This window comes from Terriglobales bacterium (genome assembly GCA_035487355.1).
Classification (GTDB): domain Bacteria; phylum Acidobacteriota; class Terriglobia; order Terriglobales; family Acidobacteriaceae; genus QIAW01.
In genome coordinates, this window is record DATHMF010000026.1 from 1 (window position 1) to 57,671 (window position 57,671).

Consider the following 57,671-nt stretch of genomic DNA (forward strand, 5'->3'; position numbering starts at 1 on the left):
GTTATCCCCCACTCGAAGGTAGGTTAGTCACGTGTTACTCACCCGGTCGCCACTTTACTCATGGATTGCTCCACTTTCTCGTTCGACTTGCATGTGTTAGGCACGCCGCCAGCGTTGATTCTGAGCCAGGATCAAACTCTCGTGTTTGAAACCTGATGCCTCCCCGACGGGTGGTCAGGGAAGACGAACCTACCAGACAATACGGAGCTTGCGCCCCGCGGAATTCCGGCAGGTTTTCATACATTGTGAGATCACTCGGACTTAAACCCGAGCGTTTCATCTCACGACTGGCACGTTCAACCTGTTGTCAAAGACCAAATTGCGTTCCGCCTGAGCGGTGCACTTTTAGTCGATTTTCCAAGCCTCTAGATGAAGCCTGTGTCCTCGAAACTTGCTGTCTCTTTTCAGCCACATCGGCGTCAAGAGACGAACCCTTCAAACATACCGCGAGCTGCTGATATATGTCAATCGCGCTCTAAGCGAATATGCTTGCATCCGTGCAAATTGCACGGAAATAAACTTTGTAAAGACCTTAATTTGAGGTCCTGCGAGATGGAAGTCTCGGCTGGAGACTTGCTTTACGCTTAACCCTTCAGAGAACCCTGGCTTCCCTTGGAAGCCGTCTCTGAATTCACGCTCCGGAAGTCCGGCACCAGCCGGCAGAGCGATTTCTGGTGGCTATTACATCAGATGATCGGGGAACCGTTGCAGATTCAAAACTTTGCTGATCAACCCGACTGCTCTTTCCTGCCACTTCCTAATGCCGAGTTCATTTATACCAAGTAAAAAACAATTACGCAAGCCCCTGGAACACTTTTTGTAAAAATATTTGCCTGCACCGCCAAAGTTGCACCTGGACTGACAACATTTGAGCCGCTACTGCACCTTGCCTCCCGGTTTAGCTTCCAGCCGAGCCCGCACGTTCTGATAAAACGCCAGCAGATTATCGGCGGCGCCGTTGGTCAGGCGCTTGTGGATTTTCATGGCAGGGAAAACTTTGGCCCCGTTCACATTCAAGGTCACAATCAGGAAGTCCCCCGTAGGATATTTCTCAATCGTCCACTCGCCCCCGAAGCGGCGGCGGACTACTTCGCCCAGGTATCCGCCCCAGATGCGCGACATTTCATCCACCTGTTGATTGGGGAGGGGCTCGGATGGTTGTGAAGTATTAGCGGCAGGTCCGTTCTGCAGCTCATCGAGCAACTGCTCCAGAAGGCGCTCCACCTGCTCCAGGCTCTGTTCGCTGTAATCGAGTTCGACGCGAAACTCGCGCGCCATGCGGACTGCATCTTCCGCATAGGACTGCATCATCGCGCCGATATCCTGCGTCTGCTCCTGCTCCATGGTCACATTGTAGCAGCGCGTGTTCCTACTCTTCTTCTTCCACCTCTTCACCGCGCGCAGCCTTGGCGGCGATGACAATCTTTTCCTGGATCATTGCAGGCACCACGTCGTAGTGTTTCATCTCCATGACAAACGATCCTCGGCCCTGGGTCATTGAGGTCAGGTCGGCGCCATAGGTCAGCATCTCGGCCATGGGGACTTCGGCCTTCACAATCGTATTGCCGCCTTTGTTGTCCATGCCCTGAATGCGGCCGCGGCGGGAGTTGAGGTCTCCCATGATGCTGCCGGCGAATTCATCGGGGATGGTGATCTCCACCTGCATGATCGGCTCCAGCAGTGTGGGCTTGGCCTGCTCCATGGCCTTCTTGAAGGCAATGCGGCCGGCCATCTTGAAGCTCAATTCGTTTGAATCTACGTCGTGGTAAGAACCGTCGTAGAGGATGACCCTGAAATCCACCACCGGAAATCCCGCCAGGTAGCCGCGCTGCGCCGCTTCCACAATTCCCTTCTCCACCGCGGGGATATAGTTCTTGGGAATGGCGCCGCCGAAAATATCGTTGACGAACTCGAAGTTGCTGCCACGGGGCAGCGGCTCCATCTTGATTTTGCAATCGCCGTACTGGCCGTGGCCGCCGGTTTGTTTCTTGTGGCGTCCCTGCACGTCGGCCTTGCCCCGGATAGTTTCCCGATATGGGACCTTCGGTGCTTTGAGCACTACCTCGGTGTGATAACGCTTCTTGAGTCTTGAAACCACAATCTCAATGTGCTGCTGGCCCGTGCCAGCGATCAGGAACTCTTTGGTCTGCGCATCACGATAGAAGCGCAGCATGAGATCTTCTTCAATCAATTTATGAATGCCGTTGGAAAGCTTGTCCTCATCCGCCCTCGTTTTGGGTTCGATGGCGAAGGTAATCGCCGGCTCCGGCAGAGCGATGCTGGGATAGTGAATCGGGCTGGTCTTCTCTCCTAAGGTATCGCCGGTGAGAGTTTCCTTCAGTTTGGCGACAGCGCCAATGTCTCCGGCATGAAGCTCAGTCACTGCAACCTGCGTTTTACCCTGCATGATGGAAAGGTGCGAGAGCTTTTCCGGAGTATTGCGGGTGTAGTTCTGCACGGTAGCGTCATTTTTGACCACACCCGAAAAGACCTTGAAATAAGTAATCCTCCCGGCAAAGGGATCGTTTGCCGTCTTGAAAACAAAAAGCGAGCAAGGCTCGGTATCCACCGCATGCCGCACTGCGGGATTTCCGTTGTTCGTCGTGGGCGCCGATTTTACCTCGCGGTGTTCGGCGGCAGTGGGAGCATACACGGCAAGAAAATCAAGCAGGCGGTCGGTGCCAATGTTTCCGAGTCCGGAGGCGAACAGCAGCGGAAAGAGACGGTCATCGCGGCAGGCCTCGTGAATGGCTGCAATCAGATGGTCTTCGGCGATCGTGCCTTTCTCGAAAAATTCTTCCATCAGCTCATCTTTGCCCTCGGCCACAATCTCTACGAGTGCCTCGTGGGCGGCTTTGGCGGCCTCAGCCATATCGGCTGGAACAGGAATTTCTTTTCCCTTGCCGCTTCCGCCCATCTCGTAGCTGTAGGCTTTCATGGTGACCAGGTCAACCACTCCGCTCAGGTTCTTCTCGCTCCCGATGGGAAGCTGAACCGGGACCACTTGCCGTCCAAAGGCTTTTTGTAAACTTTGGATGGCAGAGTCTTTGTCCGCGCGCTCGCGGTCCATGCGCGTGGCCACCAGGATGCGTGGCACGTCCATCTCCTGGGCGAAACTCCATACCCGTTCGGTCACGATGCCAACCGGCGATGCGCCATCCACCACCACCAGCGCCGCCTCGGTGGGCACCATGGCTGCGCGCGCCTCGTGCACAAACAGGTTGAAGCCGGGCGTATCCAGGAAATTAATTTTGGTCTGGCCCCACTCGGCGTAGGCCACGCCGGTGGAAAGGGTCATGGCGCGGGCGACCTCTTCTTCGTCGTGGTCCGTGGTGGTGTCTCCCTGGTCCACGCGGCCCAACTTGGGTGTGGCCCCGGCGGTATAAAGCATGGCTGAGACTAAGGAAGTCTTGCCAGCATGAGCGTGGCCGATAACTGCAATGTTGCGGATGTTTGCCCCTTCGTAGATCTTCACGTGAACAGCTCCTTAAAGACCTTAGATGTCCAACCCTGACGTTGGATAGTAAGCCAAAACCCTGCACAAATTTAGGGCAACGAATGCTAACACAGCGGAAATCAGGGCTCAACAGGCAGGGCGTAGGCCCCCAGCGAATAAAAGTCATTTTCTTGTCAAAAACTTGCAGCACCGGGGCAAAACCACTTTGTTCTTATGTACAATGACTGGATTCGCCTATGCGTCGCGTACTAGGCATCTTCGTTGCGTTGCTGCTGTGCGTGGGTCTGCTCACGCCCATAGCCAGCGCATTGCTCATTACGGCGCCGCCTGCATGCTGCATGCAGAATAAGGCGGCTGGTGACGGTGGAATGGCTCATTGCTCACGCCACCAGAGTGCGCCTTCGTCTTCGGGATCTAATTTTCTGGCGCAAACTTCTTGCCACGGATGTTGCTCGTGTCTTGGGCCCACCGTTGCCACTCATAGCAAGGCCCGTCCCAATAACTCGGTTGTGGCGCCCGTGCCTGCCGAGTCGCATCCTTTGCTGCGCGAGTTTTATCGTGCAGAAGATTCCAGCAGCAAATTCCACCAGAACGCCGGTCGCGCCCCGCCTCTCCTCTGAATTGTTGTTGTAGAGCATTCCCAATTTAAATTCATGAGGAGGAGTTATGGCAGGAAGGCGTATTGTCCTTTCTTGGCTTTTGGTTTTCGGAGTTCTTGCTTTTAGCGCATCGGCTCACGCCACTATTTTCGGAGATGTGCGCGGAATCGTGCACGATCCCCAGCATCGCCCTATTAAGGCTGCGACTGTAACCATCAAGGCAGCTTCTACCGACTGGCAGCAAACGCTCCAGACCGATAATGAAGGTTCATTTCTTTTTCAGGCGGTCCCGCTCGGCGAATACACAATTAAAGTTACCGGCGCGGGCTTTGCTCCGCAGGAGCAGCGCGCAATTGTGAATTCGGGCACGATGACCGACCTTCACTTTCAACTCAGTGTGGCCTCCACCAGTGAAACGGTGGAAGTCACTGATATAGCGGGCGTGGTGAATCCGCAATCTTCCAGCAGTGAAACGCTTATCAGCCGCAACGAGATCGCAAATAATCCCGGTGCAGACCGCACCAACAGCCTGCAGATGATCACCAATTTTGTTCCTGGCGCTTATATGGTGCATGATCTGCTTCACATCCGCGGCGGACACCAGGTGAGCTGGCTGATTGACGGCGTGCCTGTTCCCAACACGAATATCGCGAGCAATGTCGGTCCGCAATTCGACCCCAAAGACATTGATACGCTCGAAGTCGGACGCGGCGGCTACTCCGCCGAATCGGGCGACCGCACCTATGGCATCTTTAACGTGGTCCCGCGTTCCGGATTTGAGCGCAACAATGCCGGCGAGTTGCTCTTGAATTACGGCAGCTTTAACTCGACCAACGATCAGATCAGCTTCGGCAGCCACACCCAGCGCTTTGCTTACTACGCGAGCTTGAACGGAACCCGCTCCGAACTGGGACTCGATACCCCCATCGCCCACGTCATCCACGACAAAGAGGCTGGCGGAGGCGGCTTTCTTTCTCTCATCTTTAATCCTGTTCCCTCTGACCAGTTGCGGCTGGTCATCTCGGGACGCGCTGACCACTACCAGATTCCCAACGACTTCGACATGGAAAACACACTGGGCATCCGCGACGTGCAAAACGAGCACGATGCCTTCGGGAGCGCCTCCTGGCTGCACACTTTCCCCAACGGCATTCTGCTTACTTTCTCGCCCTTCTTCCACGCCAACCGCGCGGCTTACACCGGCGGAGTAAACGATCAACCCGTGACTCCCAATCAAAGCACTAAGTCGATTTACGCCGGTGGCCAGGTGACCGTTGAAGTCGTGAGGGGCAACAACAACTTGCGCGCCGGATTTGTCGGCTTTGCACAGCGCGACAAAGAGTTTTTTGGCGTTGTAGCCAATGATGGCAGCGGCACTTTTCTGAGTGAACTCGCCCAACCTATCGCTGATACCGAGGCCGCGTTTGTGGAAGATCAATGGAAGGCGACCTCGTGGCTGACGCTGAATGGCGGCGTCCGCCTGTCACGTTTTTCCGGCGGAGTGAGTGAACACTCCACCGACCCGCGCATTGGAGCCGCCATCCAGGTTCCACGCATCCATTGGGTGCTGCACGGTTTCTACGGACGCTATTACCAGGCCCCTCCGCTGAATACCTTTTCGGGAACGCAATTGTGCCCAGTAAACTTGCCTATAAACTTTCAATGCCTTTCGCTGTTGGACCTTGCTAACAACATCGGGTTCGGATTTCTGCCTCTGCGTGGCGAACGGGACGAACAATATGAGGCCGGACTGAGTATTCCGGTGCAAAGATGGGCGCTCGACTTTACCGCCTTCCGCACCCACGCCAAAAACTTCCTGGACCATGACGTGATTGGCAACTCCGGCATCTTTTTCCCGCTTACGCTCGACCGGGCACGTATTCGAGGCTGGGAGAGCACAGTGCGCTCGCCCCGCTTGTTTGAACGTGCGCAGTTGCACCTGGCCTATTCCCATCAATTTGCCGAGGGGAAGGGCGCGAGAACCGGCGGTCTCACCGATTTCTCGCCTCCCCAGGACCTGTTCTTTCTGGATCACGACCAGCGTGACACCCTGAGCGTTGGATACGACGTTAGATTGCCCTGGCGCAGCTTTTCTTCAGGTAATTTCAATTACGGCAAGGGATTCCTGAATGGAATCGGCCCCAGGCATCTCCACCCGCATGCCACCTTTGACTTTGCTGCAGGCAAATCATTCGGCGAAAGTTGGACGGCGCAGTTCAGCGCGCTTAACGTCAGCAACAATCGTTACCTGCTGGATACCAGCAACACCTTTGGCGGAACGCACTTCTACGAACCGCGCCAGTACTCAGTTGAATTGCGTTACAGGTTTCACTATTGATGGCGACCCGCCGACGCCCCGTGCTTGTTTTTGAAGTAAAGAGTTCTGCACTTGATGGAATGCGACGTTTTTTGTCCATAACGATGATGGTGGCAATCGCTTTGTCAGTGATTGCGCCTATAGCTGCCGATTCTCTCACCACCCAGACACCGGCGTGCTGTCGTGCAAATGGCAAGCACCATTGCGGGGCCATGCACGCCATGATAATGCCAGTGCCGGAATCGGACGCATCTGTTCCCGCAGTCGGCAGTGCTCCTGAGAAGTGTCCCATGCGGTCCTTTGCTAAGGCGCACACTGGGTTTTTCGCGTTTCTGAGTGCACCGCGAACGTCTTTTCTCGTCAGTACACAACAGTTTGTTTGCAAAAACTATCTTGTCTTCGTCACTTTCGGTTTTTCATCCCATACAGATCGCGGCCCTCCAACCGCCTAGCCTACATCACCGGAATGCGCAAAGGTCCGATGTTGATCGGGCCGTATTGCGACTTTTTACTACGCGGGCATCTCCTGCCCAAAACCAAGCGTAGCTGGTCCCATGCATGGTGGTCCGCAGGGCACCTCCATTCGTCCGCCAGTTAACGCCCTGTCGGGATGGGCGACAGGGTTTCACTTGAGGAAAAAATTGGAATGAAACTTGCGCGAAAAAATCTTAAGGCGCCGGGAAAAGGTAAAAACTGAGCGCCTTTCGACTTAAGAGCAAAGCCGAATAAACGAAGCAAAGCCCGCCACGATTGGCGGGCTTTGCTTCCCTACACAGATGCTGCTCTTCCCAGGCTTGGCAACTTTCTCCAGGAGAGCAGCCCGAAACTAACACTGCTGAATTCCTCAGCTAATACTGCGCTGCTACTCCTATATTGTACTTCGAGTTCCCAACAACGGAATCATATTTTATGTGAAAATGTTTTAATGAGTCTCATTATGGGAATTTGTAGGCTTTGCGACCACAATGGAACTGACGAGAGCGTGCACTTAAATTTCGCAAGAGTTCCTACTTGGGGGTAATTACGATCTAAGGTCCGCAAGCGCAGGAGATTGCACATGCGGCTGTCGCCGCTGAATCTACGTTCACAAAAACTTTTTGAATGTAAAAAGATCTTCAGGAACCTGAAGACACGCGTCTTTACTTCTTTGCTAGGGTAAAGTTCGCAATACCTCAAAACAGTCATCGTGGGGAGGCTGCTCGCCAAGCTCATAGACTTTCGCGAAGGCAATTTTGCCCTGCTTATCTACGATGACCACGGCCCGTTCACTGATGCCGGGCAGGGGAGGCCCTTCGCGGAAAACGCCGTAGGCTTTGGCCACGCCTCCATGCGGATAGAAGTCGCTCACCAGGGGATAACGCAAGATCCCGATGGATTTTTCCTGCCAGGCGATGTGGCTGAAAATGGAATCAATGCTAATGCCCACGACCTGGGCATCGAAACCGGCGAACTTATCGAGATCGTCGTTGAGCGCCGGCATCTGGGTGGTTCAAGTCGGACTCCAATCCAGCGCATAGAAGGCCAGCACGAGGTTTTTCTTGCCGCGATAGCCGCTCAATTTGAAGGGATGGCGCTCGCTTCCCGTCACTGCCGCTAGCTCGAAATCGGGGGCAACATCTCCAACCTGTAAGGGCAAAGGATTCTCCAGAAAAATTCTGATGATGAGGCGAACCAAAGATTATATATGCTCGCGCCGAACTTGCGGAAATTCTGAAGACAGACTTTGTAATCAAAATGTAATTCCCTGCTTCTGACGACGCGGAACAGGGTGAGCCAAGTGCGAGCGCCGAGTCAGCGCGAACAGTTGGCGAGGGAGCAGTAGCCTGGTTTTGGCTGCGGAGCCCTTAGAATAAAGCCCATTTTGTAATTAAAATGTAATTTATTCCATATCCGGATCAAACCACCTCCATGCTTCCTACTCTTCATCTTGGCGATTTTGAACTTACCGTTCTCTCCGATGGCACTTACTATCTTGATGGCGGGACCATCTTCGGGATCATTCCCAAGCCGCTATGGGAAAAGAAGATGCCTGCCGACGAGCGCAATCGCGTTTCCATAGGGTTGAACTCTCTCCTGATTCGGACAGGCAAACAGAACATCCTGGTGGAAACCGGCATCGGCAATAAGCTGGGAGAGAAACAGTTACGCATTTATCACTCCCAAGCCAAACTGCTGGAAAGCCTGCAGGCAGCCGGCATTCAACCCGCGCAGATTGATATCGTCATCAACTCGCACCTGCACTTCGACCATTGCGGCTGGAACACTGTAATCGAGGGTGGAGTCGTTGTCCCAACCTTTCCTAACGCACGCTACTACGCCCCAGAAGGCGAATTGCAGGTCGCGCACCAGCAGCGCGAGCGCGATCGGGTGAGCTATCTCAGCGATAACTATGACCCTCTCATTCGCAGCGGCCAGATGCAACTGTTGCAAAAAGACGGTGAAATCGTGCCTGGGATTTCAGTCTGCAACTATCCCGGCCATACCCGCGCCATGATGGCAGTCTTGATTGAGAGCCGCGGCCAGAAAGCTTGTTATGTCTCTGACCTTATTCCCACGACAGCGCATCTCGATCTGGTCTGGGGCATGGCCTACGATCTCTTCCCACTGGAGACCATTGAGAACAAGAGGCGCTACTACAAACAAGCCATTCCCGAAAAATGGCTGACGATCTTTACGCATGACCCGAAGATTCCGTGGGGATATTTGCACTTGAATGAGCAGCAAAAGATCGCCGTTACAGTTGCCAGTAGCTAGTATCGGCTCTTGCGCGAAGACAAGAATCTTACACCTTCCTTCGTGTCCTTTGTGGTTAAGCTTTTGCAGTTGCTTCTAGCAACTGGCTACTGCCAAAGAACTGCTCCACGCTCTCCAAAATCTCGCTCCCCCGCTTGGCCCCATGCACGGCTTTGCGCAGAGTGCTGCCACCCGGAATGCCATGGGTAAACCATGAAGCGAACTGTTTCATCTTTCCTTCCGCCCCGGGGACATCTTCTTCCAGCAGCATACGGAAATAAGTATGGATCATGGCATAGCGGTCGGCATTGGTAGGCTCGTCGTAGCGGCCGCTCTGCTTGTACTGCTCAATCTGGCGGAAGATCCATGGATTCGACGGCGCCATGCGTCCAATCATGACCGCGTCGCATCGTGTCTGCGCCATCATGGCAGCGGCGTCTTGCGGTGAGCGGATATCACCATTTCCTATAACAGGAATCTTGACTGCGTCTTTGATGGCGGCAATCCACTCCCAGCGCGCATTGCCGCTGTATCCCTGCTCGCGCGTGCGGGCGTGCAGGGCGACGGCTTGCAGGCCGCAATTTTCCGCAAGCTTGGCCAGCTCCACGCAGACCAGTTGTTTTTCGTCCCAGCCGGCCCGGAACTTTACCGTAAACGGAATCTTGACCGCGGCCCGCACCTTTTCAAAGATCACGCGGATATGCGGCAGATCGCGCAGCAGCCCCGAGCCGCCGTTGCATTTAACCACGCGCTTGGCGGGACAACCCAGGTTCAAATCCACCAGGTCGAAGCCCAGCTCTTCCACAATTTTGGCGGCGCCGGCCAGCACCTCGGCATCACTGCCGAACAGTTGCGCCGAGATAGGATGTTCGTCATCGTAAAAGTGCAGATAGCGCTTGCGCTTGGATTCGCGGCAGCGGAACAAGCCATCAGCCGAGGTGAACTCGGTCATGATGAGCCCGCATCCACCGAGGTTTTTGATGAAGCGGCGGAAGACAGTGTCCGTCACCCCGGCCATAGGGGCCAGGATGGTGGCGGGCGAAATCCTGACATCGCCGATCAAGACAGAATCCGGCATGCGCACCTGCTCTGGCGCTTCTTCGCGCGGCCCTGCCGGAATGTCCCAGTACTTCCTCACAGATGCTATTTTACCTTTGCGCTTGCTATAGTTTTACAAGAAAGGTGTTTTTGAATAGTAAAGGCGGTCATGCAAGCAGAGGCAACAAACCAGCCGAACTTCACTCCATATAAAAATGAAGCTGTCAATCATATCTATAACTTGTTGTTCTGTGATAACCCCGAAGCGTTTTCAGCAACGTTGTTAGCTGAGAACGCGAACGATACAGAACTTCGTGCAATCGCGGAAGACGAATCTCAAGAAAGCCGTCTCCGCATGCGCGCGTACAACCGGCTTCGGGAAAAGAAAGAACTCGTTCCTGCCAAAAAACTGCTCGGCGTAATTATCGAGGTCGGTCTCGAAAACGGTCTTGATGTGTTGGCTGCGTTTCCGGACGGACGCGCTCGCTATATCAACTATTCGGAAAAGATGTCTATCTTTGAAGCATCTCCCCCTGAGGTACAAACCAAGATACGTAAACTGCTTGACGCATCCCAGCCGGTGGTGGAGAGAATTGGCCCCTGGGAGAAAGCGCGGCTCGCTCCTCCGCCCATGGGTACAATCCGAATGACTTTTCTTGTTTCGGATGGATTTTACTTCGGGCAAGGGCCACTTAACGTGATGCAACGCGACGCTATGGCAGGCCCGGTCATTACTGCCGGTGTCGAACTTCTTCAAGCCGTAGCGAATGCAACACGTGGGACGCCGAGTAAATAGTTCGACTGAAAAAAAGGTTTGGCTCAGTCGTGCCGAAAAGCCCCTGCGTTTTGATTTAATTCTTCTTATAGACATCTGAAGGGGGAACAATCCCGAAGGGGTGACGTGTTATAGCCCAGCGCTTCCAGCGCTGGGTATCGTAGAAAAACGGTCTTAGTCCCGCAAGGGACGACGCCATACCTTCGAGCTATTACACACATTCGAAAGCCTGTGATCACATTTATAATTAGATTCAACATTCTAAACACGATTTAGACTTATCCGGCTCCCCATGCTCAAAGTTCCAGAAGATATCTTTCAGCAAATCCGCCGCCACGGCGAAGAAACTTATCCCAATGAATGCTGCGGCGTGCTCCTGGGCCAGGTGGATTTGGACCAGAACGCCCGCAGCGTCAGCCTCGCCATCCGTTGCGGCAACACCCGGACCGATTCTGCCCATAACCGCTACCATATTGATCCTAAAGAGCTGATTGCCGCGCAAAAGACCGCGCGCCAGCGTGGAGAAGATATTGTGGGCTTCTATCACTCGCATCCCGATCATCCCGCGCAATGGTCGCCAACCGACTTTGCCGAAGCCCACTGGATCGGCTGCTCCTACGTGATCACCGCGGTCGCCAGGGGCAAGGCGGAAATTACCAATTCTTTTCTGCTCGACGGCAGTACCGAAGAAGATAAAAAGTTTGTGGATGAGAAGGTTGAGGTTCTATAGTCGAACTAGGGCGAAGGCTGCCAAAGCAAGCTTCTCTGCCTCATTAATCTGGGTGGCTGGATTCCAAATTCGCCACGCTGCCCTCTCCGTCTTCGTGCTATGCTCCCCTGATTAAACCCTGAACGAAATGGCCGCACCCATTTATCAACCTTCGGAGTTGGCTGGCATCTAAGCTTCTGAACCAAACTGGAGTATCTGGATTTATGCTGGCTGGGAATTCTTGTATCCGGCCGGTTGCAGGAAGCGTTGCGGGCCCCTCAGAGAAACGTCCAACGAAAGGGATACAGCGATGAACGCGCGAGTTCGTGCAGTCCTGTTTGCGGTAATTGTGCTCACGGTTGCGGTTGACCCGCTCAGTGCGCAGAAGAAGAGTGTTTCTGCCGGGAAGAAAAGCGCCTCTTCCGCCCTTCAATCCTCTCCTGTTCTTCAGGCCATGAAGGATGAGTTGACGCATTCGCTCGATGCGTTGAAGGGACAATCCACGCCGCCCTACTTTCTTAGTTATGAAATCGGCGAGAGCAATAACATCAGCATAGTTGGGTCATTCGGCACAATTACCCGCAGCAACGAAAGCCGGCGCCGCCTCATGAATATTGATCTGCGCGTCGGCGATTTCAAGGTGGATAACACCCGCGCCCTTCGCGGCAGTGGCCAGTCCTTCGATTTCGCTGACCGCTTCAGTTTTATCGAGATTCCCATCGAAGATGATCCGGCCGCGATCCGGACCACGCTCTGGTACCACACCGACCAGAAGTACAAGCGCGCGGTGGAGCAGCTTACCAAAGTAAAGACCAACATGCAGGTCCAGGTCGAGCAGGAGGATAAGTCCGCCGACTTCTCCCAGGAACCGCCGGAAACCTATACGGAAAAACTCCAGGCCCTTGCGCTTGATCGCCACACCTGGGAGGAAAAAATCCGCAAATACACCGCCCCCTTTGCCCGCTATGGCGACATTTACGAGGCCAATGCCGTCTTGAGCGCCAGCGCGGAGACCCGCTGGTTCGTCAGCAATGAGGGCTCCCAAATTCAGACCTCGCAAACCTACTACCGGCTTTTCATCTCCGCCTTTACCAAGGCCGATGACGGTATGGAGCTTCCGCGCTACGAATCCTTCTTTGCGTTTACTCCCGAAGGCCTGCCCGACGATGCCGCCATCCTGAAGGCGGTGGACAAAATGATCCAGGACCTTCGTGCCTTGCGCACTGCACCCGTGGTCGAGCCTTACACCGGTCCGGCGATTCTCTCCGGGCGGGCAAGCGGCGTTTTCTTCCACGAGGTCTTCGGACATCGCATTGAGGGCCACCGCCAAAAGCGAGTGGAAGAAGGACAGACCTTCAAGAAAATGGTGAATGATAAAGTCCTGCCAGATTCGTTTTCAGTGGTTTTCGATCCCACTCTATACCGGCTGGGAAATCAGGACCTGGTCGGCGCTTATCGTTATGACGATGAAGGCGTAAAGGCTCGTCGCCTCTCCGTGGTGGAGAATGGCGTCTTCAAGAACTTTCTGATGTCGCGCACCCCCATCGATGGCTTTCCCGGCTCCAACGGCCACGGCCGTAACCAGGCGGGCTTTGCCCCGGTAGCGCGCCAGTCGAACCTGATTGTTCAGGCGTCGTCGCCGGTCACGCGGGCCGAGTTGAAAAAGATGCTTTTGGAGCAGATCCAGAAGGAGAACAAGCCCTTCGGACTATTGTTCGATGACATCCAGGGCGGCTTCACCATTACCACCCGCACCATCCCCAACGCTTTTAACGTGCTGCCCGTCATGGTGTATCGCATCTACCCGGACGGAAAAGAAGAATTAGTGCGGGGTGTAGACCTCATTGGCACCCCGCTCACCACCTTCAGCAAGATCCTGGCCGCGGATGACCAGGTCGGAGTGTTCAATGGCGTCTGCGGGGCCGAATCCGGATGGGTTCCCGTGTCGGCAGTCTCCCCCGGCATTCTGCTATCGCAGATCGAAGTGCAGAAGAAATCTATGTCGCAGGAGCGGCCGCCGCTGCTGCCGGCGCCATTCGCCGTGGAAAAATAAATGTTAGCGTGGCCAGGAATCTGGCCTTTTACTGAGTATTGATATCGTCACTGGGAGCCACCATGAAAACCACCCTCGTCTGCTGTTTATCGTTGTGCCTCCTGCTTGCCGCTCTGCCCGCTGGCGCGCAGGATGACGTAGTCACCAACGCCATGCGCGATGAGCTCGATCGCTCCATGAAAACGCTCCAGCTTGAAAAACTGGAAAAGCCGTACTTCATCGCCTACCGCACCCAGGAGTACACCAGCACCGGGGCCGCTGCCAGCCTGGGCAGCCTGCTTTACAGCAATACTTCACGCAGCCGTTTCCTGGCGGTTGAAATGCGCGTGGGAGACTATGCGCTCGACAACACAAATTTCGTCTCTACTCCCGGCCCCTTTGGCGGATCTCGCATGTCGCCGCTTCCGTTGGAGGACAACTACAAAGAGCTTCGCCGCCAAATCTGGCTGGCCACCGACGCAGCCTACAAACGCGCTCTCGAAGACCTCTCCCGCAAGCGCGCTGCCTTGCAGAACCGGACGCGCACCGAAGAGATCCCGGACTTCACCAAAGCACAGCCGGTAACCCTGCGCGACGAGTCGCCGCCGGCGCAGGTCGAACCCGCTGCAGTGGAAAAAATGGTGCGCGAGCTTTCGGCGCTCTTTCGGCAGATGCCGCAGGTCTACAGCTCGACCGTGAGCCTCAGTGTAAGCAACGTTGTGACCCGGCAGATTGACAGCGAGGGCACATCGTTCGTGCGCGCGACGCCCGAGGTCGCATTCCGGGCGGTTGCCACCACCCAGGCGCCGGATGGGATGCCGCTCGAGGATTTTGTCACCGCCTACGGCCGCTCCATCAGCGATCTGCCCAGCCAGGAGGAGTTGGCAAAGCGGATCCGCGAACTGGGGACCCATCTCGCCCAGCTTCGTTCCGCCCCTCTGCCCGATCGTTACATCGGCCCTGTGCTCTTTGAAGGCCAGGCTGCGGCAGAGCTTTTCGGCCGCGTCTTTGCGCCCAACCTGCTCGCCAGGCGGCGGCCCATTGGTGACAATGCTCGGTTTGAATCCATGGCGGAAAACCCGTTTCTTGATAAGTTGGGTGCTCGCGTGCTTCCCGACACATTCGATGTTGTGGATGCCCCCACGCGCGACACCTACGAGGATGCTCGTCTTTATGGCAGCTACCGCATCGACGATGACGGCGTTGCTGCCCGTGACATCACGCTCGTGCAAAAAGGGATCCTGAAAACGTTGCTTTCAACCCGGGTTCCCGTTCGCGGTGTCCTGGAAAGCAACGGCCACCGCCGCGGCTCGGGACCTGCGCTCAGCAATCTCATTGTGACCACCGGCAAAGGGTTGGGTGACGACGAACTCCGGGCAGAGCTGATGCGCCTGGTGAAGCAGCGTGGCCTCGATTACGGGGTCGTCGTGCGCCGCCTGACGTACTCGCCTCGATCGGCAGCGCAGCTTCCGCTGGCTGCAATGGCTTTCTCTGGCGCAGGTGGTGGCGAGAGCGTCATTCTTGTATTTAAGGTTTTTCCCGATGGGCATGAAGAGCTGGTTCGCAACGTCGAATTCAGCGGCATTACCAATACCGACTTCAAAGATATCGCGGCAGCTTCGAAAACCGCCTCCATCTATACCGCCTCGTCGGGTGGCGAAGTCGTCTCCTTTCGGGTGCCCTCGTTGTTGTTCGACGACGTCACCATCAAGAAGCCTTCGGGCGAAATTCCCAAGCCGCCTGTAGCCGGCTCTCCCTTGGCCGATTCCACAGACGCTAAGAACGGCGGCGGTCACTCACAGCACTAGCCACCGTTCCAACAGTTGTCGTAATCTTCCGAACTCCCTGCCCGGCGCCGCTTGAGTTCGCGGCTGTCCTGTTGTAATTCTTTGTATCCAAGGACTTGCTGGAGGCATCCTTGTTATTATTGAAGCGCGATCATGAAGATTCATATTCCTACCCCACTCCGGCAATATGCCGGCAAGAACTCGACGGTTGACGTTAAGGGCGGCACCGTCGCCGAAGCCTTGGCCAATCTCACAACACAATATGGCGACCTGCGCCGCCATCTTTACACCGATGACGGCAAATTGCGCGCCTTCGTCAATGTGTACGTAAATGACGAGGATATTCGCTATTTGCAGAAAGAGAACACTCCTACCAAGGAAGGCGACTCGATTTCCATCGTCCCCTCCATCGCCGGAGGCTTCTAAAAAATTGATACAGCCTTCGTGGCTGTGCAGGCTGGAACATTTATGGCAACCATCGTAGAAAAACCCGTCGTCGCAAATGCGACCCCCACATTGAATAAAGACGAGATCCTGCGCTACTCGCGGCATCTCATCATGCCCGAGGTCGGCATGGAAGGTCAGCTCAAGCTCAAAGCGGCTAAGGTGCTTTGCATCGGCGCCGGCGGCCTGGGCTCGCCGCTGATCCTGTACCTTGCGGCAGCCGGCGTGGGCACGCTGGGCATCGTGGATTTCGACGTCGTGGATTTCACCAACTTGCAGCGCCAGATTATCCACTCCACGGCAGATGTCGGACGCAAGAAGCTCGACTCCGCCGAGCAGACCATCAACGAAATCAACCCGTTTGTGGAAGTCAAAAAGTTCGAGACGCTGCTCAACAGCGAAAACGCCCTGCAGCTCTTTCGCGATTTCGACGTGATCGTCGATGGCACCGACAACTTCCCCACCCGCTACCTGGTCAACGACGCTTGCGTGCTCAGCGGCAAGCCCAACGTTTACGGATCAATCTTCCGCTTCGAAGGCCAGGCCAGCGTCTTCGCTACCAAAGAAGGTCCGTGCTATCGCTGCCTGTATCCCGAGCCGCCACCGCCGGGGCTGGTACCCTCCTGCGCCGAAGGTGGAGTCCTGGGAATCTTGCCCGGCTTAGTCGGCGTGATTCAGGCTACAGAAGTCGTCAAACTGATTCTGGGCTCGGGTGACTCGCTGATTGGACGCCTCTTGCTCGTAGACGCCCTGGGCATGAAGTTCCGCGAGCTTAAGCTGCGCAAAAATCCCGAGTGCCCGGTGTGCGGCACGCATCCCACGGTGACCAAGCTGATAGACTACCAGCAGTTTTGCGGCATACGCGGCGAGGAGCAAAAGGTGACGACCGAAGCCATTCCCCAAATCCAGCCGGAGGAGCTCAAGCGCCGGCTCGACGCGGGCGAAGACATTTTCATTCTCGACGTGCGTGAACCCCACGAATATCAAATCTGCAACCTGGGCGGATATCTGATTCCCATCAATGATCTGCCCAAGCGGGTCAACGAACTCGATTCCAGCCGCCAGATCGTGGCCCACTGCAAGATGGGTGGCCGCAGCGCTAAAGCGGTTGAGTTCCTCAAGCAAGCAGGATTCAAGAACGTGCTGAATCTGGCGGGCGGCATCAACGCGTGGTCCGATAAGGTGGATCCCAAAGTACCCAAGTACTGAGAGCTGAATTCCGGTTGGCTTTTGCCTTCCTTCGTGCCCTTTGTGTGCACCCTTCGTGTCCTTTGTGGTTAAGGCTTTTTCTGCGCGGTGCCAGGATGGTCCCATTGTGGTATCAAAAGCTTAATTTCTGGGCAAGCGTGGATTATCATCGCTTCTGAAAGTGTATCCAGCATCTAGAATGCGGGGGTATTCCCTCTACGGGTCTTTGAAAATTCGCAAAAGCAGTCTTCGGCACGAGAAATGCCCCCGCGGCTGATGCATATCTAGTAAACACCGCTGACCTGTAGCAAGTACCCACGGCGGCAGGCGACTTTCCCCAGTAAATACGCAGCGATCATGGCTGTTCCAACCGGTTCCAGATACTTGCAGCAAGTGGGGTGGGGGTAACGCCTTTTGGGAGGGAGCTGAAGATAACCAAAGAGTAATCAGTGGGAACTCCTGATACTTATCCAGTGTCTAACGTCTTAGTTGCTGACTGACATGCAGATGCCTCGACTTGCGCTCCGCTATATCCTGCCGCCGTTACAGCTATTGATTTTTCTGGCAGTGGCAATACCGGAGCATCGGGAGAGCGTAGCGAAGAATCCGAAGTCAGATTTCGAGTCCTTCGGATGCATCAAGCTTGACAGACATACCCATAGCCCGCCGGTATACGACCCCTTCGCCTATGAATGCTGGGGCGGCAATCCAGAACGCGTGGAAACTCTGAACTTACCCGTTACCATGCTCGCGATTTTCCTTATGCAGCACTCCGCTGGTTTGGGAGTAAGTCAGGTCAGGCTTTTCTACACAACTATGGTGATTGGCATTCCGTTGTTCTGGTATGGAGTCGGTTTTTTGATTGACCGCCGGCGTAACCGTGCTGCAGCGAAAAAGCCCTCGTGAGGAAACGTTATTGGGCGGCGGCCCGGTGTCCCACTCCATCTGGCCTGGAATCGCGTGCGAAATTTATGAAATCCATCACATGGCGCTCATAGTCCGCACGTGCGTCGCTGATGGCGCTGCCGTGCCCCGCTCCGGGAACTTCCCACAAGATCACATTTGGATTCAGTTCATGAATCATGCGCGAATGCCGAATGGGAATATTGTCATCCTCCAGGCCGGCAATCAGAAGCACCGGCACTGAACTGTTGCGTAGCGCTGCTACGGGAGAGGCTTCTTCCAGATTGACTTTGTATTTCGACCGCGCATAGATCATTCCAAACTCAATGATGGGCCGCCCTACGGTCATGCCGAACCAAGGGCCCAGATGGAAAGGCTGGCCAATGCGGTCATAGCCGATCTCGCGGAAGCTGGCGTAAGGCGCCTCAGCAATCACGCCGCAAAAGCGCGGCTCACGCGCGGCCGCCTGCAATATGATTGCCGCTCCCATGGAAACGCCGGAGCCGAAAACACAGCCTCCCGCCGGTAGCTTATTCTTCAGCCAACTTACCCAGCGATGCACGTCGTCAGCTTCGAGTATTCCGAAAGTTGCCAGCTCGCCGCCGCTGGCGCCGTGGGCCCGCGAGTCCGGCATCAGAACGTTATAGCCGTGGCGCAGGAATAATTCTGCCTGGCCCGACATTCCTCTGCGCGTATCCCCCAGCCCGTGCAGAACAATCACAGCGTTCCGGGTAGCACCGGAGTGCATGAAATACCAGGCGCGCAGTGTGACTCCGTCCTGGGCTTCAACCGAGACCTCTTGCGGCTCTCGGCCTGCCTTTTGATCTGATGACGCTTGCATCAGCCACGCTGGCGGAGCCAGAGCCATCGCACCCGGGTGCGGCTGGCGCAGGGTCATATCTACCAGAAACTTGGCGGCATAGGCGCAGAACGCCAGATAAAGCCCCAGGAATAGTGAAAGCCACAACAGGCGTCTTTTGGAAAAAATTGGCCGGCGCATAAAGTTAATCCTTCATACGTAACTGGAGCCCGGAAAGTTCGGCGATTCACGCCACAGGAATGACGGGCGTGATTGAATGCGCAGCAAAGAAAGCTCTTACCCTCTCCGTAAATTCCTGCGGATGCGTACGAAAAACCAGCGTGTGTTCCACCCCGGGAACAATCCACAATTCAGTCCTGGGGTTCGCTTGATGCAGTATCTGCGAATGCCGCAGCCGGAGATGAGTATCAGAGGCGCCATGAATGAGCATGATGGGAGTGGTAACCCCGGTGATTGCATTCCGAGGGCTCGCGCTCTGCAAGTCGAGCCGGTGCACAATGCGTCCTTCAAGAAAAGCACCTTCGATGGCAGGTCGCAGCAATGTTTTCCCTAACCACGGACCAGCAGAAAATTGTTCGCTCACGCGGTCATACGCGGCCTCGCGGAAATCAGCAAACGAAGACTCCGCCACCACCGCGCAAAAGCGGTGCTCCACCTGCAAAGATTGCAGCAGGATCGCCGCCCCCATGGATTCTCCCAGGGCAAAAACGCACGTTGGATTTTTATTGGCTATGAGCCAATCAACCCACGCATGGACGTCGCCCGATTCGCGCAAACCATAGGTTGTTAGGCCGCTGCTGGCCCCGTTGCCGCGCGAGTCCGGCATAAGCACCGAATACCCGCTCTGCAGAAATATACCCATGTAGGGTTCTATACCGGCGCGGCTGTCGCCCAAACCGTGCAGCAGGAGCACAGCGCGTCCATTGGAAGCCGCGGGTTGAACATACCACGCTTCCAGATGAGTTCCGTCCTGGGACTGGATGGAAACATTTTGTAGCTGGCCTCCGCTGGTCTGTGCACTCTGCTCGGCAAGTTTTGTAAGTCTGGCGAGACGTTGTCCGCGGTGAATTCGTACCGGATGCAATGAGATTTCAGCCAGTGCAATTGTGCCTAACAGGTAGAGCAACACTGAAAACGCACCCACGCGAAATATACATTTTTTAATGGACATTTTTAGTGACAGTAGTTTGACATGTTTTCGGGCTCGGGGAAAATCAATTCATGAAATGGAGTTCCGCTGTTTCGATGACCGCAACTTGCGGAAGAAAGACTACTTCCGCGCCGCCACCACGCGGGGAATTCCCTGCAGGTCGTTGATGGTACGAACCTCGCGCCAAGTTTTCAATAAAGCGCGGACGGGCTCCTCGATAGAAAACCCAATTTCCATGACCAGCCAACCACCGTCGCGCAGGCATTCATATGCTTGCGGAAGCAATCTCTGATAAATCTCCATGCCAGTGGGGCCGCCAAAAACCGCGACTTTGGGTTCGAACTCGCGCACCTCGCGCTGGGTTTTTTCGGGTTCGGCTTCGCTCACATAGGGCGGATTGGAAACTATAAAATCTAATTGCTGCGCTTGAAAGCCCGAGAGCAAGTCCGCCTGATGAAAGCGGATTCGCTCTGCAAAACCCAACCGGGCGGCGTTAGCGCGAGCTACTTCCAGGGCCTCGGCAGAAATATCGGCGGCTTCGATCTGTGCCAGCACGAGTTCGCTGGCCAACGCAATGGCAATGCATCCCGAACCGGTACCCACGTCAATAATTTTTAAATCTTGTTGTCCAGCCGCCAGCTCCAAAACGGTCTCGATGATGTGCTCGGTCTCCGGGCGCGGGATGAGCACTGCCGGCGACACCAGCAGATCGAGCCCCCAGAACTCCTGGTGCCCGGTGATGTACTGTGCAGGCTTGCCTGTGGATCGCTCAGAAATGTAACCCGTAAAGCGGTTGTGCTCATCGGCAGTCAGCTCGCGCTCAGGATGCGCGTACAGATAAGCGCGGTCACAGCTTAGTGTGAACATCATCAGAGTTTCTGAATTCAAGCGCGGCGATCCCACGCTGTTAGCGGTGAGATGTTCGATGGCGGCAGCTAGAGCGGCTTTCAATTGCATGGAGAGCGTGGAGGATTACGAAAATCTAAGATCAATGACCCGATGACTCAATGGCGCAATGACTCAATTCGTCAATCTGCTGCGCTGGCGCCGTTCTCATCACCCTTGAGTTTTTCTGTCTGGTAATGCGTGGTCAGCGCATCAATAAAGGGTTGCAGCTTGCCATCCATCACGTCGGTCAACTGGTGCATGGTCATGCCGATGCGGTGGTCGGTCACGCGGTTCTGCGGAAAGTTGTAGGTACGGATCTTTTCGCTGCGATCGCCGCTGCCCACCATCGCCCGGCGCTCCTTGGCCAGGGCGGCCTGCTGCTTTTCCTGCTCCATCTCATAGAGACGCGCGCGCAACACACGCATGCCCTTTTCGCGGTTCTTGATCTGCGATTTCTCATCCTGGCAGCTAACGACGGTGTTAGTGGGCAGGTGGGTGATACGTACGGCAGAGTACGTTGTGTTGACTGACTGTCCGCCCGGCCCTGAAGAGCAGAAGGTATCAATGCGCAGGTCTTTGGCTTCAATCTTGATGTCAACCTCTTCAGCTTCGGGGAGCACCGCTACCGTAATTGCCGAAGTATGCACCCGCCCCTGTTGCTCCGTCTGCGGGACGCGCTGCACGCGGTGCACGCCGCTCTCATATTTCAACTGCGAGTAGACTCGCTGGCCCTCGATGAGAGCAATCACTTCTTTCAGCCCGCCGACGCCCGACTCGGAGGTGGAAAGCACCTCCACCTTCCAGCGCTTGCCCTCGGCAAAGCGCGTGTACATGCGGAAGACCTCGGCGGCGAACAATGTGGCCTCGTCTCCGCCGGTTCCAGCGCGAATTTCCAGCACGATGTTTTTTTCGTCGTTGGGATCTTTGGGAAGCAGCAGGAACTTCAGCTCTTCTTCCACGCGGACCATGCGCTGCTCCAGGTTGGTCAGCTCCTCCTGCGCGTAGGCGCGCATTTCCTGGTCTTCTTCACCGGCGACTAAAGCCTTGCTCTCGTCAATGCCACGCTTCAGGTCTTTAAACTCGCGGAACTTTTCCACCACGGGCACAAGTTCGCTGTGCGCCTTGGCAGTCTTCTGGTATTTCGCCGAGTCATTGATGATTTCCGGCGAGGCCAGCGCCTGCGTGAGTTCGTCGTAGCGGGCTTCGAGTTGTTCTAAACGCTCAAACATAAAAAACAGTACTCAGTTGTCAGCACTCAGTACTCAGTTGCAAGATCCCAGACTTCATTCTTAGCTTCCAGTGCCAAGAAACTCCCCGGCACGCGGAGTCGAAATCTTTCGACACCCGCGAACTCAGATTACGACTGCTAGGCTATGATTAATTCCCCGCCGCGTGTTTTTTCCAGTTCCATGGCTTCATTCAAGGCGCGGATGGCGCATTCGACCTGGGCATCGGCGGGCGGTTGCGTGGTGATGCGTTGCAGCCACATTCCCGGCCGGGTCAAAAGCAAGAAGAGGGCGGAGCCCACGCCGCGTGAAGCACCAGCAGCAGCGCGCCGCTGAAGTTGCCCGGCAAAGCGGATCATCTCGTACGACACCGCCGCAATCACCGGCAGCAGGGCGATGCGAATTCCAAATCGCGCCCAGAATGTAGTTACCGGGATCAGGGTATAGACCACAATCGAGATCAGCATCACCGTCATCAGGAAGCTGGTGCCGCAGCGCGGATGATAGGTGGAATATTGCTGCACGTTTTCCGCGGTCAGGTCCTTGTGGTCTTCGAAGGCAAATACCGTCTTGTGCTCGGAGCCGTGATATTCGAAGACGCGGTGAATATCTTTAAAGCGCGAAATTCCCCAGATAAAAAGCAGGAAGAGCGCGATGCGAATGGCGCCGTCTACTACGTTGAAGGCGATCTGGCCGGAAAATACGGCAAAGTGCCGTTTGAGTTCGGTGGCCGCCAGCAGGGGAATAAATTTATACATGAAGATAAAAAACGCTACCGAAAAGAGCACGTTCACGGCTGCCACCCAGCCACTGATTTCGATTTTCTGTTCCTTGTCTTTATCTTTGCTCTCTCCGGCTATTCCTTCGAGGGCCACATTGGCAGAAAATTTCAAGGCACGGAAGCCCAGACTCATGGCCTGCCCCAGTGTGGCAATTCCGCGGACCAGCGGCCAGCCCAGCCATTTATGTTTTTCCGAGAGACGCTCGAGCGGTTCGCGATGCACTACAACTTCTCCGGAAGGATTGCGCACAGCAATTCCCCAGGCATGGGGCGTGCGCATCATTACGCCTTCCATCACCGCCTGGCCGCCGACCAGAGTTTCTTCGCCGCTTTCGAGCGCAGGAAGAAGCTGCAGCGTCGCCAGGAACCGTACAATTGTGGCCAAATATTTGAACATATACACAGATTAGATGAGGGCAGGCAGTAATATGACACAGTGATTTCTGGCCGGGGTACTGCCGGGGAGTATTATCGCATTTTTTCAGGCTGAACCGCATCCCAAGAGCACTATGCAGCAGTTCTCTCAAATCGCCGGTTCCATGGCGTGGACCAGCAAGAAGACGGAAAAAATCCGCCTGCTGGCCGAATACTTGAGCGCCAAGCCTGTGGATGAAGCCGCGCTGGCTGCGATTTTCTTTTCCGGGCGCGCTTTTCCTGCCTACGAAGAAACCACGTTACAAGTTGGCGGAACTTTGCTGTGGCGGCTGGCGGCAGAGATCGCCGGCGTTAGCGAAGCCGAGCTGCGTGACGCTTACCGTCGTTATGGCGACTTGGGAGACGCGGTGGAAGAAGTCTTCAGTATGCGCAGGAGCAAGCCAGCCGCTCCCGGAATCTCTCTGACCGAGTTGGCTGAGTCGTTTCGCAACGTTGCCGCAGCTCGCGGCCCGTCGGCCAAATCGGAGGTCCTTCGCCGATTGCTGATCCGCGCCTCTCCCGCCGAAGCCAAATACATTGTCAAGATCATCTTAGGTGATTTGCGCATTGGCTCGAAAGAAAGCCTGGTGGAAGAGGCCATTGCAAAGGCTTTTGGTGTGAATGTAAAAGAAGTCCAGCGCGCCAACATGATGCTGGGCGATATCGGTGAAACCCTGCGGCTCGCGGCCGCACACAAACTGGCCGAGGCCCGCTTGCGGCTCTTTCATCCTATAGGCTTCATGCTGGCCAGCCCGGTGCAATCGGCGGAGGAAGCATTTGAGGCTTTTGGTTCAGAGGCGCAATTCGCTGTAGAAGATAAATACGACGGCATCCGCGCCCAGGCGCACACCGGCAGCAAAGACGGCCGCCGACTGGTGCGCATCTTCTCACGCACCCGTGACGAGGTTACTGAAAGCTTTCCCGAACTGGTACAACCTCTGGCTTCACTGCCAGGCGAATTGGTGCTTGATGGAGAGATCGTTGCCTGGGAGCAATTGCCTGACGGCGCCGGACGCGCCATGCCTTTTTCCGAACTGCAAAAACGGCTGGGAAGAAAGAAAGTCGCGGCTGCCTTGTTGGATAGCGTACCGGTTACTTATCTGGTTTTCGATGTTCTCTCCTGCGACGGCGAGCTCTTGATTGATCATCCTTTGCGACAGCGTTACGAGGTCCTAAACTCCCGGCTCGCACTGCCTCGCAATTACGAGCAAGTGGCGATGATAGATCCGCAAGGCATGCTGGCATTTGGATCCTCGGGCGCCGCCGAAGACCGCAAAACAGAGATCATCCGCGCGCCTTTTACGCAGGCGACATCACCGAAAGAGTTGGAAGATCTGTTTCTCAAGGCGCGTGAGCGCGGCAACGAAGGCCTGATGTTGAAAGACCTGGAATCGTCTTACACCCCTGGCCGCCGCGGGCGGGCCTGGCTTAAATTAAAGCGCGAACTGGCCACACTCGATGTCGTGGTCACCGCCGCCGAGTACGGACATGGCAAGCGCGCAGGTGTGCTCAGCGACTACACCTTCGCCATCCGCGACGAACAGAATAGCAACAAATTGCTGAACATCGGCAAAGCGTACTCTGGCCTCACTGACGTTGAAATCGCAGAGCTGACGCGCTGGTTTCTGGAGCACACAACCGTGGATGAAGGCTTTCGTCGGCAGGTCGAACCCAAGATCGTTCTGGAAGTCGCTTTCAACAACATGATGAAATCTGACCGCCATGAGAGCGGATTCGCCCTGCGCTTTCCGCGCATTCTGCGCATACGCACCGACAAGCTGCCGGAAGACATTGATACGCTGGCGACCGTGCACGAAATCTTTGCGCTGCAACACGGAGCTCGGGACTTTTCGCCGCGGATGAACGCGGATCAACCCTGATTTAAGAGATGGTTCCAAGAGCGGCGCAAATGCCACCAGCCACCGATTATCAGGGCTATGAAGACGCGGTGAAAGAAATCTCTTTCAAAACGTTCCCATCCGCATCCAGGACCTGTAATTTCCAGTTTCCCGCTTCGTGGATTGTCTTGCGCGACCAGGTTCGGCCCGGCGCCTTCAGTGGAATGTCGCTGGCCGTCTTCCCTTCGTGAATCCAACGATGGGTGATTTTCGTCCCCGCTGGAGCTTGGATTTTTGTCCATCCCACAATTACGTCCCCGACCTTGGCAGTGGTCAATTCCTGTTGTGGCTCATAATCTTTAACGTTCTGGCAAAGCACCATCTTGAGCACTTGAACTCCAGATGCGGCCGGCTGTGTGGGTGCAGCTTTCTGCGCCTGGGCCGGTAGAGCCGCCCAAACCAATAACAACATCGCTACAACAAAGAAATGGCTGATCTTCATGATGCCCCCTTAATAATCTGTAATGCGGTTGGGATTATACGTCGGCTTGAGCAGCCTTGAAACTCTTTCAGATTAATGAGTATGCCTGTGTCCGGCCCCGTGGGATTCGCCAACCGGAATCACGCAGCCATGTGCGACCTCACATACCACGTTCTCGAGTTGAATGGTGGTGTGATAGATGTGAAACGAATCGCGCAGGCGGTCATTCACCTCATGCAGAATAAGGTCGCTGGCCGAAACCGGGATATCAGCGATGCGGATGTGGCATGACAGAGCATGACTCTCTGAACCCAGGCTCCAAATGTGCAGGTCATGCACGTCGAGCACGCCCTCGATCCCCCGAATGGCCTGAGTCACGTGCTCCAGCTGCATGCCACGCGGAGTGCCTTCCAGCAGAATGTGCAGTGTCTCGCGCACGATCCCGACGGCTGACCAGAGAATCAGAGCCGCGATGCCGAACGAGAGCGCCGGGTCAATCCAGTATTTGCCGGTCAGCATGATTCCCCATCCACCCACGATCACCGCCGCGGTGGAGAGCGTATCGCCCAGCATGTGCAGAAACGCGCTGCGCAGATTCACATCTTTGCCGCTACGATAGAGCAGAAGCGCAATGATTCCGTTCATGAGCACACCCGCGGCGGCGGTAACGATCATGAGCGCGGAATGCACGGGCACGGGCTTGAACAAGCGCTGGGCACCCTCATAAAAAATGTAAATAGAGAGCGCCACCAGGGAAATGGCATTGACGAAGGCGGCAAGAACGCCGGCGCGCTGGTAGCCAAAGGTCTTGGTTGAAGTCGGCGGCCTGGTCTGCAAATAAACCGCGAATAACGAAAGCAGCAGGGCCAGAAAATCTGAGACGTTGTGCCCAGCTTCGGAGATCAACGCCAGACTGTTGCCGCGCACACCGGCAACCGCGGTGGCGACAATGTAAAGAAAAGTCAGGAGCAGGGAAATGCGTAGAATCCGCACTGCACCCTGGCTGGTTTTCGACTGCGGAGCTGCGGCATGCACATGCACGTTAGCTTTAATTTTACTTGAGATTCTGCTCTCATCGCGCTGATTCGAGGGGGCATTCCAACAGCCAAAGGTGGGAATCACGGTTCACACTTTTGGAACTGTTCGCAGCCTCAACTAAGGCGTGTTCGCTCGTCTGCCTTTGGCTTCGCTCTAAGCCTCCCGATTTCAGTCACTTGGTCAGCATGAAAAAATCAATCAGAAGCAATTGTCTGGCCCTTGATTTGCAACCTTGAATAGAGAGTCTGAACTTTTTTGTCTTTTTGTTTTTCCTGCTTTGCGCGCCCTTCGTCTGAGTGGAATCTCATGTCTTCCGCCTAAGGTGCGGAACGAATAAAGGAATTGCAATTTCTAACTTGGAGAACCCTTGATGAAAAACTATTTCTACACAACAGTTTTAGCTTTGGCGTTGCTAACAGCATATGCCGTTTCGCAAACTGCCTCGTCTGCTTCCGGTAGCAACCCCTCTCCCGGAGCCCAGAATGGGACTGATAAATCCGCCCCACAGTCTGATCAAGCCGCTCCGGTAGACGACCAGACCCTGCAGAGCAAAATTAGTGGTCAACTGGCAACCAATCCCGCCTTTGTTAACGTTACCGTTGCAGTAAAGAATGGAGCAGCAACCCTCGAGGGCAAAGTCACCTCGAAACAGGATCGCAAAGATGCCATAAAGATTGCCGCGTCGGTTCCCGGGGTAAAAGTCGTGAAAGACAAACTGAGTGTCGAACCTTCGGCTAAAACTGGCGACGGCGCAATGAATCCTGCAGGCCCTACCAGCCATTGGATGGCTCCGCAATCAACCGGCAGCAGCCAGAGTTCGGGACAAACCGGGGCAGGGGCAGCCAGTGGGATGCCGCAAGGTGAGACGACGACAGGCAGCACCGACTCGACCGCGCTACAAGGCCAAATTGAGACCGCTCTCAAGAACGAACCGACTCTGGCCAACGACAACATCAGCGTGGCCGTCACCGATAATGCAATTGCACTGTCAGGCACGGCCGCCACCAGGAAAGAACGGCTGACGGCAAGACGGGTCGCGCTCTCCTATGCCGGTAAACGCATAGTGCAAGACCGCATTACAGTTTCCGGTGCCGGAACCACAACCAACTCACCGGAGAGCCCCACGCCGCGCAGCCCTGAGGATAAAAGCAACCCGAATCAGAGTCCTTCGAACCAGAGTCCCCCAGATCAATCCACACCGAAATAAACCCGCTTTACAGACAACAAAAGGGCGGCCTCAGGGGCCGCCCTTTTTCTTTCACTTACTTTAAAGTTCTAGTCAGATTTAGTCAGAAAATTTAGTCCGAAAACAAACTTCCACTGTGCGCCTGCATCGCCCCTTCCAGCCGCAACAGCTTTTCCTTCATGGGCAAGCCGCCTCCATAGCCGCCCAGAGTGCCCGCGGATGTGATTACGCGATGGCAGGGCACAACAATGGCCACCGGATTCTGGTGGTTCGCCTGGCCTACGGCGCGAAAGCTGCGCGGTGAGCCCACTTGGCGGGCGATCTCAGCATAGGAACGGGTTTCGCCGTAAGGGATTTTCAGAAGCGCCTGCCAGCAACGCTTCTGGAATTTCGTCCCACGCAGATCGAGAGGAAAAGAAAACTCTTTTCTGCAGCCTTCAAAATACTCCTTGAGTTCGCGCACATAAGCAACGGTCTTCTCTTCCGATTCAATCCATTGAATCTTGCTCTTTCCATTGTCGCCTGGTTTCTTCCGCAGAAATTCGCCGCCATGCAAATCCAGCAGGATCATGCCCTGCTCGGACACGCCAACATAAAGAATGCCGACTGGGCTATCGAACTTGGAGTAGTAAAGTAGTTCCATAATTTCATTCTCCTCGTTGTAGTTCCGGAATTCAATTGGTTTGGGTGTATACAGCCGAAACTGACCAGATGCGTCATTTGCCCAAACCCCTCCAACTCCGATAAAATCTAAAGGTTTGTGCATTAAGTTTTGTTCTATCTGGAGTCAGCAGTCATGGCAAGAGTATGTGAAGTCTGCGGCAAAGGTCCGCAGTTTGGAAATAACATCAGCCACGCCCACAACGTGACCAAGCGGCGCTGGGAGGTTAACCTACGCCCCGTCAGGGCCCGCCTCAAGAGCAGCACCGCCCCGGCCAAACGCATGCGCGTGTGCACCAGTTGCCTGCGCAGCGGTAAAGTCGTCAAAGGCTAATTCCGCTTTGAAGCAAGACCTCGCTCCGGCGAGGTCTTTAATTTTTTAGGGAGCTCCGCCGTAAACCGCTGGGGTCCTCGCCGTCCGTTCGCGCGACAGCGCTCACGTCCGTTTCACTCTGTGTGTTTTATGCCAGCGCGACCACATCAATTTCGACTAAAACATCTTTGGGGAGCCGGGCGACTTCCACGGTAGCGCGTGCCGGCGGCGCCGATTTCCAGAACTTCCCGTAGACCTCGTTCATGGCAGCGAACTCCGACATGTTCTTGAGATACACCGTTGTCTTGAGGGCTTGATCTAGGCTTGTACCCGCGGCCTGCAGAATGGCTTGCAGATTTTTCATGACCCGCTCGGTCTGCTCGGCAATTCCTCCGCTGACAACATTACCCGTTGCCGGATCAATCGCAACTTGTCCCGAAACGAATACCAGTCCCGCCGCCTTGATGGCTTGAGAATAAGGTCCTATTGCTTGCGGTGCGTCCTTAGTGGCTATAATTTCGCGTGGGTTTGACATATTAGATTTTTACCACAAGATTTTTATCACAACATGATGCGCAAAAAAGTGGAGAGTTGCTTTGTTAAGTTTTGTATTCGAGTCCTGATTGTAAACCTGACTGCATCTAACTTAATTACGCCACTCATTTATTGTGCAAAAATGGAGGAACTCAGCTATGAGGAATCTCATTCGAACAACCCTGCTTGTTGTGCTGCTGCTGGCTGGCGCATCAGCATTTGCTCAGATCTCTATTGGAATCCAAATTGGCCCGCCGCCGCCACCCCGTGTGGTCCGTGTTGAGCCGCCAAGACCAAGCCCGGAGTACGTATGGGTAGACGGTTATTGGTATCCGGTCGGAAGGCATTACAAGTGGCACGACGGTTATTGGACTCGACCACCCTACGACGGCGCACGGTGGGTGTCGCCTCATCATGATGGAGAACGATATTACGAGGGTTACTGGGAGGGGGACCGAGGCCGGTTTGAACATGACCACCACTGGGACCACGAACGGGACCGCCGTGATGGTGACCGCTATCGTGAGCACGATCATGACGATCACGAACACGACCGGGATCACGATCACCACTAGTAGCACAGCGACCTTCTCACCGATTTTTACACCTGGTGTACGCGCTGCACATCGCGTACACCAGGAATCTTGCGCAAATTGGCGATGATGCGCTCCAGGTGCGCGAGGTCAACGATATCAATCACCAGGTCAATCGTGGCCTGCAGGTTTCCCGTGCGCGCGGCAATATTTTGGATATTGGTATTGTCATCGCTGATGACGGCGGCAATTTGTTTCAACATACCGAAGCGGTCATCGCAGAAGATATTGAGGCTGATGGGATACGTAGGAGCAGCCGCAGTCTCACGCCGTGACGGCTTGCCCCATTCGACGGCAATGCGGCGGTCCGGGTCGTACATCAATGTATTCAGGTTCGGACAGCTCTTCGCATGCACCGCCACACCTTTGCCGCGGGTCACGTATCCCACAATTTCCTCGCCGCGTATCGGGTTGCAGCATCGCGCGCGATACACCAGCAGGTCGTCGTACCCCGTGACTTTGATTGCGGCCGAGTCCTCGCTGCTCGTCCGGGTTCCTGTTCCCGCACCCATGCCCAGGACGCGTCGAACTACACCGGTCAGGCCGCCCTTCTCGCTTGCTTCCTTCTCCGCCTCGAGATCAGATTCTCTCGTACTGCCTGCTGGAATTAGTTTGCCGATCACATTGCGCGCAGCGTATTTGCCGTATCCAACTCCGGCCATCAGGTCGTCGGGCTTGGCGCAGCCGTATTCGGAAGCCACGCGCTGGAAGTCTTCGTCTTCAATGCTCTTGAGCGACAGCTTGAACTTTCTGGCTTCGCGCTCAATCAGCTTGCGTCCAATTTCAATGGCGCGCTCGCGCTGGTGCAGGTTGAGCCAGTGCTTGATTCTCTGACGCGCTCGCGTGGAGGTTACAAACCCCAGCCAATCGCGGCTGGGGTGGTGGTTGGGGGCGGTAACAATTTCCACAATGTCGCCGCTTCTGAGCTTGGTGCGCAGCGGCGCCATGCGTCCGTTGATCTTGGCGCCCGTACAGGTTTCGCCCACCTCCGAGTGGATCGCGTAAGCAAAATCCACCGGCGTAGCGTCGCGCGGCAATACAACCACTTTTCCTTTAGGCGTGAAGGTGTAAACCTCTTCTGGATAAAGATCAATCTTCAGGTTCGAGAGAAACTCGCCTGGGTCCTGGACCTCCTGCTGCCACTCCACCACCTGACGCAGCCACGCCAACCGCTCTTCGTCCTTGGCGCTGACCGGAGCACCGTCTTTATACTTCCAATGGGCGGCGATTCCCTCCTCGCACATTTTGTGCATCTCTTCGGTGCGGATCTGTAATTCAAACGGCGTGCCGTTTTCCGCGATGACCGTGGTGTGCAGCGACTGGTAGAGGTTGGGACGCGGCATTGCAATAAAGTCTTTGATCCTGCCGGCCACCGGACGCCACAAACCATGGATCGCACCCAGCGCGGTATAGCAATCCTTGACCGATTTGGTGATGATGCGGATGGCCAGGAAGTCGTAGACCTGGTCAATCGTGATGCGCTGCCGCAACAGCTTCTGGTGGATGCTGTAATTGCGCTTGATGCGGCTGTCCACGCGCGCATCCACGCCGTTCTCCTTCAGCTTTTCGCGGATCACCGCCTCAATCTGCTGCAGGAAGTGCTCACCGCTCTTGCGCCTCGACTCGATGGCATCGTGCACGCGCTGGTAGCTGATGGGATCGGTGTAGCGAAAGGCCAAATCTTCCAGTTCGCCGCGAATTTTTCCCATGCCCAGCCGGTGCGCGATGGGAGCGTAGATTTCCAGCGTCTCCTGCGCAATTTTCTGCTGCCGCTCCGGAGGAAGCGCCGCCAGAGTGCGCATGTTGTGCAACCGGTCAGCCAGCTTGATGAGCACCACGCGGATGTCATCCACCATGGCCAGGATCATCTTGCGCACGTTCTCCGCCTGGCGCTCTTCCTTCGAGGCAAAATCAATTTTGCTGATCTTGGTCACGCCTTCGACGATCCGCGCTACCTGCGATCCGAACTCGCGCTCAATGTCTTCAATCGTGGCTTGCGTGTCTTCAATGGAATCGTGCAGCAATCCGGCCGCGATGGCGGTGGGGTCAAGCTTGAGCTCGGCGAGAACTGTGGCCACCTCCAGCGGATGCACCAGGTAAGGCTCTCCCGAGGCGCGCGACTGGCCCTTATGGTGCTGGAGAGAATAATCGTAAGCCTTGCGGATAATTTCCAGATCGTCGTTGGGCCGGTTGGCGCGCACCTTCTTCAATAGGTCGCGGTATTTCGTGACCGTCAGCACGTTCGTGGCGATTTGATGCCTAAGCGTGGCCACGAGATTCTGTGCTCCCTGGGGATTTGGAAAATGAAAAGAAAAAGGCTGGAATACCGGCAAGCCTGCATTGCGGCCGCCATGCTGCAGAAACGGCGATGGATTTAGGGTGGCGTAAACACGCCATAATAGATTATAGCCGTCTACCCCGCTGTTTTCGCAGCTTTGCTTTACAATCTCGAACAGAAGGACTTGAGATGTTCTGTCCAAAATGCGGCGACACCTTGGTGGAGAAAAACGGTGTACTTACCTGCGTTCGCGGCAACATGCCACTTTCGCCAAAGCTCAACCGGGATTTTCACGATTGTTTTGCAACAAACACTCGACAACCCAGGGAATCACATTGGAAAAACCGTATTGGCGGTGCATGGTATTGTCCAGGTTGTGGTGTACGCACGACTGAAGAAGAACCTGGCGTAGTTCGCTGCCCAAGCTGCAAACGAAACCTTGGTGAGTTCCTGCTCCATCTCATCGAACTTCATCCTCATCGTCGGTTAGAAAACTCATCCATAACAACTCAGAAATGATGCCGTAAGTGCGAAAATCATGTTACTGGCTTTCTCCGAATCAGCATCCCCAAGATCCACGCGGTCGCCGCTGCCGCGGCCAGGTGTTTGAGCGTGTGTCCACTGACAAGCCCACCAATCGCATAAATTCTTTTGTCTTCCGCTTCCAGAACCTTGGCCAAAACATAAAACCCAACTGCCGGCAGCAAATCTATGGACCGCGTGTAACGCGCCGGAAAGAGCCACATCATCAGTGGAATTCCCAAGGCGGGAAAGAACTGCACGAAAGCATACATGCGCAGGTCGTCAGTCCAATGCCAATACCAGACGCTGGCAACGCCGAGGAGCAAGAGCGGCCCGAGCAAGGCCAGGCCGGCTTTCACATCAATCCGCTCGGCGACAATCGCTGCCAGCAGTGACATAAAACCCATGGTCATCGGCAACCGGTCCCACACCAGCCGGTCATTGTCGGGCGCAAGGTGGTAATAACTCGAGCCAATACAGGTAAGCGCAACTCCGGCAAAGAAAATCAGGTACAACCAGCGCTCACGCGAATCAATGAATCGCACGCGTCCGCGAAGGATTACAGCCATTCCCCAGACTCCCACAAACAGGAACGGGAGATTAGAAATCGTATCTGTGAAATTGGGGATTCCCCACAAAGCCCTCTGATCGGCAAAATGATGGTAGGCCAGCGATTGCGCAATAGGCCGCACAAACCCGAGCGCTACTGCACAAAGGGCCGCAACCCCCACCAGTATGAACACCCGCGCACGGAGGCTAGGTGATAAATTCATGAAGAACGCCATCTTAACAGGAGTTCCTCATGAAGATTCTGGCCAGCGGCATGTCGGGAACCATTGGGTTGGCGCTGCTGCCTGCGCTCGCCTCCGAGAGACATACTATCGTGCGCCTGAAAACCGGAGTCGCTCGTTCCCAAAATGAAATTGCCTGGGATCCGGGGAAGCCGCTGAATCCCGAGTTGATCGGCGGCTTTGATGCTGTCATCCACCTGGCAGGCGAGAACATCTTCGGCCGGTGGAGCCAGGCAAAAAAAACCCGCATCCGCGACAGCCGCGTAAAGGGAACACAGCACGTGTGCGAAGCCCTGGCCCACGGTGAGAACAAACCGGGCGTACTGATCGCCGGCTCGGCCATCGGCTACTACGGCAACCGTGGAGATGAAACTCTGACCGAAGAAAGCGCCCTGGGTAAAGGCTTTTTGGCAGAAACCTGCCGCGAGTGGGAAGCCGCCACCCAGCCTGCTGAGCAGGCTGGGTGGCGTGTGATTCATCTGCGCACCGGCGTGGTGTTGAGCACGCGGGAAGGCGCACTCAAGAAGATGTTGCTCCCCTTCCGCCTCGGACTCGGAGGCAAGATCGGCAGCGGCCGCCAGTGGCTGAGCTGGATCTCAATTGCCGACACCGTCGCCGCCATCCTGCACTGCCTGAAGACTGAATCGCTGCGCGGGCCGGTAAACATGGTCGCGCCCAATCCAGTTACTAATGCAGAATTTTCCCGGACTTTGGGCAAAGCCCTCCACCGCCCGACATTTGCCACGGTTCCGGCATTCGCAACGAAATTCCTTTTCGGCCCAGAGATGGCAGAAGAAACAGTCCTGACCAGTCAGCGCGTGCTGCCCAAGAGATTGCTGGAAAGCGGCTTCCAATTTCAACAGCCAGACCTAAGCGGAGCCCTGAAAAAATTATTGCAAAAACAGCAATGACCCGATGACTCAATGACCAAATGACCCAATTTCTCCGCGTCTCTGCGCCTCCGCGGTTAATTTATTTCGGCCTATCCGCGGGCAAAAGCTCTTCCAAATTCCTCCACCCGTTCGCGCACACTCTTTACATGTACAGGAAGCTGCAGTTTGCTGCCCGCTTCGATAATAGGAATCAGCTTGTCGAACTCCGGCCCCGAGTGCGATCCGATAATGGCGATCCGAATAGGATGAAACAATTCCTTGCCCTTGGTTCCCGTCTCGGTTTTTACTTCATTTACGATGGCCTTGAATTTCTCGGCGGTAATTTCTCCACTCTCCGCGGCAATGCGCTTGCTGAAAGCCGCGATGACTGCCGGGGTATTCTCCAGTTTCAGCACCTCAGCGTTGTCAGGATTTTCCAACGCCTTTTTGGCTTCATGATGAAACAGCATCGCCGCGCGTTCCGGCATTTGTTCGAGCTGATCCACATAAGGCGCCAGCAGCTCCACTACTTTTAAGAACCACGAAAATTCTGCCGTAGAGACGTAGCTCGCTAGGTCTACGGAGGAAAACTTTTCCGGCAGCAGCCCAGCTTTCACAAAATAGGGCTGCGCCAGATGCGCAATTCGGTCGGCGGAACTCTGCTTGATGTAGTGCCGGTTGAGCCACGCCAGTTTTTCTGTATCGAAGATTGCAGGCGAGGGCGTGACCCGGCGCAGATCAAATTCCTTCACCAACTCTTGCGCAGTGAACGTCTCGCGCGTGCCGCCGCTCGGGGCCCAGCCCAGCAGCGCCAGGTAATTCATCAAGGCTTCGGGCAAAATCCCCATGTCTCTGAAGTTGGCAATCGAAGTCGCTCCATGACGCTTGGAGAGCCGCTCGCGGTCCGGCCCCAGGATCGTCGAAAGATGCGCAAACTCCGGAACCGCCATCCCCAGGGCCTCGTACAGCGCAACCTGCTTGGGTGTATTCGAGAGGTGATCGTCGCCCCGGATGACGTGTGTAATCTTCATCAGCGCGTCATCCACCACCACCACGTAGTTGTAAACCGGGATGCCGCTGGAGCGCGTGATGATAGGGTCGCTCACGACTTCATTGGAAAACTCCACCTCGCCGCGCACGATGTCGTTAAAGCGAATGGGATGCTCTGGAATTCTGAGCCTGATCGCAGCCGCCTCCCCTGCCACGCGGCGCTTTTCCGCCTCCGCCGGGTCAAGCACGCGGCACTTGCCGGAATAAATATGCGGCTTCTGTTCCGCAACCGCCCGCTGGCGATCGGCTTCCAGCTCCTCTTCCGTGCAGAAGCATAGGTAAGCTTTGCGTTCGCGCAGCAGTTGCTCGGCGTAGTCGTGATAGATCTGCAACCGGTCGCTCTGCCGGTAGGGGCCATACGGACCGCCGCCAGGCTGCGTGGTGATGTCCGGGCCCTCGTCCCAATCCAGGCCCAGCCACTTCAGGTCTTCGAACAACTGCGTCTCATAGCGGGTCTCACTGCGCTCCACATCGGTATCTTCAATGCGCAAGATCATCGTCCCGCCCTTCTGCCGGGCAAAGAGCCAGTTGAACAACGCCGTGCGCACGTTGCCTACGTGCAACTGACCGGTGGGAGAGGGTGCAAAACGGACACGAACTTTTGATTTATCGCTCACAATTTGATGTTAACAAAAGCAGTTGCCAGTTCCAGAGCAAGACCAGATTCACCATTGGGTCATTCGTGGTGGACTTGCAACCGGCAACTGCTTCTGAATCCTCCAGCTTGCGAAGAACATCAAAGCCTTATAAAATTAAAGCTCCTCTGCGAGGTATTAAGAAGTCATGAAAGCAGCTATTCATCCCGCCTACAACGAAGTGCGCGTGCACTGCGCTTGCGGGAACACGTTCACCACTCGTTCCACCCACAAGGGTGCCATCAACCTTGAAATTTGCTCCGCCTGCCATCCCTTCTTTACCGGCAAGCAGAAGCTGGTGGATACCGCCGGCCGCGTGGAGCGCTTCCGCCGCAAGTACGCCAAAACCGGCACAGCCGCCACCAAGCAACAGTAAAAGATTTCTGACAATAAGAACCTCCTCGTTTCGAGGAGGTTTTTTATTGCTTCGTCGGTGGCTCTAAAGGTAGCTCTAAACGCAATCGCGGATTCTTGTTGACGCTGATCCGCCGAACGTTGTTTTAACGCCTCTGCGTTCCTCGGCGTACTCTGCGGTTAACGGTTTTTCTCGTGAAGTCGTCTACTTTATCGCCGCCCACCATATCAACCCAATAAACAAAATCTGCATGGGAAGTCGTAACCAGAGCGCGGTGGCGGGCTTGTTGTTCAACAGGATTTTTCCCCGCGCCGCTTTCACGTTCGCCGGAAACACCGCCAGCAAAAACAGGATCAGGCAAATTCCCGCGAGCGCGCGGGCCGCGGGAAGCAGCAATCCCATCGCTCCCAACAGCTCAAGCACACCCGTGATGTAAACCAGCAATAGCGGTTTGGGAAAGATGGCGGGCATCATGCGCACCATGTCGTGTTTGAGTTTCGTGAAGTGGCTTGCTCCAGTAAAGGTAAACATGACGGCCAGCGCATAGCGTGCCGCGTCGTGCCAGGTGGCAAACGCCGCGTAGCCGAGGGCTCCGATGCCGCGAAACACCAGCCATGATCCAAACAGCGCTATGAGGACAACCATTTCTTACTCGTCCCAGAATCTTTCGCTCAGATACTTGTCCCCGGAGTCAGCAAAAATGGTCACAATCACGCCTGTTTCTTTTTTCGCTGCCAGTTCCTGCGCAACTTGTAGAGCACCCAGGGCAGCCGCTCCCGCAGAGATTCCCACCAGCAGGCCCTCTTCCCGCGCCAGGCGGCGCACCATGGCGTAAGAGGCTTCGGTCGAAATGCCCTCGTCGCGGTCGGCGAGCTTGGGATCATAGATTTTAGGCACAATCGCTGTGGCCATGTGCTTGAGTCCTTCTAGTCCATGAAAGGGCGAATCGGGTTGTAGCGAGATGCACTGAATGCGCGGATTCAGTTCTTTCAGCTTCCGGGTCGTGCCTACAAAAGTCCCGCTGGTGCCGAGCGTGGCCACAAAGTGCGTGATCTCGCCTGCGGTTTGCCGCCAGATTTCATTGGCCGTCCCTTCGTAGTGCGCCCGCCAGTTGGCTTCATTGGAATACTGATCAACATAGACGTAGCGGTCAGGTTCATTGGCTGCCAGCTCGCGCGCTTTGCGGATGGCACCATCCGACCCTTCTGCCGGATCGGTCCAGACCACCTGGGCGCCGTACGCTTTCACAATGCGTTTGCGCTCCACCGAGACGTTCGACGGCATGCACAGCGTGACCTCGAATCCCTTGGCCGCTCCCAGCATGGAGTAAGCAATGCCGGTGTTGCCGCTGGTGGAATCGAGCAGTGATTTGCCGGGCTTCAGCAATCCCCGGCGCTCCGCGTCCGCCACAATAGAAGATGCAGCGCGGTCTTTGACTGATCCACCCGGGTTACACCACTCGGCTTTGGCAAGAATCTGAATGCCGGCAAGGGTGCCCACGATGCGCTCCAAGCGCAGCAGTGGAGTGTTGCCAACGCGATTGAGCTGCCGCTCCCCGAGAAGAGCGCCGTTGGGCGAAACGCTGCTGGAAACCGTTTTTGACATGGTTGAAGGCGGGTAGAACCTGATTAGTTAAGCACCTTAAGCTGCTGAAAACAGTTCGCTTTACATTTTCCCTACAAATCAAATTTGCGGAAAATGCGCTAGCTGTGCGAAAGTGTCCCCAGGCCTGTCTTTCAGTTTAGCCAAGCAAGGTGCTAACAGGCAATGTGGGAGAAACGAAAGTAGCGGGCTGCTTGGAAATTCGTGATCCAAGTTTCCTGGTTCGAGAAAATCTTTAGCCGGTCGATAACGACTCACAAGGACGACACTTTCAACGTAACCCACAGCCAGCCGCAGACAGTCTTAATGTCTTACGGCTCATTTTGGAATCAAATTTTAGAGTTGTTGGTAAAAGTAGAAAATCATGGTCAAGAATTATCAAGCCCGCAAATATGAAGATGCAGTCGCATGGCTGCGCGATCACGGCTTCGACATCCTCGAACCCTCCGCCACCAGTAACCGTGTCTTCCTGAAGAAGTACAACGTCTCAGCAGCCATCGAAAAAGACCCCAAGACCGGTGCCGCCAAAGTTTTCGCCAGTCCAGGCTATTTAGTAGGCGGAGAGATCGCCAAGCTGATTGACCGCGGCTATCAGAAATTCCTCAAGACTTCCAAGACCGAAGTCCCCGCCACCGCCGACCACCTGAAGGCCATCCATGAGTTCACCGAAGAATTGAAAGAGGCCACCGGCCTGCCCAGCCTGTATAACGAATCCATTGGCACAGTCAGCGACAGCTATCAGTACGACCGCGTGGAAAACCGCGATGAACCCGAATCCGCCCGTCCCAAACGCCCGTGGGAGAAGGCAGAACCGGCAACCCCAGCCAAGTCTGGTTCTGGCAAAAAGAGAGCATAATTTTAGGAAGTTCCTAATTTCGTAACTCTGCTGAAAGTCCACTTCCCTTAACTCGCAAAAAACTTGCAAAGAGAACGAACCTGGTTAAAAGCCTTGCTTAAAAAGGGCGTACACTGGGGAAGTAGGCTCATGAAGAAAAAGACACTTAGGTTACTGTTTGCGACGGTGCTGCTGTCAACCTGTGCTCGGGCCCAGCAGCACGAACAGGAGCGCCTGAAGCAAGCAGGTGAAGTCCTCGAAGAAATCCTCAATATTCCCGACAATCTTCCCAAAGGGATCCTTGATAAATCCGAGTGTGTGATTGTCATCCCTTCGGTCAAGAAGTTTGCATTCGGCATTGGCGCCAATTACGGACGCGGGGCCATGTCATGCCGCAGTAACCAGAACTTCACCGGTCCCTGGGGACCGCCTGCCATGGTCGCCTTGGAAGGCGCCAACATTGGCTTCCAGATCGGAGGACAAGCCATAGATTTTGTTCTCCTGGTGGTGAATCCCAAGGGAGTTGATTCGATCCTGAAAAGCAAAGTCAAACTTGGCGCAGACATCGCCGCCGCTGCGGGCCCCAAGGGGCGCGATGCCCAAGCCGCCACCGACGTGCTCATGCGCGCCGAGATTCTCACATATTCCCGCTCGCACGGCCTCTTCGCCGGGGTTTCGCTTGATGGTTCCACCCTGCGTCCAGATAATAGCGCAAGTGAAAAAGTCTACGGGCGCAAGATTACCGCGCGAGAGATTGTCCTGGAACATGCGGTAAGCACGCCATCCTCAGGCGAGTTGCTGGTCAGTACGCTGCAAAAGGCCTCTCCCAGGAATTTGTCGAACCCCAAGTCTCTTTCCACTCCTTAAGCCGGTCCGCATAACTTAGGGACGCCCGTGGAGTTAGCGCGCAGCTGCTTGGATGACTATCTAGCACAGCTTTGGCTGAGTGCTGACTGCTTTCAAATCTCTGGCGTTGCTTCCAGCAAACTGCGCGTGTAAGAGTGCGCAGGCCTCGAGGTCACCTGCTCACAGCTTCCCAGCTCGACGATTTTCCCGCGATACATTACTGCAATACGCGTGGCCAGATAGCGCACGATAGGCATGGAGTGGGAGATGAACAGGTAAGTCAGGCCGAATTCCCGCTGCAATTGCGCCAGCAGGTTCACAATTTGTGCTCCCACACTGACGTCAAGCGCCGAAACCGGTTCATCGCAGACAATGAGCCGTGGTCGCAGCGCTAAAGCCCGGGCAATTCCGATGCGCTGCCGCTGTCCCCCGGAAAATTCATGTGGATAGCGTTCGAGGGCCGAGCCATCCAGACCCACGGCGCGCATCAGCTCTGCAGCCCGCAAGTCCATATCCACTCCCTCGATTTTGTGGATGTGCAACGGCTCAGTCACGATCTCGCGTACACGCATGCGCGGATTAAGCGAGCCGAACGGGTCCTGAAAAATGATCTGCATGTCGCGGCGTAGCCGGCGCATTGCCGGGGCAGAAGCGTTTTGAAGATTTTGCCCGTCAAAGAAGATTGTGCCCGAAGTTGGATCAATCAATCGCAGAATCAGCCGTCCCAGCGTGCTTTTGCCTGAACCCGATTCTCCGACCAGACCGAGGGTTTCTCCCGCGTGAATTTCGAGGCTGACTCCATCCACCGCGCGGATTTCGCCCTTGCCGGCCGCGAGTTGGCCCACGGCGGGTTGAGGAGCAAAAATGGAAGCTCCCAGAGAATAAATCTTGGTCAGTTCACGAACTTCGACGAGCGCCACATGTAAGAAGCTACAGGCTTTCCGCTCCAGGCTGCAACTTAATCCTCAAGGCGATCTTCTGTAAAGTTTTGCATGCAACCTATGAGCAGCTAAGAACAGCAAAATGGCCCGTAACCGCAATTTTTATGCTTAATTATTCATTCCAGCCACTGTTGATTCTGCTAGAATCAGGGCTGGTTTATTTGCCGCAAAGCATCCCATGATTGAGCTCGCGCCCTCAATTTTATCGGCCGATTTTGCCCGCTTGGCAGAGGAAGTTCAGGCCGCGTTGGCCGGAGGCGCCACGCTGTTGCATGTGGATGTAATGGATGGGCACTTTGTCCCCAATATCACCATTGGTCCACCGGTGGTTCAATCGTTGCGGCGGGTAACCGATGTACCGTTCGACGTGCATCTGATGATCGAGAATCCTGATGAGTATATCCCGGCGTTCGCTGACGCTGGAGCGGATTGGATCTCGGTGCACCAGGAAGCTTGCATACATTTGCATCGTACGCTGGAACACATTGCTTCCAGAGGATTGAAGGCCGGCGTGGTCATCAATCCGGCCACTCCAGTGCAGACCTTAAGTGAAGTGCTGGATATGGTGGACCATGTGCTCGTGATGTCGGTGAATCCCGGCTTCGGCGGGCAGAAATTCATACCGGCATCGCTCGAAAAAGTGCGCGCCCTGGCCAATATTCGCAGCGCCAGGAATTTGGGGTTCCGGATTGAAATTGATGGCGGCATCACTACCGAGACCATCGCAGATGCTGTACGGGCAGGAGTAGAAATTCTGGTCTCAGGTTACGCCGTGTTCGGGAAAGGCAATGCCCGCGATAACGTGGAACAATTGCTGAAGACTGCACGGGAAGCAACCCTTCTCAAGGTATAGACTTGGTAGGGCGTCTTTGACAGGAAGCAAGGCAAGTTACAAAAAAACATAAGCGAGTTGATTTCTTATGGTCCGTAAAATTTTCGCTGTTCTTCTATTTGCTCTCATCCTGCCGCTCGGGGCGATGGCCGGCCTGTTTCATCACAGCAAGGCGCAAAATCCGCTGGCCAATTTGGATTCCAAACAGCCCGATAAAGTCCTGTTCGACCGCTCCATGGACTTCATGAAGCACAGCAAGTACGATCAGGCGCGCATCACGTTGCAGACTCTTATCAATACCTATCCCGATTCAGAATATATCGCGCGCGCCAAGCTGGCCATCGGCGACGCCTGGTACGCAGAAGGCGGCACCACTGGCCTGGCTCAGGCAGAGATCGAATATAAGGATTTCATCACCTTCTTCCCCAACATGCCGGAAGCCGCAGAAGCGCAGCTCAAGGTCGCCAATATCCATTACCGGCAGATGGAAAAAGCAGACCGTGATTTTACTCATGCCAAGCGCGCCGAAGAGGAATACCAGCAGTTAATTTTGCAGTTCCCCGACAGCAAGCTTGTGCCGCAGGGGAAGCAGCGGCTGCGCGAGGTGCAGGAAGTTTTAGCAGAGAGGGAATTCGGCATTGGCAAGTTCTATTACATGCATGAATCCTGGCCAGCCGCCATTGCCCGCCTGCAAACTGCAGTGGATACCTACCCCTTGTACAGCAAAGCTCCGGAAGCACTCTATACACTAGGCGACATCTACGAAAAAGAAATTCAGCGCACGCGCGATGCCCGAGGATTACAGGAAGTCCTTAAAGGAAAGCTGATCCAGGATTTCAGCAACAAGGCGACTGAAGCTTATTCCCGTATCGTTTTGCACTACCCAATGACTCAACGCGCCAGCGATGCCAAGCGCCGTCTGCAGGCCCTGGGGCGCCCCATACCTACTCCCTCGTCGGACGCAGTTGAACAGGATAAAGCCATTGAGGCCAGCCGCTCTGGCCCGGGGCGTATTGACAAAGTTATGAGCAATTTCCGTCGCTCTCCTAATGTGAAGCAGGCGGCCCACGCGGGCGAACCTACGATGACATCTCCGCAGGAAACCAGCGCGGTAGCTGTCGTCCGCGAAACCACCGACGCCCTTAAGAGCGACGTTTCGTTGGAAATCCGTAATGGTGCCCCCACGAAAAATGATGCCGCGCCCAACTCCAATTCGCAGAATTCACCTGCGCCTGAAACTCCGGCACCGGCTCCGCAGCAACAGCCCGTCTCAAGTCCTGCTCAGTCGACGCCTGCGACTCCTGACACCGGAATTCCCGAATTAAAGCCCATAGAACCCGGGACATCGCAAGCGCCCCCGTCACAGGCTGGTTCTGCACCAACCACGACTTCAAACACGCAAAGCCAGCCCGCAGCCCCGGCGCCCGCACCCGCACAGGTCAACGACGCGAGCAACCCAGAAAACGGCTCGGCTCAGCAGAGCAATGCTCAATCTCAAGATCAGACTGGGGGTTCTTCCTCCAGCAAGAAAGGGAAGAAGAAAGGACACAAACAGTAATTCCGTTTTAAGCCGAAATAATAAGTGTTTTCTCCTGAGCTCCCCCCGCTCTAGCCGGTTTATAATGGGTCAATCGCCGGGGATGTTGCCCTTTAAGGTGCCGTCCTCATTGACTTGCGACCCAATAAACAGTAACGTTTCATTCACGCTCCCCGCCTTATTAAGGATTAATCGTTGTGGCGCTAAAGATTTTATTGGCCGACGACAGCATGACTGCCCAAAATATGGGCAAGAAAATTCTCACGGAAGCAGGCTATGAAGTTGTGGCTGTTTCCAATGGTGCTGCTGCCGTTAAGAAAATTGCCGAAACAAAACCCGATGTAGTGGTGCTCGACGTGTACATGCCGGGCTATACCGGCCTGGAAGTGTGTGAGCGCGTAAAAAGCGCTATCGAGACCACGAAGATTCCTGTCCTGCTCACTGTCGGCAAGATGGAACCCTTCAGGCCCGAGGAGGGCGCTCGCGTCAAGGCCGACGGCGTTATTGTGAAGCCGTTCGAGGCCAGCGATCTGCTCGCCGCTGTGCAGAAGCTTGAGCAGCGGATCAATTCCTCAAACTCCAAGGCCGGCCCTGCCAAGGTGGTGGTGACTCCTGCGCAACCCCCGTCCGATGAACCGCCAGAATACGAACGCACCCTGAAGATCAAAACTCCTGTTTTCGACGAAAAAGACGAGAGTTATCAGACATGGAAATCGGCCACGGCTGCGGCGGATGAGCCAGCGCCCCAAGTGCCGGTCACGGGCGAACTCCCAGAAGAAGATTTCCCTTCGGCCGCGGCCGAGCCGCATACCGTCAATGTTCCCACTGAAATGCGAGCTTCGCCTGCAATGGGCATGGAGCATCTTGGTAATGAGGTCACGCCCGACGCCGAACAGACCACCACGGAGCTGCTGGAACGCAACACGGCTTACCTGGAAAGATCAACCAGTGAAATCAATCCCTACCAGATCATGGAGGAAGGCGTTGATGATGAATCCACACCGAAATCTGGTGTAGGAAGGTTCTTCTCAAAAGCCAAAAGCTGGTTCGGCGGCGCCAGTGCACTGGAAGGACTTGAGGGAGAAGAAGGAGCAACCGCTACAGCCCACGACGAAAGCGAAGCTGAAACAATAACCTTGTCTCATGGAGCCGTAGAAGAGACCATGGAGACTCTGGCTCCAACTCCACGTCCTGGGCCATCGTCTGCGCATGAGCACGAAGCTGCTCCCGTGCATACTGTAGGTTCCGCGCACGACATAGACATGGAGACTGCCGCAGATATTCATACGGAATCGAAAGCTGATGTCGCTCCCCACGCCGAAGTTTCCGATCTACACCTCAGTGCGGTGGTGTCTTCCTGGGAACCTCCCCAGCCTGAACCCGCGCCTGCCTCGTATGAACCGGAATTGGAAGTCGTTCCATCTTCAGCCCAAGAACACATTCCCTCTGGTACAGTCCCGGATTTAGAGGTCACAAGCCAGCCATCTACCCGTGATGTGCCCGCCGGCGCGACTGGCGATTCCATGCTGGTGACCGATGTTAATGAGATGTCAGCTCAATTCCCAACACGGTTCGGTGTAAAAGATGCCGAGCCGGTTCCGGTGGGCAACGCCGCTGATTATCCTGAACTTTACGGACACACAAGCGGAACGGTGGAAGAGCACGCCAGCATTGAGGATACCCAGGAGATTGACCCACCCGCGGAATTAAGGGAACAGCCCGAGACAGCGGGACATACGCAGGATTTTGAAGCACAGGTCGCCTCCGCAATAGGTTCCAAGTGGTCAGAAGATGCCGCTGCGCAAGCTGATGCGGGGCTTCCTCATACCCACGAAGCTGCTCTTTCCGGATGGTCGGCAGAAGAAACCCATCTTGAAGAAAATGAAATCGGGGTCTCGTTGCATGAGGAAATGCAACAGCAATTCTCCGGGGAGCATACCACCGTAGAGCACGAGCTGGACCCGTCTCATTCATTGGAGCCCACTGCGGCCGCTCCGCCCCAAGCCGCTGCTCCGGAAAACGGGCCCGATGCCCAATTGGCAGCCGCGATGGCTGCTGCTATGGGAACAGAGGTCACCCCTGCGCTGACTGAGGCCGTACATCAGGCGTTTACAGGCGACGCAACCATAGCCCTGGATAAGCATACTGCTGTGATCGCTGAGATTGTTCATCGCGTGACCGAGCGTATGAAACCCGAACTGGTAGCAGAAATCGCGCGTGAGCTCGCCTTAGAGGTCAAGAAAGAAAAGAAAAAAGAGTAGAACAACCGGGTACAGACGCGAAGTCATACGCGCACGAATTTTTGCCTTCCTTAAACTAATCCAAACAGTAGGTGGAATTCCTTGCAAAAATACTTCTGCAAAAGTAGGAAAGATTTTGAAGGGAATATATTTTTTACTTCTTAGATGCCATCACTCGATCCACAATGCGTTCCATACTGGGGATAAAAGTCCCACCCAACTCTTCGGATTCTTCTCCTGATAGCACGTGGTTCCAGCGCTGCAGAATGGGTTTGGGAGCAAACTGCGCTTGTTCGGTGATGCGAGCTGGTTCGGGGGAAAATATGTATACTGCCCAGGTTACGACAGCAACGTTGTAGCAGACGATCAAGAGCATGTTGTACATTGGATGCCAACTCACCCCTAACTGAGCACGCAGACTATTCAGAATCAAATGTGCAGAAGCATTAAACCCAAATCCTAAGGCAACACCGAAGCTGTGATGTTTCCAAGTCATGCCCAGTCGGGAAGAGTACATTAGCAGGAATAACAGCAAGCCACCTTGGATAAGCAGTACCCCGCGTTCGACCGCCATGATTCCTAAGGTTATACGGTATGTATTTCCAGCCGTGGAAGTAATTACCATGACAATGGCGGCTACTAACAAAACCATGCAAGCCCAGCGAAAAATAACCCGGGAAAAATCACGCAGTGCTGCAAAGGGGCGGAAGGCATTGTCAAAAATTTCATAGATTACCGCAAACCCGAGCATCGCACCGACTGCTATGCAGGTCCAATAAGCGTAAAAATAGGCCGGCTTGTTTCTCAACTGAAACACCACAAAAAGGCCTATGCTGCTTAAAACCTGAAAAACAGTGTAGTGAAAAAAGAAGGGTAATTCTTCCCGCAATTTACGGTGCACCATCATGTAGGCTATGGCGCCCTGGATGATCATGGGAATGATCCACAGTACGTAATAAAGTTTAGGGGCAAGCAACATGACTCATTTCCCGCCAGTAAGCACACCGCACCATCAACTGCCGAACCAGGAAGCGTATCTTAACATCTCGATCTGGCAGCCTACAAGTGAATTCTGATTGTCCAAATTACTTCGGAGGGATCAGACTAAGCGATGTTGCACACACCTCCATAGGTGCGCAAGTCGGCACCGGACCATCATGCGGCTGCGGCAACGCAGGATTTAGGCTTGCTGCTGAAGTAGCCTTCACGGGCGTGCTGAGGCCATAGAACAATCCAACCAGTACGAATAAAGTAATAACAATCATTAAAGCTTTTTGTGTGAAGTTTTTCATGCGAGGTCTCCTCAAGAATTTTTTTAAAAGTTTTGGCGGGCCCTTTGCAGGGCAACTGAGTATAGGGGCCGAATGGTCCATTGGTGTCATTACATTCGGCGTGTCTGGCTACATGCATCCGAGCATGTACTAACGTAACCAAACGGTCGGAATTGTAATCGTTGGGCCGCTCTTTACGCCAGCGTTAAATTACGCTGCGCGAAGGATTGCCTGCGGCGAGTGGCTTCGGTTGCTGCATCGCACAACGGGATTTGTATTCACATCACCCTGAATTCATTTGAGTCATTCGAGTTCTCAATCTCTCCAATGGGTCCTCGCACCGTACAACGTTTTGTGAAAAATTGGCTGTGATTTCGGATTTATTTTACGCAAATATGGTTTATTTTCAGAGGTTGGATGGCGTCCTCAAAAGCAGAAAGACTCCGGTCGTTATGGTATAATTCCAATTGAGCAACCATCTACTAAGTGACTTTAATATCAACAACTTAACTTGAAGTCGGTGCGATCTTGATAGTAGGCGCACAGTACCCTTGCTCCGCGTAAAGAACGTTATCGGAGACCCTCAAAGCATGGCTTCCAATTCCAAAGTGACGGCAGTGGCAACCACAAAAGAAAACACCAAAGCGAAGAAATCCAGCGGTGAAAACGGCCAGGGAGACTACACCGCCGAATCTATCAAGGTCCTGGGCGGCATGGAGGCGGTGCGCAAGCGCCCGGCGATGTACATCGGCTCGACCGGCGAAATGGGTCTGCATCACTTGGTGTATGAAGTCGTGGACAACTCCGTAGACGAAGCCCTCGCCGGATTTGCCGACAAGATTGACGTCACCATCCACATTGATAACTCAATCACAGTCGTGGACAACGGGCGCGGCATCCCCGTGGATGACATGGTGATTGATGACGAAAAACTCTCCGCCGCACAGGTGGTCATGACCAAGCTGCACGCTGGCGGAAAGTTTGACTCTTCCACCTACAAAGTCTCCGGCGGATTGCACGGCGTGGGCGTAAGCGTAGTCAATGCACTTAGCTATCAGCTCGACCTGGAGATCTGGCGCGACGGGCACGTGTGGGAGCAGACCTACAGCCAAGGCGAGCCCACCAGCAAACTTAAGAAGACCGGGACTACAAAGAAGCGCGGCACCAAAGTGCACTTCGTTCCCGATAAAAGCATTTTTACCACCACCGAGTACAACTTCGATACTCTGGCGCAGCGCCTGCGCGAGCTGGCCTTTCTCAACAAGGGCCTGCTCATTACGCTAACCGATGAGCGCAACACCGATTCCAAGTCGGGCGCCGCCAAGAGCCATGAGTTCAAGTACACCGGCGGCATTGCCGAATTCATCAAGCACCTGAACCGCGGCAAGCAGGTACTGCACGACAAGCCCATTTACATGGAAGCTGAGCGCGACGGCGTGGCCATGGAAATCGCACTGCAATACAACGACGGTTACTCGGAAACTGTCTTCTGCTTCGCCAACAACATCAATACGGTCGATGGCGGCACGCACCTTTCTGGCTTCCGCACCGCGCTCACCCGCACCATCAACTATGCCGGACAGCAACTCGGACTGTTCAAAGATGTAAAAGAAAACCTCACGGGCGACGATGTGCGCGAAGGCCTGGTGGCGGTGATCAGCGTGAAGCTGTCGCAGCCGCAATTTGAAGGGCAGACCAAAGGCAAGCTCAACTCCGATATTGCCGGCATCGTGCAGGCTTTTGTAAACGAGAAATTGGGGGCATTTTTTGAGCAGCACCCGCCCGTGGCACGCAAGATCATCAATAAGGCCATTGAAGCCGCGCGCGCGCGCGAGGCCGCCCGCAAGGCCCGCGACCTGACGCGACGTAAAGGCGCGCTCGATGGGGGAGGCCTGCCAGGCAAGCTGGCCGACTGCTCGGAGCGCGATCCTAACCGCTGCGAGCTGTTCCTGGTGGAGGGCGAATCCGCCGGCGGAACCGCCAAGCAGGGACGCGACCGGCGATTCCAGGCCATCCTGCCGCTCAAGGGCAAAATCCTGAACGTGGAGAAAGCCCGTTACGACAAGATGCTGGGGCACGAGGAAATCCGCGCCATGATTACTGCGGTGGGCACCGGGATTGGCAAAGACGACTTCGATCCCAGCAAGCTGCGTTACGGCAAGATCATCCTCATGACCGATGCTGACGTGGATGGCTCGCACATCCGCACGCTGCTGCTTACTTTCTTCTTCCGCCACATGCAGGAGTTGCTGAAGCGCGGGCACGTCTTCATTGCGCAGCCGCCGTTGTACTCCATCAAAAAAGGCAAATCGCAGCAGTACATCAAAGACGACCGCGAGTTCGTGAAGGTCATGGTCAAGCGGGCCTCCGAGGGCATGGTGGTGCGCTACGGCGAGGGTGCGGCCAAGCTGGAAGGCGCTCCGCTCACCAAGTTTATGACCACCTTGAACGAATACCTGAGCTTCTTCGACAAGGTGGATAAGCGCTTGCGCGACGCGCGGGTCACCGAACTGCTGCCCAGGCTGGGGTTCAGCGCACGCACTGATTTTGAAGGGGAAAAGAAGACCCCGCCAAAGAAAATCCTGCAGCTCGAAAAGCAGCTCAAGGGCCTGGAGAAATCCAACGGCGTAAAAGAGATCAGCCTGCAATTCGATGCCGAGCACAACCTGTGGGAGGCGCATTTTACCGACGCGCAGGGCGCCGAGCGCAAGATCAACTGGGAACTGGCTTCTACGCCTGAATACCGCCAGATGATCTCCAAGCACAAGCAGATCCAGGAGTTTATGGAACCGCCCTTCGTGGTGGAAACCATCGGCCGCTCGGCTGCAACCGCGCAAGAAGGCGAAGCGGATGAAGAATTAAGCGAAACCGAGCGCGAAGCCCTGGCCAAAGCCGGTGTCACGGAAAAAGAAAAGAAGGCGGCCAAACCTGCGGCGGGCAAAAAGAAATCGCCTGTAGAAACGGTAGAGAAGCAGTCAGCGCGCGAGCTGTTCGATTACGTGCTGAACCAGGGGAAAAAGGACTTCACAGTGCAGCGCTACAAAGGGCTGGGCGAGATGACGGCTCCGCAGTTGTGGGAGACCACGCTCGATCCGGAAAAGCGCACGCTGCTGACGGTCAAGATGGAAGACCTGGCGGAGTGCGAGACCATTTTCTCGACGCTGATGGGCGAAGACGTAGAGTCACGGCGCAAGTTCATCGAAGAAAATGCCTTGGACGTGAAGAACCTGGACATCTGACGCAAACTTGAAAGCTTGCGTTTTAATCAAAGTTTTCAAGTTAGTTCTCAGTTCCCGGTTCTCAGTTCTCAGTTTTCAGGAAAAGCAAACCCGCAGTCGTTAGTCCCCGGAAACCAAACAACGCTCTTGACCAAGTGTTCTTCGAGGAACACTTTCTGGAACAAGGGATCCTCAGCCTTTGTTCTGAGCAAGATTTAACACAAAGTGCTGACGGATACCCCCGGGCACTTATTTTTTGGCCTCGATGGAAACCAGCTCGACGTCAAAAATGAGGGTGGAACTCGGCGGGATGCCCCGGGTACCGTTTTCTCCGTACGCGAGGTTCCCTGGAATATAGAGTTGCCACTTTGATCCCACGGGCATGAGTTGAAGGGCTTCGGTCCAGCCTTTAATGACTCCGCTGACAGGAAAGCTGATGGGGTGACCATACTTAGATGAGCTGTCAAATTCCGTACCATCGAGAAAGGTGCCCCGGTAGTTGCAGGACACCGTGTCACCCGCAGTTGGCTTGGGGCCAGTGCCCTGGGTCAGTACCTTGTATTGCAATCCGCTGGGTAGAGTGACTACGCCCTGCTTGCTTTTGTTGGCTGCAAGAAATGCGTCGCCATTTTTTTTGTTGGTGTCGCCCATCTGCTTTAACTGCTCCTGCTGTTTGGCGCTCATCTGAGCTTGCAACTGCATCAGCGTAGCCTGGATTTCTTCGTCGGTCATCAGGGCCTTGCCTCCAGCCAGCCCATCTTTCAGGCCACGTGAAACAAGAACCGGATCAACATCCAGCGACTGATGGTGCAGGCCCTTTCCCAAGTTGATACCAATGGCATAGCTGGTCTTGGCTTTCTGAGTGCTTAACAACGGACTCGAGTGGGCCGTACCTGCTGGAGCGGCTTTTGCCGTCGAATGGATCCGGGTTTTGGCTGTCGAAGATGTCTGGGGCTTGGCTGCTGGGGCCGCTGAGTTGTTTGTGGTGGCTGAGTTTTGGGCCACGGCAGGCCCGGCTTCAAAAGCGGTTGCGAATACCAGAATGCACGCGAATGCTAACGCAGATTTTTTCATTAAGCCATTCTACTAGGAAACTGCTTACCGCGGATTTCACGGATCACGCGGATTATCAGTCCTCAGTTCTCAGTTCTTAATTGCCCTGCGGGGCCAGAAAAATGATATCCGCCAATAAGATTGAGAATTCAAGTAGTCGAGTTCGCATGTTCATTTGTTCCTTCTATTAAAAGAAACTGTTCGCACAATCCCACACCCACTTCGCGGGGGGCGTCCAAATCGGTGTGCAGTTATTTTTTCGTTTTCTTCTTTCTATCCCTATATAAGGTTTCAAGCAGGTATTTTACCGAGGCGCATTCCTGGATTACGGCATCGAGTTTAGGCACAGTTATGTGCAATTCGCGTTCTTCCACAACTCCATCCGCGAGCGTATTAGCGATGCTTTCCAGCGCTGCGCCAACGTCTTTGACGAGCTTGGAAACAATCAAGAGCTCTTTTTCGGAGGTGGTCCGCGGATCCGGGACCTTGAAGGCCACTCTGCCGGCCTGAGACTCGAGGCAATCAAGCGCTTCGTAGTTCTTTAGAAGCACACAGATTCGGGGCAGGATGTAGGCCGGAACATGGCGGTCTCCGCGAAGCCAATACATTAAAGAGCGGTAACTGATGCCAAGTTGCTGCGCCAACAACCGAACATCGTATTCGGCCTTGGTTTCGACCACTTGGCTGAGGACTGAAGGCAAAGTCTTGGCAGGCACAGGCAAGCTCCGTCCTGAAATATTTTTCAGTTCAAAAGAACATTGTCAGTTCAAAATTGGCGTCATTTTGAACAGTGAAAGTGCCCATTGTAACTGACTTGCGCGGTTTCCCTGTAGCGGCTTTAATGTTGGCAGTACGGCAGTTTAGAAATTGAAATTGCACCGGACCTGCTGAGTGCTATGCTTAGCAGCCGGCATTGCGCACAACAACCATAGCTTTTGTGAATGGAAGAGCAGGTGCTCCTATGACGTTGCGTGAATTCCTCACCAAGCAGTTCATTGATGTTATTGATTGGGTCGAGCCGGAAGACGGATTGCTGGCCTACCGGTATCCGATGCAGGACCGTGAGATCCAGAACGGGGGCAAGCTTACGGTACGCGACTCGCAGATGGCGGTGTTCGTCAACGAAGGAAAGATCGCCGACGTTTTTGCGCCCGGCCTGTACACGCTGACCACACACACATTGCCCATTCTCACTTACCTCATGAACTGGGACAAAGCGTTCCAGTCGCCCTTTAAATCAGACGTCTATTTCTTCTCGACCCGGTTGCAGACCGATGAGCACTGGGGCACGCAAAACCCGATTACGATCCGCGACAAGGAGTTCGGTGCAGTGCGGCTGCGCGGCTTCGGCATTTATGCGTATCACATCAGCGATCCCAAGGTTTTTTATACGAAAGTGAGCGGCACGCGTGATGTTTACCACGTGGCTGACCTGGAAGGACAACTGCGGAACAGCATTATCGGCCGGTTGACTGATACATTCGCGAACAGCCAGGTCGCATTCCTGGACATGGCGGCCAACCAAGTGGCGCTTTCGCAGAAAATTGCCGAACAAGCGAAGCCCATGTTTGCAGATCTTGGACTTGGCCTCGACAGCTTTGTGGTGGAAAACCTTTCGCTTCCCGATGAGTTGCAGAAAATTCTCGACCAGCGCATTGGCATGAACATGGTGGGCGACATGGGACGCTACACAAAGTTCCAAGTCGCGCAATCCATTCCCATCGCAGCCGCCAATGAAGGCGGCGGGGCGGGATTGGGGGCCGGCCTGGGCGCGGGAATTGCCATGGGACAGGTGATGATGGGCGCCATGAAGCCTGAAGAACAAGCTTCTGGAGCAGGCGCTGCTGTGACAGCGGCTGACTCAAAGTTCTGCATCAACTGCGGCAAGCCGATTCCGAAAAGCAGCAAATTTTGCCCAGAGTGCGGGAACACGCAACAATAGAGCACCACAAACGATATGAACGGAATTGAATGGGTTGTTGAGGCGTATGGCTGCTCCCCGGACTCACTGCGCGAGCTGGCGGCCTTACGCGCCCTATTCGATGAAATCATACGCGAACTAGATCTGCGGCCGATTGGCGAAACCAACTGGCACCAGTTTCCCGGCACCGGCGGCGTCACCGGCCTGTGCCTGCTTTCTGAATCGCACCTGGCGTGCCATACCTTTCCTGAATTCGGCTCACTGTGCCTGAATGTTTTCTGTTGCCGTCCGCGAGCCGACTGGGATTTTGACGCAAACTTGAAGCAGATGTTTTCTGCTTCATCGGTTTGTGTTCGGAGAATGTTGCGTCCCTACGTCTCCCCTAACCAGGAAACATTACAAGAGCGGGCCGAACGCATTTTGAATCTGGCGAGGCGAGGCGCTCGGCGATGACACATCCGGTAAGCACCTGCCCAAACTGCGGCGCCAAGATCACGTTCCGTTGGTCGAGCAGTGTGCAAACCGTATGTGAATATTGCAAATCCATCCTGATTCGCACGGACCTCGACCTGAAGAAGGTCGGTATCGTGGCCGACCTGCCGGTAGACAGCTCGCCTATCCAAATGGGAAGCGAAGGCATTTATGCCAAGGGGGCGTTTGTAGTCGCCGGACGAATTATCTACGAGTACGAGCTGGGCACGTGGAATGAGTGGCACATCATTTTTAATAACGGAAGCAGTCAATGGCTTTCAGACGCGCAGAATGAATACGTGGTCACCATGGCCGTAGAGGGACGCAAACTCCCGGCGGAGAAAGAAGTCAAAGTCAACCAGCATTACGTGTGGGACAACGTGCACTACACCGTGAGCACCATCACCAAGGCCCATTTCCGCGGCGTGGAAGGCGAACTTCCATTTCAATGCTGGGACAAAGAAGATGCCACATTCGTTGACCTGCGCTCGGAGACAGGTAATTTCGCCACTCTCGACTACGGCGACGAACAGCCAGCACTCTACTGCGGCAAGGCTGTAGAATTCGAAGACTTGCACATGAAAAATCTGCGAAGTTTCGAGGGATGGTGATGAACCCTGACGCGCCAGGCCTACCCAAACCCGCGGTTCCCAGGGTCAAAGCCTTAAACTGCCCTGGCTGCGGGGCCTCGCTGATGGTGAGGTCCTTTGACCAGGCGGTCACAATTGTTTGCAGCAGTTGCCATTCGATTCTGGATGCCAAAGATCCCAACCTAAAAATATTGCAGCAATTCAAACTGATCGAAGGCTCAGATGTACCGCTGATTCCGCTGGGCACGCGTGGGACCATACGAGGAACGCAATACGAAGTGATTGGGTTCCAACGGCGCACCATTCACGTGGATGGAATACCGTATAGCTGGCACGAGTATCTGCTGTTCAATCCTTACAAAGGGTTCCGTTACCTGACCGAATATGACGGGCATTGGAACGACGTGAGCACGCTTAGATCATTGCCCAATGTGGACAACGATACGCAAATCACGGTCAGGTATCTAGGAGAGACGTATAAACATTTCCAGACGGCGCAGGCGGCCACAACTTTTGTGCTGGGCGAGTTTCCCTGGCAAGTTCGCGTGGGCGAAAGCGCAACCGTCACGGACTACGTTTCCCCTCCGCGCGTGCTCTCTTGTGAACGGATGCAGAAGGAAGCAACGTGGTCCATGGGTGAGTACGTCACCGGCCAATATATCTGGAAGGCATTTGGATTGGCCGGGGACCCGCCGGAGCCGATTGGAGTCTACGAGAACCAACCCTCGCCGCTGAGCGCAAGCACAACTGCAATCTGGACTGCCTTCGGTATTTTCTTCGTGTGCATGATCATTATGATCGTCGCTTTTTATGGAACCGCCGGGCAACAACCGGTGCTTCAGCATTCCTATACTTTCGACCCCAATACATCCCCTGAGGAAGCGTCTTTCGTCAGCGATGAATTTCAACTGAAGGGACGCACCTCGGACGTGGAAGTCCAGACCAGCACGGACGTCAACAACAACTGGATTTATGTGAATTACGCGCTGATCAACGAGGACACAGGACAAGCCTACGACTTCGGCCGGGAAATAAGCTACTACCACGGATATGACGAAGACGGCTCCTGGTCGGAAGGGGACTCACAAGACACCGCGGTGGTGGGCAGTGTGCCTCCGGGAAACTACTACCTGCGGGTCGAGCCGGAATCAGACCGGGGAAACGGGCCCATCTCTTACACGGTCAGCCTGAAACGCGATGTACCCCAAATAAGCTTCTTCGGATTGGCGATCGCCGCTCTTATTGTTCCGGCCGGCCTGATTACATGGCGCTCGATGAACTTTGAGCATCTGCGCTGGGCGGAAAGCGACTACGGATCATCAGGAGATGACGATGACAGCGACAGTTCATCTTCTAAGGATGATGACGACGATAAAGACGTGATTTAAAACTTTGAGCCTTGGGGCTGGAGGATGAATAAGAATGATCGGCAGATTGTACATGGTCTATGGAGTTATCGTGCTGGCAGCACTGAGCATGGCCGAGTATCGTGGATGGAGTCTCATGTCGGCAAACGAGATTAAGAACGTTCCCAAATCGGTCCGCGACAATCCGGGCTCTTATCGTTCGGTTTACAGCAGCTACCACCATTACACCGGAGGAAAGTGAGATGAATCTTATCCCCATCAGCAACATCGTGAATGCAATTGTATTCGCGTTTCTCGGGATCCTGGTTTTTACCATCGCATTCGTCGTTTTGGACAAGCTGACACCTTATCACCTGTGGAAGGAAGTTGTGCAAGAGCACAACATCGCGCTGGCGATCCTGGTGGGAGCACTCTCCATTGGAATCTGCATCATCATTGCGGCCGCGGTGCACTAGGGCTTGGCGATCTTACTGTTCATCTCGATTCTCCTCATCGCCGCCTGCGGGCTGGTTTATGAGCTGATTGCAGGCACGCTCGCCAGTTATCTGCTGGGCGACAGCGTCTGGCAGTTCTCGACGATCATTGGCAGCTATCTGTTCGCCATGGGGATCGGGAGCGCCCTCTCACGCTATATCCAGCGGGGATTGGTTTACCGGTTCATTTGGATCGAATTAATGGTGGGCGTGGTCGGCGGCTTCTCGGCAGCAATTTTGTTTCTCGCCTTCGCCTATACACAGGGATTTCAGCTCATCCTGTATGCGATTGTCGTGGTCGTGGGAGTGCTGGTCGGCCTGGAAATCCCTTTGCTGATGCGGATCATTCGCGGCCGGTACCATTTTCGCGAAGTCGTGGCCCACGTGCTGACCTTCGATTACCTCGGGGCCCTGGGAGCCTCCCTGCTGTTTCCCATCATCCTCGTACCCCGGCTGGGCCTGGTGCGCTCCGCCATGCTGTTTGGAATTATCAATGGACTGGTCGCCCTGTGGGGCACGTTTCTTTTCTCTTCTCAACTGGCCCGGACGCGGGTCTTGCGCTGGGCGTGTGTCTTCGTACTTTGCGGCCTGAGTGTTGGCATGGTGGAAGCGAAGAAGATCACAGCCGTCGCCGAAGACAATATCTACGCCGACGAAATCATTTTCGCCCGCGATACCCGCTACCAGCACATTGTTCTTACCAAATGGAAAGACGACATCCGTTTGTTCCTCAACAGCCACCTGCAATTCAGCTCGCGCGATGAATATCGCTATCACGAAGCGCTGATTCATCCGGGACTCTCTGCGGTCCCCGCGCCAAGACACGTGCTCGTGCTCGGAGGCGGCGATGGCTTGGCGGTGCGCGAAATATTGAAGTACCCGCAGGTCGAGGACGTTACCCTGGTTGATCTTGATCCGGAGATGACCAGGCTGTTCTCCAGTCACGCCATGCTGATCGCGCTTAATCAGAAATCATTTCTTTCACCGCGCGTGCATATCATCAACGCAGATGCATTTCCATGGATTGATTCGAACAGCAACAGCTACGACTTCATTGTGGTGGATTTTCCTGACCCGACGAACTACTCGCTGGGCAAACTGTATACAACGGCGTTCTACAAGGGAGTGGCACGCCACCTCAGCGCGCAGGGCATTATGGTCGTGCAGAGCACCTCGCCCATGTTTTCACGCGACTCTTACTGGTGCATCGTGGAGACGCTGAAACAGACGGGGCTGCATGTTTATCCTTATCACGTGTACGTTCCGTCTTTCGGCGAGTGGGGGTTTGCCATGGCGTCGAGCAACGAGTATACGCCGCCTAAATCATTGCCCTCGGGATTGCGCTTCGTTACAACTGCCGGCCTGCCTTCCCTGTTCGATTTTCCGCCGGACATGGCCCCGATGCCCATGCCTCCGAACCGCCTCAACGATCAAGTGCTCATACGCGCTTACGATGAGGACTGGAAGGACATCAGTCATTGAAAACTTCACGCCGCGAATTCCTGGCATTGAGCAGCGCGGCCCTGGTGGGGCTTTCGGTCAAGTCTGACCGGCAGATCGAAGGCGCTTTCGTCAATGATTCCTTCGCCCTGGGACACATGCTGCGAGACCGCGCGCCCTTCCCAAAAACTGTGAGGGTCGAGAAGCATCCGGTGGTGATTGTGGGCGGCGGTATTGCAGGCTTGAGCGCCGCCTGGCGCCTGAACAAACGGCGCTTCACTGATTTCGTGCTGCTGGAGATGAATGAGCAAGCGGGAGGTAATTCGCGCTGGGGAGAAAACGAGATCACAGCTTATCCGTGGGGCGCACACTATGTTCCCGTTCCGGGAACGAAAGCAGTATACGTTCGCGAACTGTTTGAGGAGCTCGGAGTGCTCAAGAACGGCGAATGGGAAGAACGCTACCTCTGCTTTACGCCGAAAGAGCGGCTCTTCCTGCACGGCCGCTGGCAGGAAGGAATTGAGCCTGCCCTCGGTCTCACTCCCGAAGACAGAAGACAATTCCGGCACCTGGAACAATTGATTGGTGAATTTCGCGCAAGCGGAGAGTTCACCATCCCCATGGAAC

Annotated in this window: 54 protein-coding genes and 1 rRNA gene (1 of these 55 running past the window's edge); 31 read left to right on the plus strand and 24 right to left on the minus strand. The window is 55.0% G+C overall.

The genetic code is table 11. The features are described from left to right. From VK738_05715 to fusA, 3 genes are all read right to left on the minus strand, one after another. A 16S ribosomal RNA gene (locus VK738_05715) occupies nt 1-147 on the minus strand; the annotation flags it as partial. Nucleotides 148-876: 729 nt separating this feature from the next. Further along, nucleotides 877-1,395 (minus strand): hypothetical protein, encoded by a 519-nt coding sequence (locus tag VK738_05720; GenBank protein ID HTD22128.1) that lies wholly within the window; start codon nt 1,393-1,395, stop codon nt 877-879. Continuing rightward, nucleotides 1,370-3,475 (minus strand): elongation factor G, encoded by a 2,106-nt coding sequence (gene fusA, locus VK738_05725; GenBank protein HTD22129.1) that lies wholly within the window; start codon nt 3,473-3,475, stop codon nt 1,370-1,372. Before fusA ends, VK738_05720 begins: the two co-directional genes overlap by 26 nt. Before the next feature lie 218 nt (nt 3,476-3,693). Here fusA and VK738_05730 point away from each other — a divergent pair, with 218 nt between their 5' ends. Beyond that, nucleotides 3,694-4,077, plus strand: a complete 384-nt coding sequence (locus tag VK738_05730) for a hypothetical protein (GenBank protein ID HTD22130.1) — start codon at nt 3,694-3,696, stop codon at nt 4,075-4,077. 46 nt (nt 4,078-4,123) lie between these two features. Further along, a complete protein-coding gene (locus VK738_05735; protein HTD22131.1) occupies nt 4,124-6,394 on the plus strand; it encodes a TonB-dependent receptor in 2,271 nt (756 codons plus the stop codon). A 1,129-nt stretch (nt 6,395-7,523) separates the two neighbouring features. On the opposite strand, the gene VK738_05740 is transcribed toward VK738_05735, so the two are convergent. After that, on the minus strand, nt 7,524-8,048 hold the full coding sequence (locus VK738_05740; protein HTD22132.1) for a redoxin domain-containing protein: 525 nt from the start codon (nt 8,046-8,048) through the stop codon (nt 7,524-7,526). A 233-nt stretch (nt 8,049-8,281) separates the two neighbouring features. Between VK738_05740 and VK738_05745 the strand changes: the two genes are divergently transcribed. Further along, entirely contained in the window at nt 8,282-9,127 is an 846-nt protein-coding gene (locus VK738_05745; GenBank protein ID HTD22133.1) for an MBL fold metallo-hydrolase, read from the plus strand. 55 nt (nt 9,128-9,182) lie between these two features. On the opposite strand, the gene dusB is transcribed toward VK738_05745, so the two are convergent. Further along, nucleotides 9,183-10,244: a tRNA dihydrouridine synthase DusB gene (dusB, locus tag VK738_05750; protein ID HTD22134.1), complete on the minus strand. Its 1,062-nt coding sequence runs from the start codon at nt 10,242-10,244 to the stop codon at nt 9,183-9,185. A 69-nt stretch (nt 10,245-10,313) separates the two neighbouring features. Between dusB and VK738_05755 the strand changes: the two genes are divergently transcribed. From VK738_05755 to VK738_05785, 7 genes are all read left to right on the plus strand, one after another. Further along, nucleotides 10,314-10,940: a hypothetical protein gene (locus VK738_05755; GenBank protein HTD22135.1), complete on the plus strand. Its 627-nt coding sequence runs from the start codon at nt 10,314-10,316 to the stop codon at nt 10,938-10,940. A gap of 271 nt (nt 10,941-11,211) precedes the next feature. Further along, on the plus strand, nt 11,212-11,649 hold the full coding sequence (locus tag VK738_05760; GenBank protein HTD22136.1) for a M67 family metallopeptidase: 438 nt from the start codon (nt 11,212-11,214) through the stop codon (nt 11,647-11,649). A gap of 289 nt (nt 11,650-11,938) precedes the next feature. After that, nucleotides 11,939-13,681 carry a TldD/PmbA family protein gene (locus tag VK738_05765; protein HTD22137.1) on the plus strand — a complete coding sequence of 581 codons (1,743 nt, stop codon included), beginning with the start codon at nt 11,939-11,941 and terminating at the stop codon, nt 13,679-13,681. Nucleotides 13,682-13,743: 62 nt separating this feature from the next. Then, nucleotides 13,744-15,468 (plus strand): metallopeptidase TldD-related protein, encoded by a 1,725-nt coding sequence (locus VK738_05770; GenBank protein ID HTD22138.1) that lies wholly within the window; start codon nt 13,744-13,746, stop codon nt 15,466-15,468. Between the two features lie 132 nt (nt 15,469-15,600). Beyond that, nucleotides 15,601-15,873, plus strand: coding sequence for a ubiquitin-like small modifier protein 1 (locus VK738_05775; protein HTD22139.1), 273 nt, complete (start codon nt 15,601-15,603; stop codon nt 15,871-15,873). A 42-nt stretch (nt 15,874-15,915) separates the two neighbouring features. Continuing rightward, nucleotides 15,916-17,100 carry a molybdopterin-synthase adenylyltransferase MoeB gene (gene moeB / locus VK738_05780; protein ID HTD22140.1) on the plus strand — a complete coding sequence of 395 codons (1,185 nt, stop codon included), beginning with the start codon at nt 15,916-15,918 and terminating at the stop codon, nt 17,098-17,100. 480 nt (nt 17,101-17,580) lie between these two features. Continuing rightward, a complete protein-coding gene (locus VK738_05785; GenBank protein ID HTD22141.1) occupies nt 17,581-17,985 on the plus strand; it encodes a hypothetical protein in 405 nt (134 codons plus the stop codon). Between the two features lie 7 nt (nt 17,986-17,992). Here VK738_05785 and VK738_05790 read toward each other — a convergent pair whose 3' ends face one another. The 5 genes from VK738_05790 to VK738_05810 form a co-directional block, all read right to left on the minus strand. Then, nucleotides 17,993-18,982, minus strand: a complete 990-nt coding sequence (locus VK738_05790) for an alpha/beta fold hydrolase (GenBank protein HTD22142.1) — start codon at nt 18,980-18,982, stop codon at nt 17,993-17,995. Nucleotides 18,983-19,028: 46 nt separating this feature from the next. Next, entirely contained in the window at nt 19,029-19,973 is a 945-nt protein-coding gene (locus tag VK738_05795) for an alpha/beta fold hydrolase (protein HTD22143.1), read from the minus strand. Nucleotides 19,974-20,072: 99 nt separating this feature from the next. Continuing rightward, on the minus strand, nt 20,073-20,909 hold the full coding sequence (gene prmC / locus VK738_05800) for a peptide chain release factor N(5)-glutamine methyltransferase (GenBank protein HTD22144.1): 837 nt from the start codon (nt 20,907-20,909) through the stop codon (nt 20,073-20,075). A gap of 71 nt (nt 20,910-20,980) precedes the next feature. Then, nucleotides 20,981-22,069 carry a peptide chain release factor 1 gene (gene prfA, locus VK738_05805; GenBank protein HTD22145.1) on the minus strand — a complete coding sequence of 363 codons (1,089 nt, stop codon included), beginning with the start codon at nt 22,067-22,069 and terminating at the stop codon, nt 20,981-20,983. A gap of 137 nt (nt 22,070-22,206) precedes the next feature. Next, nucleotides 22,207-23,232 (minus strand): DUF1385 domain-containing protein, encoded by a 1,026-nt coding sequence (locus VK738_05810; protein ID HTD22146.1) that lies wholly within the window; start codon nt 23,230-23,232, stop codon nt 22,207-22,209. A 124-nt stretch (nt 23,233-23,356) separates the two neighbouring features. Here VK738_05810 and VK738_05815 point away from each other — a divergent pair, with 124 nt between their 5' ends. Beyond that, nucleotides 23,357-25,141 carry an ATP-dependent DNA ligase gene (locus VK738_05815; GenBank protein HTD22147.1) on the plus strand — a complete coding sequence of 595 codons (1,785 nt, stop codon included), beginning with the start codon at nt 23,357-23,359 and terminating at the stop codon, nt 25,139-25,141. Between the two features lie 55 nt (nt 25,142-25,196). Here the strand turns inward: VK738_05815 and VK738_05820 are convergent, their stop codons facing one another. Next, entirely contained in the window at nt 25,197-25,601 is a 405-nt protein-coding gene (locus VK738_05820; GenBank protein HTD22148.1) for a DUF2914 domain-containing protein, read from the minus strand. A 72-nt stretch (nt 25,602-25,673) separates the two neighbouring features. After that, nucleotides 25,674-26,621, minus strand: a complete 948-nt coding sequence (locus VK738_05825) for a cation diffusion facilitator family transporter (protein HTD22149.1) — start codon at nt 26,619-26,621, stop codon at nt 25,674-25,676. Between the two features lie 367 nt (nt 26,622-26,988). Between VK738_05825 and VK738_05830 the strand changes: the two genes are divergently transcribed. Next, nucleotides 26,989-27,825 (plus strand): BON domain-containing protein, encoded by an 837-nt coding sequence (locus tag VK738_05830; protein HTD22150.1) that lies wholly within the window; start codon nt 26,989-26,991, stop codon nt 27,823-27,825. A gap of 91 nt (nt 27,826-27,916) precedes the next feature. Here the strand turns inward: VK738_05830 and VK738_05835 are convergent, their stop codons facing one another. Then, the gene (locus VK738_05835) at nt 27,917-28,447 is read right to left on the minus strand and encodes a methylated-DNA--[protein]-cysteine S-methyltransferase (GenBank protein HTD22151.1); all 531 of its coding nucleotides are present in this window, start codon (nt 28,445-28,447) and stop codon (nt 27,917-27,919) included. A gap of 153 nt (nt 28,448-28,600) precedes the next feature. On the opposite strand from VK738_05835, the gene rpmB reads away from it, so the two are divergent. Continuing rightward, the gene (gene rpmB / locus VK738_05840; GenBank protein HTD22152.1) at nt 28,601-28,798 is read left to right on the plus strand and encodes a 50S ribosomal protein L28; all 198 of its coding nucleotides are present in this window, start codon (nt 28,601-28,603) and stop codon (nt 28,796-28,798) included. A 127-nt stretch (nt 28,799-28,925) separates the two neighbouring features. Here rpmB and VK738_05845 read toward each other — a convergent pair whose 3' ends face one another. Then, nucleotides 28,926-29,312, minus strand: a complete 387-nt coding sequence (locus VK738_05845) for a RidA family protein (protein HTD22153.1) — start codon at nt 29,310-29,312, stop codon at nt 28,926-28,928. A gap of 157 nt (nt 29,313-29,469) precedes the next feature. On the opposite strand from VK738_05845, the gene VK738_05850 reads away from it, so the two are divergent. After that, nucleotides 29,470-29,886: a hypothetical protein gene (locus tag VK738_05850; protein HTD22154.1), complete on the plus strand. Its 417-nt coding sequence runs from the start codon at nt 29,470-29,472 to the stop codon at nt 29,884-29,886. A 26-nt stretch (nt 29,887-29,912) separates the two neighbouring features. Here the strand turns inward: VK738_05850 and VK738_05855 are convergent, their stop codons facing one another. After that, nucleotides 29,913-32,177, minus strand: coding sequence for a bifunctional (p)ppGpp synthetase/guanosine-3',5'-bis(diphosphate) 3'-pyrophosphohydrolase (locus VK738_05855; protein ID HTD22155.1), 2,265 nt, complete (start codon nt 32,175-32,177; stop codon nt 29,913-29,915). Between the two features lie 23 nt (nt 32,178-32,200). Between VK738_05855 and VK738_05860 the strand changes: the two genes are divergently transcribed. Continuing rightward, nucleotides 32,201-32,701, plus strand: a complete 501-nt coding sequence (locus tag VK738_05860; GenBank protein HTD22156.1) for a hypothetical protein — start codon at nt 32,201-32,203, stop codon at nt 32,699-32,701. A gap of 17 nt (nt 32,702-32,718) precedes the next feature. Here the strand turns inward: VK738_05860 and VK738_05865 are convergent, their stop codons facing one another. After that, on the minus strand, nt 32,719-33,477 hold the full coding sequence (locus VK738_05865) for a ceramidase domain-containing protein (GenBank protein ID HTD22157.1): 759 nt from the start codon (nt 33,475-33,477) through the stop codon (nt 32,719-32,721). A 29-nt stretch (nt 33,478-33,506) separates the two neighbouring features. Here VK738_05865 and VK738_05870 point away from each other — a divergent pair, with 29 nt between their 5' ends. Then, a complete protein-coding gene (locus VK738_05870; protein ID HTD22158.1) occupies nt 33,507-34,406 on the plus strand; it encodes a TIGR01777 family oxidoreductase in 900 nt (299 codons plus the stop codon). 71 nt (nt 34,407-34,477) lie between these two features. On the opposite strand, the gene gltX is transcribed toward VK738_05870, so the two are convergent. Next, a complete protein-coding gene (gltX, locus tag VK738_05875) occupies nt 34,478-36,034 on the minus strand; it encodes a glutamate--tRNA ligase (protein HTD22159.1) in 1,557 nt (518 codons plus the stop codon). 166 nt (nt 36,035-36,200) lie between these two features. On the opposite strand from gltX, the gene rpmE reads away from it, so the two are divergent. Beyond that, a complete protein-coding gene (gene rpmE, locus VK738_05880) occupies nt 36,201-36,428 on the plus strand; it encodes a 50S ribosomal protein L31 (GenBank protein HTD22160.1) in 228 nt (75 codons plus the stop codon). A gap of 183 nt (nt 36,429-36,611) precedes the next feature. On the opposite strand, the gene VK738_05885 is transcribed toward rpmE, so the two are convergent. Then, a complete protein-coding gene (locus VK738_05885; protein HTD22161.1) occupies nt 36,612-37,052 on the minus strand; it encodes a DoxX family protein in 441 nt (146 codons plus the stop codon). A 3-nt stretch (nt 37,053-37,055) separates the two neighbouring features. Then, nucleotides 37,056-38,012: a cysteine synthase family protein gene (locus VK738_05890; protein HTD22162.1), complete on the minus strand. Its 957-nt coding sequence runs from the start codon at nt 38,010-38,012 to the stop codon at nt 37,056-37,058. Between the two features lie 361 nt (nt 38,013-38,373). Between VK738_05890 and VK738_05895 the strand changes: the two genes are divergently transcribed. Together VK738_05895 and VK738_05900 are read left to right on the plus strand one after the other, a co-directional pair. Beyond that, complete coding sequence (locus tag VK738_05895) at nt 38,374-38,865, plus strand: hypothetical protein (protein HTD22163.1); 492 nt, start codon at nt 38,374-38,376, stop codon at nt 38,863-38,865. 129 nt (nt 38,866-38,994) lie between these two features. Further along, nucleotides 38,995-39,711, plus strand: coding sequence for a lipid-binding SYLF domain-containing protein (locus VK738_05900; protein HTD22164.1), 717 nt, complete (start codon nt 38,995-38,997; stop codon nt 39,709-39,711). Between the two features lie 92 nt (nt 39,712-39,803). Here the strand turns inward: VK738_05900 and VK738_05905 are convergent, their stop codons facing one another. Then, the gene (locus VK738_05905) at nt 39,804-40,610 is read right to left on the minus strand and encodes an ATP-binding cassette domain-containing protein (protein ID HTD22165.1); all 807 of its coding nucleotides are present in this window, start codon (nt 40,608-40,610) and stop codon (nt 39,804-39,806) included. A 199-nt stretch (nt 40,611-40,809) separates the two neighbouring features. Between VK738_05905 and rpe the strand changes: the two genes are divergently transcribed. From rpe to VK738_05920, 3 genes are all read left to right on the plus strand, one after another. Beyond that, complete coding sequence (gene rpe, locus VK738_05910; protein HTD22166.1) at nt 40,810-41,484, plus strand: ribulose-phosphate 3-epimerase; 675 nt, start codon at nt 40,810-40,812, stop codon at nt 41,482-41,484. A gap of 67 nt (nt 41,485-41,551) precedes the next feature. Then, a complete protein-coding gene (gene bamD, locus VK738_05915; protein ID HTD22167.1) occupies nt 41,552-43,021 on the plus strand; it encodes an outer membrane protein assembly factor BamD in 1,470 nt (489 codons plus the stop codon). A 176-nt stretch (nt 43,022-43,197) separates the two neighbouring features. Then, nucleotides 43,198-45,261 carry a response regulator gene (locus tag VK738_05920; protein HTD22168.1) on the plus strand — a complete coding sequence of 688 codons (2,064 nt, stop codon included), beginning with the start codon at nt 43,198-43,200 and terminating at the stop codon, nt 45,259-45,261. A 133-nt stretch (nt 45,262-45,394) separates the two neighbouring features. On the opposite strand, the gene VK738_05925 is transcribed toward VK738_05920, so the two are convergent. Beyond that, a complete protein-coding gene (locus tag VK738_05925; protein HTD22169.1) occupies nt 45,395-46,219 on the minus strand; it encodes a hypothetical protein in 825 nt (274 codons plus the stop codon). A 106-nt stretch (nt 46,220-46,325) separates the two neighbouring features. Then, the gene (locus VK738_05930; protein HTD22170.1) at nt 46,326-46,532 is read right to left on the minus strand and encodes a hypothetical protein; all 207 of its coding nucleotides are present in this window, start codon (nt 46,530-46,532) and stop codon (nt 46,326-46,328) included. A 569-nt stretch (nt 46,533-47,101) separates the two neighbouring features. On the opposite strand from VK738_05930, the gene gyrB reads away from it, so the two are divergent. After that, the gene (gyrB, locus tag VK738_05935) at nt 47,102-49,750 is read left to right on the plus strand and encodes a DNA topoisomerase (ATP-hydrolyzing) subunit B (protein HTD22171.1); all 2,649 of its coding nucleotides are present in this window, start codon (nt 47,102-47,104) and stop codon (nt 49,748-49,750) included. Between the two features lie 228 nt (nt 49,751-49,978). Here the strand turns inward: gyrB and VK738_05940 are convergent, their stop codons facing one another. After that, complete coding sequence (locus VK738_05940) at nt 49,979-50,803, minus strand: FKBP-type peptidyl-prolyl cis-trans isomerase (GenBank protein HTD22172.1); 825 nt, start codon at nt 50,801-50,803, stop codon at nt 49,979-49,981. 230 nt (nt 50,804-51,033) lie between these two features. Continuing rightward, the gene (locus VK738_05945) at nt 51,034-51,498 is read right to left on the minus strand and encodes a phage regulatory CII family protein (GenBank protein HTD22173.1); all 465 of its coding nucleotides are present in this window, start codon (nt 51,496-51,498) and stop codon (nt 51,034-51,036) included. Between the two features lie 197 nt (nt 51,499-51,695). Between VK738_05945 and VK738_05950 the strand changes: the two genes are divergently transcribed. The 8 genes in view from VK738_05950 to VK738_05985 are tightly spaced (at most 34 nt apart) and all read left to right on the plus strand, a layout consistent with a single transcriptional unit that may run on beyond the window. Further along, entirely contained in the window at nt 51,696-52,724 is a 1,029-nt protein-coding gene (locus tag VK738_05950; GenBank protein HTD22174.1) for an SPFH domain-containing protein, read from the plus strand. A 15-nt stretch (nt 52,725-52,739) separates the two neighbouring features. Further along, a complete protein-coding gene (locus VK738_05955; GenBank protein ID HTD22175.1) occupies nt 52,740-53,156 on the plus strand; it encodes an S-adenosylmethionine decarboxylase in 417 nt (138 codons plus the stop codon). Next, nucleotides 53,153-53,785 carry a DUF4178 domain-containing protein gene (locus VK738_05960; GenBank protein HTD22176.1) on the plus strand — a complete coding sequence of 211 codons (633 nt, stop codon included), beginning with the start codon at nt 53,153-53,155 and terminating at the stop codon, nt 53,783-53,785. Before VK738_05955 ends, VK738_05960 begins: the two co-directional genes overlap by 4 nt. Next, nucleotides 53,785-55,152, plus strand: coding sequence for a DUF4178 domain-containing protein (locus VK738_05965; protein ID HTD22177.1), 1,368 nt, complete (start codon nt 53,785-53,787; stop codon nt 55,150-55,152). Before VK738_05960 ends, VK738_05965 begins: the two co-directional genes overlap by 1 nt. Before the next feature lie 34 nt (nt 55,153-55,186). After that, nucleotides 55,187-55,372, plus strand: coding sequence for a hypothetical protein (locus VK738_05970; GenBank protein ID HTD22178.1), 186 nt, complete (start codon nt 55,187-55,189; stop codon nt 55,370-55,372). Nucleotide 55,373: 1 nt separating this feature from the next. Then, on the plus strand, nt 55,374-55,586 hold the full coding sequence (locus VK738_05975) for a DUF350 domain-containing protein (GenBank protein ID HTD22179.1): 213 nt from the start codon (nt 55,374-55,376) through the stop codon (nt 55,584-55,586). A 3-nt stretch (nt 55,587-55,589) separates the two neighbouring features. Continuing rightward, nucleotides 55,590-57,086 (plus strand): polyamine aminopropyltransferase, encoded by a 1,497-nt coding sequence (locus tag VK738_05980; GenBank protein ID HTD22180.1) that lies wholly within the window; start codon nt 55,590-55,592, stop codon nt 57,084-57,086. Next, nucleotides 57,083-57,671: the 5' end (the start) of an FAD-dependent oxidoreductase gene (locus VK738_05985; protein HTD22181.1), read on the plus strand. It continues 923 nt past the right edge of the window; only the first 589 of its 1,512 coding nucleotides appear in the window; it begins with the start codon at nt 57,083-57,085; its stop codon lies off the right edge, out of view. The genes VK738_05980 and VK738_05985 overlap by 4 nt, the downstream gene beginning before the upstream one ends.

Bases quoted from the DNA above. Each gene is read 5' to 3' on its own strand.
- VK738_05730 (HTD22130.1), top strand. From the start codon at position 3,694: ATGCGTCGCGTACTAGGCATCTTCGTTGCGTTGCTGCTGTGCGTGGGT.
- VK738_05735 (HTD22131.1), top strand. From the start codon at position 4,124: ATGGCAGGAAGGCGTATTGTCCTTTCTTGGCTTTTGGTTTTCGGAGTT.
- VK738_05745 (HTD22133.1), top strand. From the start codon at position 8,282: ATGCTTCCTACTCTTCATCTTGGCGATTTTGAACTTACCGTTCTCTCC.
- VK738_05755 (HTD22135.1), top strand. From the start codon at position 10,314: ATGCAAGCAGAGGCAACAAACCAGCCGAACTTCACTCCATATAAAAAT.
- VK738_05760 (HTD22136.1), top strand. From the start codon at position 11,212: ATGCTCAAAGTTCCAGAAGATATCTTTCAGCAAATCCGCCGCCACGGC.
- VK738_05765 (HTD22137.1), top strand. From the start codon at position 11,939: ATGAACGCGCGAGTTCGTGCAGTCCTGTTTGCGGTAATTGTGCTCACG.
- VK738_05770 (HTD22138.1), top strand. From the start codon at position 13,744: ATGAAAACCACCCTCGTCTGCTGTTTATCGTTGTGCCTCCTGCTTGCC.
- VK738_05775 (HTD22139.1), top strand. From the start codon at position 15,601: ATGAAGATTCATATTCCTACCCCACTCCGGCAATATGCCGGCAAGAAC.
- moeB (HTD22140.1), top strand. From the start codon at position 15,916: ATGGCAACCATCGTAGAAAAACCCGTCGTCGCAAATGCGACCCCCACA.
- VK738_05785 (HTD22141.1), top strand. From the start codon at position 17,581: ATGCAGATGCCTCGACTTGCGCTCCGCTATATCCTGCCGCCGTTACAG.
- VK738_05790 (HTD22142.1), bottom strand. From the start codon at position 18,982: ATGCGCCGGCCAATTTTTTCCAAAAGACGCCTGTTGTGGCTTTCACTA.
- VK738_05795 (HTD22143.1), bottom strand. From the start codon at position 19,973: ATGTCCATTAAAAAATGTATATTTCGCGTGGGTGCGTTTTCAGTGTTG.
- prmC (HTD22144.1), bottom strand. From the start codon at position 20,909: ATGCAATTGAAAGCCGCTCTAGCTGCCGCCATCGAACATCTCACCGCT.
- prfA (HTD22145.1), bottom strand. From the start codon at position 22,069: ATGTTTGAGCGTTTAGAACAACTCGAAGCCCGCTACGACGAACTCACG.
- VK738_05815 (HTD22147.1), top strand. From the start codon at position 23,357: ATGCAGCAGTTCTCTCAAATCGCCGGTTCCATGGCGTGGACCAGCAAG.
- VK738_05820 (HTD22148.1), bottom strand. From the start codon at position 25,601: ATGAAGATCAGCCATTTCTTTGTTGTAGCGATGTTGTTATTGGTTTGG.
- VK738_05830 (HTD22150.1), top strand. From the start codon at position 26,989: ATGAAAAACTATTTCTACACAACAGTTTTAGCTTTGGCGTTGCTAACA.
- VK738_05835 (HTD22151.1), bottom strand. From the start codon at position 28,447: ATGGAACTACTTTACTACTCCAAGTTCGATAGCCCAGTCGGCATTCTT.
- rpmB (HTD22152.1), top strand. From the start codon at position 28,601: ATGGCAAGAGTATGTGAAGTCTGCGGCAAAGGTCCGCAGTTTGGAAAT.
- VK738_05845 (HTD22153.1), bottom strand. From the start codon at position 29,312: ATGTCAAACCCACGCGAAATTATAGCCACTAAGGACGCACCGCAAGCA.
- VK738_05850 (HTD22154.1), top strand. From the start codon at position 29,470: ATGAGGAATCTCATTCGAACAACCCTGCTTGTTGTGCTGCTGCTGGCT.
- VK738_05865 (HTD22157.1), bottom strand. From the start codon at position 33,477: ATGAATTTATCACCTAGCCTCCGTGCGCGGGTGTTCATACTGGTGGGG.
- VK738_05870 (HTD22158.1), top strand. From the start codon at position 33,507: ATGAAGATTCTGGCCAGCGGCATGTCGGGAACCATTGGGTTGGCGCTG.
- rpmE (HTD22160.1), top strand. From the start codon at position 36,201: ATGAAAGCAGCTATTCATCCCGCCTACAACGAAGTGCGCGTGCACTGC.
- VK738_05885 (HTD22161.1), bottom strand. From the start codon at position 37,052: ATGGTTGTCCTCATAGCGCTGTTTGGATCATGGCTGGTGTTTCGCGGC.
- VK738_05890 (HTD22162.1), bottom strand. From the start codon at position 38,012: ATGTCAAAAACGGTTTCCAGCAGCGTTTCGCCCAACGGCGCTCTTCTC.
- VK738_05895 (HTD22163.1), top strand. From the start codon at position 38,374: ATGGTCAAGAATTATCAAGCCCGCAAATATGAAGATGCAGTCGCATGG.
- VK738_05900 (HTD22164.1), top strand. From the start codon at position 38,995: ATGAAGAAAAAGACACTTAGGTTACTGTTTGCGACGGTGCTGCTGTCA.
- rpe (HTD22166.1), top strand. From the start codon at position 40,810: ATGATTGAGCTCGCGCCCTCAATTTTATCGGCCGATTTTGCCCGCTTG.
- bamD (HTD22167.1), top strand. From the start codon at position 41,552: ATGGTCCGTAAAATTTTCGCTGTTCTTCTATTTGCTCTCATCCTGCCG.
- VK738_05925 (HTD22169.1), bottom strand. From the start codon at position 46,219: ATGTTGCTTGCCCCTAAACTTTATTACGTACTGTGGATCATTCCCATG.
- VK738_05930 (HTD22170.1), bottom strand. From the start codon at position 46,532: ATGAAAAACTTCACACAAAAAGCTTTAATGATTGTTATTACTTTATTC.
- gyrB (HTD22171.1), top strand. From the start codon at position 47,102: ATGGCTTCCAATTCCAAAGTGACGGCAGTGGCAACCACAAAAGAAAAC.
- VK738_05940 (HTD22172.1), bottom strand. From the start codon at position 50,803: ATGAAAAAATCTGCGTTAGCATTCGCGTGCATTCTGGTATTCGCAACC.
- VK738_05955 (HTD22175.1), top strand. From the start codon at position 52,740: ATGAACGGAATTGAATGGGTTGTTGAGGCGTATGGCTGCTCCCCGGAC.
- VK738_05960 (HTD22176.1), top strand. From the start codon at position 53,153: ATGACACATCCGGTAAGCACCTGCCCAAACTGCGGCGCCAAGATCACG.
- VK738_05965 (HTD22177.1), top strand. From the start codon at position 53,785: ATGAACCCTGACGCGCCAGGCCTACCCAAACCCGCGGTTCCCAGGGTC.
- VK738_05970 (HTD22178.1), top strand. From the start codon at position 55,187: ATGATCGGCAGATTGTACATGGTCTATGGAGTTATCGTGCTGGCAGCA.
- VK738_05975 (HTD22179.1), top strand. From the start codon at position 55,374: ATGAATCTTATCCCCATCAGCAACATCGTGAATGCAATTGTATTCGCG.